64 protein-coding genes and 1 pseudogene (2 of these 65 running past the window's edge) are annotated in these 53,844 nt (G+C 71.6%); 48 read left to right on the top strand and 17 right to left on the bottom strand.

Translation table 11 applies throughout. From position 1 onward, the window contains the following. On the bottom strand, positions 1-591 hold the 5' portion of the coding sequence (locus tag ACH4K1_RS23690) for a glycosyltransferase family 4 protein (protein ID WP_398091300.1). 714 nt of this gene lie to the left of the window's left edge; 591 of the gene's 1,305 nt are visible here — the first part of the coding sequence; its start codon is at positions 589-591; the stop codon falls past the left edge of the window. A gap of 263 nt (positions 592-854) precedes the next feature. Here ACH4K1_RS23690 and ACH4K1_RS23685 point away from each other — a divergent pair, with 263 nt between their 5' ends. The 6 genes from ACH4K1_RS23685 to ACH4K1_RS23660 all read left to right on the top strand — a co-directional run bounded on the left by ACH4K1_RS23685 (position 855) and on the right by ACH4K1_RS23660 (position 7,656). After that, entirely contained in the window at positions 855-1,466 is a 612-nt protein-coding gene (locus ACH4K1_RS23685; RefSeq protein WP_398091344.1) for a TetR family transcriptional regulator, read from the top strand. A 341-nt stretch (positions 1,467-1,807) separates the two neighbouring features. Next, entirely contained in the window at positions 1,808-3,058 is a 1,251-nt protein-coding gene (locus ACH4K1_RS23680) for a prenyltransferase/squalene oxidase repeat-containing protein (protein ID WP_398091299.1), read from the top strand. Then, a complete protein-coding gene (locus ACH4K1_RS23675; protein ID WP_398091298.1) occupies positions 3,055-3,780 on the top strand; it encodes an SCO2322 family protein in 726 nt (241 codons plus the stop codon). Before ACH4K1_RS23680 ends, ACH4K1_RS23675 begins: the two co-directional genes overlap by 4 nt. Then, entirely contained in the window at positions 3,777-4,943 is a 1,167-nt protein-coding gene (locus tag ACH4K1_RS23670; RefSeq protein ID WP_398091296.1) for an energy-coupling factor transporter transmembrane protein EcfT, read from the top strand. The genes ACH4K1_RS23675 and ACH4K1_RS23670 overlap by 4 nt, the downstream gene beginning before the upstream one ends. Next, complete coding sequence (locus ACH4K1_RS23665) at positions 4,940-6,712, top strand: ABC transporter ATP-binding protein (RefSeq protein WP_398091295.1); 1,773 nt, start codon at positions 4,940-4,942, stop codon at positions 6,710-6,712. The genes ACH4K1_RS23670 and ACH4K1_RS23665 overlap by 4 nt, the downstream gene beginning before the upstream one ends. Continuing rightward, a complete protein-coding gene (locus tag ACH4K1_RS23660; protein ID WP_398091293.1) occupies positions 6,709-7,656 on the top strand; it encodes an ECF transporter S component in 948 nt (315 codons plus the stop codon). Before ACH4K1_RS23665 ends, ACH4K1_RS23660 begins: the two co-directional genes overlap by 4 nt. A 218-nt stretch (positions 7,657-7,874) precedes the next feature. Here ACH4K1_RS23660 and ACH4K1_RS23655 read toward each other — a convergent pair whose 3' ends face one another. Continuing rightward, positions 7,875-10,022 carry a bifunctional glycosyltransferase 87/phosphatase PAP2 family protein gene (locus ACH4K1_RS23655; protein ID WP_398091292.1) on the bottom strand — a complete coding sequence of 716 codons (2,148 nt, stop codon included), beginning with the start codon at positions 10,020-10,022 and terminating at the stop codon, positions 7,875-7,877. 160 nt (positions 10,023-10,182) lie between these two features. Then, positions 10,183-11,325 carry a serpin family protein gene (locus tag ACH4K1_RS23650; RefSeq protein WP_398091343.1) on the bottom strand — a complete coding sequence of 381 codons (1,143 nt, stop codon included), beginning with the start codon at positions 11,323-11,325 and terminating at the stop codon, positions 10,183-10,185. 70 nt (positions 11,326-11,395) lie between these two features. On the opposite strand from ACH4K1_RS23650, the gene ACH4K1_RS23645 reads away from it, so the two are divergent. Next, the gene (locus tag ACH4K1_RS23645) at positions 11,396-11,884 is read left to right on the top strand and encodes a GNAT family N-acetyltransferase (RefSeq protein WP_398091290.1); all 489 of its coding nucleotides are present in this window, start codon (positions 11,396-11,398) and stop codon (positions 11,882-11,884) included. A gap of 80 nt (positions 11,885-11,964) precedes the next feature. Here the strand turns inward: ACH4K1_RS23645 and ACH4K1_RS23640 are convergent, their stop codons facing one another. Next, on the bottom strand, positions 11,965-14,064 hold the full coding sequence (locus ACH4K1_RS23640) for a DHA2 family efflux MFS transporter permease subunit (RefSeq protein WP_398091288.1): 2,100 nt from the start codon (positions 14,062-14,064) through the stop codon (positions 11,965-11,967). Between the two features lie 186 nt (positions 14,065-14,250). On the opposite strand from ACH4K1_RS23640, the gene ACH4K1_RS23635 reads away from it, so the two are divergent. Both ACH4K1_RS23635 and ACH4K1_RS23630 read left to right on the top strand, forming a co-directional pair. Further along, on the top strand, positions 14,251-15,420 hold the full coding sequence (locus ACH4K1_RS23635) for a peptidoglycan-binding protein (protein WP_398091287.1): 1,170 nt from the start codon (positions 14,251-14,253) through the stop codon (positions 15,418-15,420). 285 nt (positions 15,421-15,705) lie between these two features. After that, the gene (locus tag ACH4K1_RS23630; protein WP_228992872.1) at positions 15,706-16,368 is read left to right on the top strand and encodes an HAD-IA family hydrolase; all 663 of its coding nucleotides are present in this window, start codon (positions 15,706-15,708) and stop codon (positions 16,366-16,368) included. A gap of 120 nt (positions 16,369-16,488) precedes the next feature. Here ACH4K1_RS23630 and ACH4K1_RS23625 read toward each other — a convergent pair whose 3' ends face one another. Continuing rightward, positions 16,489-17,223, bottom strand: coding sequence for an ABC transporter permease (locus ACH4K1_RS23625; RefSeq protein ID WP_398091285.1), 735 nt, complete (start codon positions 17,221-17,223; stop codon positions 16,489-16,491). 355 nt (positions 17,224-17,578) lie between these two features. Here ACH4K1_RS23625 and ACH4K1_RS23620 point away from each other — a divergent pair, with 355 nt between their 5' ends. From ACH4K1_RS23620 to ACH4K1_RS23610, 3 genes are all read left to right on the top strand, one after another. After that, a complete protein-coding gene (locus tag ACH4K1_RS23620; protein WP_398091284.1) occupies positions 17,579-18,223 on the top strand; it encodes an HNH endonuclease family protein in 645 nt (214 codons plus the stop codon). 259 nt (positions 18,224-18,482) lie between these two features. Then, positions 18,483-20,510 carry an alkaline phosphatase D family protein gene (locus ACH4K1_RS23615; RefSeq protein WP_398091283.1) on the top strand — a complete coding sequence of 676 codons (2,028 nt, stop codon included), beginning with the start codon at positions 18,483-18,485 and terminating at the stop codon, positions 20,508-20,510. Positions 20,511-20,593: 83 nt separating this feature from the next. Next, on the top strand, positions 20,594-21,043 hold the full coding sequence (locus ACH4K1_RS23610; RefSeq protein WP_398091282.1) for a DoxX family protein: 450 nt from the start codon (positions 20,594-20,596) through the stop codon (positions 21,041-21,043). 284 nt (positions 21,044-21,327) lie between these two features. Here ACH4K1_RS23610 and ACH4K1_RS23605 read toward each other — a convergent pair whose 3' ends face one another. Then, entirely contained in the window at positions 21,328-21,963 is a 636-nt protein-coding gene (locus ACH4K1_RS23605; protein WP_398091341.1) for a superoxide dismutase family protein, read from the bottom strand. Between the two features lie 500 nt (positions 21,964-22,463). On the opposite strand from ACH4K1_RS23605, the gene ACH4K1_RS23600 reads away from it, so the two are divergent. Then, positions 22,464-23,309: a DedA family protein gene (locus tag ACH4K1_RS23600; protein WP_398091280.1), complete on the top strand. Its 846-nt coding sequence runs from the start codon at positions 22,464-22,466 to the stop codon at positions 23,307-23,309. A gap of 151 nt (positions 23,310-23,460) precedes the next feature. Here ACH4K1_RS23600 and ACH4K1_RS23595 read toward each other — a convergent pair whose 3' ends face one another. The 3 genes from ACH4K1_RS23595 to ACH4K1_RS23585 form a co-directional block, all read right to left on the bottom strand. Further along, positions 23,461-23,682, bottom strand: a complete 222-nt coding sequence (locus ACH4K1_RS23595) for a DUF2277 domain-containing protein (RefSeq protein WP_398091278.1) — start codon at positions 23,680-23,682, stop codon at positions 23,461-23,463. Between the two features lie 119 nt (positions 23,683-23,801). After that, a complete protein-coding gene (locus ACH4K1_RS23590) occupies positions 23,802-24,266 on the bottom strand; it encodes a hypothetical protein (RefSeq protein WP_398091277.1) in 465 nt (154 codons plus the stop codon). A 359-nt stretch (positions 24,267-24,625) separates the two neighbouring features. Then, on the bottom strand, positions 24,626-24,844 hold the full coding sequence (locus ACH4K1_RS23585) for a hypothetical protein (protein ID WP_228992862.1): 219 nt from the start codon (positions 24,842-24,844) through the stop codon (positions 24,626-24,628). 155 nt (positions 24,845-24,999) lie between these two features. Between ACH4K1_RS23585 and ACH4K1_RS23580 the strand changes: the two genes are divergently transcribed. After that, positions 25,000-25,623, top strand: coding sequence for a histidine phosphatase family protein (locus ACH4K1_RS23580; protein ID WP_398091276.1), 624 nt, complete (start codon positions 25,000-25,002; stop codon positions 25,621-25,623). Positions 25,624-25,795: 172 nt separating this feature from the next. Here the strand turns inward: ACH4K1_RS23580 and ACH4K1_RS23575 are convergent, their stop codons facing one another. The 3 genes from ACH4K1_RS23575 to ACH4K1_RS23565 form a co-directional block, all read right to left on the bottom strand. Further along, positions 25,796-26,446: a GNAT family N-acetyltransferase gene (locus ACH4K1_RS23575; RefSeq protein WP_398091275.1), complete on the bottom strand. Its 651-nt coding sequence runs from the start codon at positions 26,444-26,446 to the stop codon at positions 25,796-25,798. Positions 26,447-26,845: 399 nt separating this feature from the next. Continuing rightward, on the bottom strand, positions 26,846-28,069 hold the full coding sequence (locus ACH4K1_RS23570; RefSeq protein WP_398091273.1) for a NaeI family type II restriction endonuclease: 1,224 nt from the start codon (positions 28,067-28,069) through the stop codon (positions 26,846-26,848). 42 nt (positions 28,070-28,111) lie between these two features. After that, a complete protein-coding gene (locus tag ACH4K1_RS23565; RefSeq protein ID WP_398091272.1) occupies positions 28,112-29,320 on the bottom strand; it encodes a restriction endonuclease in 1,209 nt (402 codons plus the stop codon). Between the two features lie 481 nt (positions 29,321-29,801). On the opposite strand from ACH4K1_RS23565, the gene ACH4K1_RS23560 reads away from it, so the two are divergent. From ACH4K1_RS23560 to ACH4K1_RS23545, 4 genes are all read left to right on the top strand, one after another. Beyond that, positions 29,802-31,805, top strand: coding sequence for a hypothetical protein (locus tag ACH4K1_RS23560; RefSeq protein WP_398091271.1), 2,004 nt, complete (start codon positions 29,802-29,804; stop codon positions 31,803-31,805). After that, positions 31,805-32,170 (top strand): hypothetical protein, encoded by a 366-nt coding sequence (locus ACH4K1_RS23555; protein ID WP_398091270.1) that lies wholly within the window; start codon positions 31,805-31,807, stop codon positions 32,168-32,170. The genes ACH4K1_RS23560 and ACH4K1_RS23555 overlap by 1 nt, the downstream gene beginning before the upstream one ends. Before the next feature lie 816 nt (positions 32,171-32,986). Then, complete coding sequence (locus ACH4K1_RS23550; RefSeq protein WP_398091269.1) at positions 32,987-33,508, top strand: DUF4365 domain-containing protein; 522 nt, start codon at positions 32,987-32,989, stop codon at positions 33,506-33,508. Continuing rightward, on the top strand, positions 33,505-34,659 hold the full coding sequence (locus ACH4K1_RS23545; RefSeq protein WP_398091268.1) for a hypothetical protein: 1,155 nt from the start codon (positions 33,505-33,507) through the stop codon (positions 34,657-34,659). Before ACH4K1_RS23550 ends, ACH4K1_RS23545 begins: the two co-directional genes overlap by 4 nt. A gap of 8 nt (positions 34,660-34,667) precedes the next feature. Here the strand turns inward: ACH4K1_RS23545 and ACH4K1_RS23540 are convergent. Next, positions 34,668-35,476 (bottom strand): IS5 family transposase gene (locus tag ACH4K1_RS23540; RefSeq protein WP_398091266.1). Its coding sequence is split into 2 segments (ribosomal slippage): positions 34,668-35,129 and positions 35,132-35,476, totalling 807 coding nucleotides; the frame shifts between segments, so codons are not numbered across the junction. Between the two features lie 1,049 nt (positions 35,477-36,525). On the opposite strand from ACH4K1_RS23540, the pseudogene ACH4K1_RS23535 reads away from it, so the two are divergent. Beyond that, positions 36,526-37,290 (top strand): annotated as a pseudogene (locus ACH4K1_RS23535) (tyrosine-type recombinase/integrase); the annotation flags it as partial. Positions 37,291-37,540: 250 nt separating this feature from the next. Here ACH4K1_RS23535 and ACH4K1_RS23530 read toward each other — a convergent pair. From ACH4K1_RS23530 to ACH4K1_RS23515, 4 genes are all read right to left on the bottom strand, one after another. Continuing rightward, positions 37,541-38,827, bottom strand: coding sequence for a tyrosine-type recombinase/integrase (locus tag ACH4K1_RS23530; RefSeq protein ID WP_398091265.1), 1,287 nt, complete (start codon positions 38,825-38,827; stop codon positions 37,541-37,543). Then, the gene (locus tag ACH4K1_RS23525) at positions 38,817-39,047 is read right to left on the bottom strand and encodes a hypothetical protein (protein WP_398091264.1); all 231 of its coding nucleotides are present in this window, start codon (positions 39,045-39,047) and stop codon (positions 38,817-38,819) included. Before ACH4K1_RS23525 ends, ACH4K1_RS23530 begins: the two co-directional genes overlap by 11 nt. After that, on the bottom strand, positions 39,040-39,288 hold the full coding sequence (locus ACH4K1_RS23520) for a hypothetical protein (protein ID WP_398091263.1): 249 nt from the start codon (positions 39,286-39,288) through the stop codon (positions 39,040-39,042). Before ACH4K1_RS23520 ends, ACH4K1_RS23525 begins: the two co-directional genes overlap by 8 nt. Positions 39,289-39,451: 163 nt before the next feature. After that, on the bottom strand, positions 39,452-39,820 hold the full coding sequence (locus tag ACH4K1_RS23515; RefSeq protein ID WP_398091262.1) for a helix-turn-helix domain-containing protein: 369 nt from the start codon (positions 39,818-39,820) through the stop codon (positions 39,452-39,454). Positions 39,821-40,073: 253 nt separating this feature from the next. Here ACH4K1_RS23515 and ACH4K1_RS23510 point away from each other — a divergent pair, with 253 nt between their 5' ends. From ACH4K1_RS23510 to ACH4K1_RS23370, 29 genes are all read left to right on the top strand, one after another. After that, positions 40,074-40,379, top strand: a complete 306-nt coding sequence (locus ACH4K1_RS23510) for an XRE family transcriptional regulator (RefSeq protein ID WP_398091260.1) — start codon at positions 40,074-40,076, stop codon at positions 40,377-40,379. Beyond that, positions 40,363-40,605 (top strand): helix-turn-helix transcriptional regulator, encoded by a 243-nt coding sequence (locus ACH4K1_RS23505; RefSeq protein WP_398091259.1) that lies wholly within the window; start codon positions 40,363-40,365, stop codon positions 40,603-40,605. The genes ACH4K1_RS23510 and ACH4K1_RS23505 overlap by 17 nt, the downstream gene beginning before the upstream one ends. A gap of 85 nt (positions 40,606-40,690) precedes the next feature. After that, positions 40,691-41,140: a hypothetical protein gene (locus tag ACH4K1_RS23500; protein WP_398091258.1), complete on the top strand. Its 450-nt coding sequence runs from the start codon at positions 40,691-40,693 to the stop codon at positions 41,138-41,140. A gap of 26 nt (positions 41,141-41,166) precedes the next feature. Beyond that, positions 41,167-41,868, top strand: a complete 702-nt coding sequence (locus ACH4K1_RS23495; protein WP_398091257.1) for a hypothetical protein — start codon at positions 41,167-41,169, stop codon at positions 41,866-41,868. Next, positions 41,868-42,068 carry a hypothetical protein gene (locus tag ACH4K1_RS23490; RefSeq protein WP_398091256.1) on the top strand — a complete coding sequence of 67 codons (201 nt, stop codon included), beginning with the start codon at positions 41,868-41,870 and terminating at the stop codon, positions 42,066-42,068. Before ACH4K1_RS23495 ends, ACH4K1_RS23490 begins: the two co-directional genes overlap by 1 nt. Continuing rightward, positions 42,065-42,487, top strand: coding sequence for a hypothetical protein (locus tag ACH4K1_RS23485; RefSeq protein ID WP_398091255.1), 423 nt, complete (start codon positions 42,065-42,067; stop codon positions 42,485-42,487). Before ACH4K1_RS23490 ends, ACH4K1_RS23485 begins: the two co-directional genes overlap by 4 nt. Beyond that, a complete protein-coding gene (locus tag ACH4K1_RS23480; protein WP_398091254.1) occupies positions 42,484-42,915 on the top strand; it encodes a hypothetical protein in 432 nt (143 codons plus the stop codon). The genes ACH4K1_RS23485 and ACH4K1_RS23480 overlap by 4 nt, the downstream gene beginning before the upstream one ends. Positions 42,916-43,006: 91 nt before the next feature. Continuing rightward, the gene (locus ACH4K1_RS23475; protein ID WP_398091253.1) at positions 43,007-43,243 is read left to right on the top strand and encodes a hypothetical protein; all 237 of its coding nucleotides are present in this window, start codon (positions 43,007-43,009) and stop codon (positions 43,241-43,243) included. After that, on the top strand, positions 43,243-44,163 hold the full coding sequence (locus ACH4K1_RS23470) for a hypothetical protein (RefSeq protein WP_398091252.1): 921 nt from the start codon (positions 43,243-43,245) through the stop codon (positions 44,161-44,163). Before ACH4K1_RS23475 ends, ACH4K1_RS23470 begins: the two co-directional genes overlap by 1 nt. Further along, positions 44,163-45,260 (top strand): hypothetical protein, encoded by a 1,098-nt coding sequence (locus ACH4K1_RS23465; protein ID WP_398091251.1) that lies wholly within the window; start codon positions 44,163-44,165, stop codon positions 45,258-45,260. Before ACH4K1_RS23470 ends, ACH4K1_RS23465 begins: the two co-directional genes overlap by 1 nt. After that, entirely contained in the window at positions 45,257-46,009 is a 753-nt protein-coding gene (locus ACH4K1_RS23460; protein WP_398091250.1) for an exonuclease domain-containing protein, read from the top strand. The genes ACH4K1_RS23465 and ACH4K1_RS23460 overlap by 4 nt, the downstream gene beginning before the upstream one ends. Next, positions 46,006-46,641, top strand: coding sequence for a hypothetical protein (locus ACH4K1_RS23455; RefSeq protein ID WP_398091249.1), 636 nt, complete (start codon positions 46,006-46,008; stop codon positions 46,639-46,641). The genes ACH4K1_RS23460 and ACH4K1_RS23455 overlap by 4 nt, the downstream gene beginning before the upstream one ends. Beyond that, a complete protein-coding gene (locus ACH4K1_RS23450; RefSeq protein WP_398091248.1) occupies positions 46,638-47,072 on the top strand; it encodes a hypothetical protein in 435 nt (144 codons plus the stop codon). The genes ACH4K1_RS23455 and ACH4K1_RS23450 overlap by 4 nt, the downstream gene beginning before the upstream one ends. After that, positions 47,069-47,644 (top strand): WhiB family transcriptional regulator, encoded by a 576-nt coding sequence (locus ACH4K1_RS23445; protein ID WP_398091247.1) that lies wholly within the window; start codon positions 47,069-47,071, stop codon positions 47,642-47,644. Before ACH4K1_RS23450 ends, ACH4K1_RS23445 begins: the two co-directional genes overlap by 4 nt. Further along, the gene (locus ACH4K1_RS23440; protein WP_398091246.1) at positions 47,641-47,886 is read left to right on the top strand and encodes a hypothetical protein; all 246 of its coding nucleotides are present in this window, start codon (positions 47,641-47,643) and stop codon (positions 47,884-47,886) included. The genes ACH4K1_RS23445 and ACH4K1_RS23440 overlap by 4 nt, the downstream gene beginning before the upstream one ends. Then, complete coding sequence (locus ACH4K1_RS23435) at positions 47,883-48,194, top strand: hypothetical protein (protein ID WP_398091244.1); 312 nt, start codon at positions 47,883-47,885, stop codon at positions 48,192-48,194. The genes ACH4K1_RS23440 and ACH4K1_RS23435 overlap by 4 nt, the downstream gene beginning before the upstream one ends. Beyond that, positions 48,194-48,496 (top strand): hypothetical protein, encoded by a 303-nt coding sequence (locus ACH4K1_RS23430; protein WP_398091243.1) that lies wholly within the window; start codon positions 48,194-48,196, stop codon positions 48,494-48,496. The genes ACH4K1_RS23435 and ACH4K1_RS23430 overlap by 1 nt, the downstream gene beginning before the upstream one ends. Positions 48,497-48,529: 33 nt before the next feature. Beyond that, positions 48,530-50,287: an AAA family ATPase gene (locus tag ACH4K1_RS23425; protein ID WP_398091242.1), complete on the top strand. Its 1,758-nt coding sequence runs from the start codon at positions 48,530-48,532 to the stop codon at positions 50,285-50,287. Positions 50,288-50,334: 47 nt separating this feature from the next. Then, a complete protein-coding gene (locus tag ACH4K1_RS23420; protein ID WP_398091241.1) occupies positions 50,335-50,562 on the top strand; it encodes a hypothetical protein in 228 nt (75 codons plus the stop codon). Then, the gene (locus ACH4K1_RS23415; protein WP_398091240.1) at positions 50,562-50,936 is read left to right on the top strand and encodes a hypothetical protein; all 375 of its coding nucleotides are present in this window, start codon (positions 50,562-50,564) and stop codon (positions 50,934-50,936) included. The genes ACH4K1_RS23420 and ACH4K1_RS23415 overlap by 1 nt, the downstream gene beginning before the upstream one ends. Before the next feature lie 243 nt (positions 50,937-51,179). Next, positions 51,180-52,031, top strand: coding sequence for a hypothetical protein (locus ACH4K1_RS23410; RefSeq protein ID WP_398091239.1), 852 nt, complete (start codon positions 51,180-51,182; stop codon positions 52,029-52,031). Continuing rightward, complete coding sequence (locus ACH4K1_RS23405) at positions 52,028-52,207, top strand: hypothetical protein (RefSeq protein ID WP_398091238.1); 180 nt, start codon at positions 52,028-52,030, stop codon at positions 52,205-52,207. Before ACH4K1_RS23410 ends, ACH4K1_RS23405 begins: the two co-directional genes overlap by 4 nt. Continuing rightward, on the top strand, positions 52,204-52,425 hold the full coding sequence (locus ACH4K1_RS23400; RefSeq protein ID WP_398091237.1) for a hypothetical protein: 222 nt from the start codon (positions 52,204-52,206) through the stop codon (positions 52,423-52,425). The genes ACH4K1_RS23405 and ACH4K1_RS23400 overlap by 4 nt, the downstream gene beginning before the upstream one ends. A 27-nt stretch (positions 52,426-52,452) precedes the next feature. After that, positions 52,453-52,674, top strand: coding sequence for a hypothetical protein (locus ACH4K1_RS23395; protein WP_398091235.1), 222 nt, complete (start codon positions 52,453-52,455; stop codon positions 52,672-52,674). 75 nt (positions 52,675-52,749) lie between these two features. Next, on the top strand, positions 52,750-52,971 hold the full coding sequence (locus ACH4K1_RS23390) for a hypothetical protein (protein ID WP_398091234.1): 222 nt from the start codon (positions 52,750-52,752) through the stop codon (positions 52,969-52,971). After that, complete coding sequence (locus ACH4K1_RS23385; protein WP_398091233.1) at positions 52,968-53,180, top strand: hypothetical protein; 213 nt, start codon at positions 52,968-52,970, stop codon at positions 53,178-53,180. Before ACH4K1_RS23390 ends, ACH4K1_RS23385 begins: the two co-directional genes overlap by 4 nt. Further along, positions 53,180-53,401 carry a hypothetical protein gene (locus tag ACH4K1_RS23380; RefSeq protein WP_398091231.1) on the top strand — a complete coding sequence of 74 codons (222 nt, stop codon included), beginning with the start codon at positions 53,180-53,182 and terminating at the stop codon, positions 53,399-53,401. Before ACH4K1_RS23385 ends, ACH4K1_RS23380 begins: the two co-directional genes overlap by 1 nt. Positions 53,402-53,425: 24 nt before the next feature. After that, positions 53,426-53,605, top strand: a complete 180-nt coding sequence (locus ACH4K1_RS23375; protein ID WP_398091230.1) for a hypothetical protein — start codon at positions 53,426-53,428, stop codon at positions 53,603-53,605. After that, positions 53,602-53,844, top strand: the 5' portion of a protein-coding gene (locus ACH4K1_RS23370; RefSeq protein ID WP_398091229.1) for a hypothetical protein. It continues 174 nt past the right edge of the window; the window shows 243 of its 417 coding nt (coding positions 1-243); it begins with the start codon at positions 53,602-53,604; its stop codon lies off the right edge, out of view. The genes ACH4K1_RS23375 and ACH4K1_RS23370 overlap by 4 nt, the downstream gene beginning before the upstream one ends.

Below are 53,844 nucleotides of genomic sequence, written 5' to 3'. Positions count from 1 at the left end.
GGCGACCCGCTTCTGCATGCGGGTGAAGGCGTACCAGCGGCGCACGGAGGCGCGTCGGCGGCGGCTGGTCGCGGCCGCCAGGTCGAGCCTGCGGTCGACGGTTATGGGGTGGTGGATCGTCGTCACCAGCGGGGCCCCGAGGTCTCCGAGGAGTCCGTAACCGAGGGTCTGGTTGTCGTGGACGACGTCGAACTCGCCGCGCCGGGCGAGGAGATGGCGGCGGGCGCGGAGGCTGAAGGTGAGGGGTTCGGGGAAGCCGCCGGTCCACATGGTGGCGACCTCGGCGAGGTCGATCCAGTCCCGGTACTCGCCGCGCTTCGGCGTGCGGAACGGGTCCGGCTGCCGGTAGAGGTCCAGGCTCGCCAGCTCGGTGAGCGGGACGCCCTCGTCGAGCACCGGGTAGGGCTGCGCGCCGATCACCTCGACGCTGTGGCCCAGGCGGGCCAACTCCCGGCTGAGGTGGCGGACGTACACGCCCTGGCCGCCGCAGAACGGGTTGCCCTTGTAGGTGAGGAGTGCGATGCGCAACGGCCGGTCGGCGGTGGCGCCGTCGCCCGTGCGGGGGCCCGTCTCTACGGCCTCAGCGGTCACACTCGGCCCCCTTCTGACTCCATGTTCGCCGGAGCGTAACCGGTCGCGCTAATCTAGAACAAGTTTCAAACTTGCTGGGACAAGCTTCCTACTTGATCGCTCGACGTGCATCGAATCTACCGGCAGGTAGCGTCGGCGGAGAGGCCGGATCAGGTGATTCGTGCCACGGCGGACGCCCCTGGCATGCTGTGCGCGCCCGGACGGCCCGTTTCGCCCGTCCGGGTGGATCAAGCCATGGATCGTGGATCGTGATCGGGGGCAGCATGACCGCGGACGCCAGACCGGCAGCGCCTGCGCTGACCGAGCGCCAGGAGGCCCGCCGCCGCCGCATCCTGCACGCCGGTGCGCAGCTGGCCGGCCGGGGCGGGTTCGAGGCGGTGCAGATGCGGGAGGTGGCCGAGGCCGCCGGGGTCGCGCTGGGCACCCTCTACCGCTACTTCCCCTCCAAGATCCATCTCCTGGTGGCGACCATGCAGGACCAGCTCCAGCAGCTGCGCACCACGCTCCGCGAACGCCCCCCGGCCGGGGACGACGCGGCTCAGCGGGTGGCCGAGGTCCTGATGCGCGCCTTCCGCGCCCTGCGACGCGAACCGCACCTGGCGGACGCCATGGTCCGCGCCCTCACCTTCGCGGACCGCGGCGTGAGCCCCGAGGTGGAGACGGTCTCCCGGCTCACGACGGCGATCATCCTGGACGCGACGGGCCTGGAGCACCCGACCCCGGACCAGCTCTCCGCGGTCCGGGTCATCGAGCACACCTGGCACTCGGCCCTGATCACCTGGCTCTCGGGGCGGGCCTCGATCGCCCAGGTCGAGACCGACATCGAAACGGTCTGCCGCCTCATCGACCTGACGGCTGAGCCGGTGCGGGGCTGAGCGCCCGACGGACGGCGCCCGCCCCGGGGCTGCGTGCCGACCGGCCTTCCCGCCGGCCCCGGCGGCGTACCCCGCCGAGCGGCCCCCGGCCCCTCCCCTACGGACCGGTAGAGTGGGCAGGTCGTCATCATGCCCGTACAGGGGGAAGCCGGGGCCACTCCGGCTGAGCGCCCCAGCCGTGACCCGTCCGCCCGACGGCAGCCGGACCGCCCTCCGCGGAGCGTGACCGGCTCGGGCCACCGGAACCCCGGTGGCCGGCACCGTCGAGGCATACGGGGCCGGAGCCCGGCGCCCCCGTGCGTCCGCGGAGTCCGGCCCTCGCAGGAGAGGCCCAGCCAGCCATGACCGTACGCCGCAGCGCAGCCGCGCTCGCGACCACCGCCGTGCTCCTGGGCGCGGCCGCCCCCGCAGCGGTCGCCGCACCGGGCCCCTCCCCGTCCGCGGAACTGCCTGCCGGGCTCTACGGCACCACCGACCCCGCCTACGACGGGGTGTGGCGGCAGTCGCTGGCCTTCCTCGCGCAGAAGATCGAGTACGTCACGCCGTCGACGCAGGCGGTGGACTGGCTGGTGGGCCAGCAGTGCGACAGCGGCGCGTTCACCTCGTACCGGGACGCCTCCGAGCCGTGCGACGCCTCGACGGTGATGGACACCAACGCCACCGCCGTCGCCGTCCAGGCCCTCGTCGAGATCAACCAGCACCGCGAGGACGCCAACAACGGGGCCGACTGGCTCAAGTCCGTGCAGAACGAGGACGGCGGCTGGGGCTACAACCCCGGCAGCCCGAGCGACGCGAACTCGACGTCCATCGTGGTCGGCGCCCTGGCCCGGACCGGCGTCCCGATCAACGAGGTCACCACCCCCGACGGCAACACCCCGTACACCGCCCTCCAGTCCCTCGCCCTCCCGTGCGGGGACGAGGACGGCGGGGCGTTCGCCTACCAGCCGGGCAAGAAGGGCGAGCTGACCGCCAACCTCGACGCCACCGCGGCCTCCGTGCTCGGCCTGATGGGCAAGGGCATCGCCTCCGGCACGTCCAACGCGGTCAAGGACCCCGTCTGCACGAAGGGCGACGACCTCGCCCCCGAGCAGAGCGCCCAGAACGGCGCGTTCTTCCTCGCGGAGACGCTGAAGAAGAAGCCGTATCTGGAGCAGCCCCCGATGCCGGGCGCGGAGGAGACCGCACCGCAGCCCGACTACGGCAACACCGCCGACGCGGTCGTCGCTCTCGCCGCCTCCGGGCACAAGGACAAGGCCGAGGCGTCCGTGGCCTGGCTGGAGAAGAACGCCACCGGCTGGTCGAAGGCGGGCGGTCCGGCCGCCACCGCGCAGCTGATCCTCGCGGCGCACGCCACCGGGGCGGACGCCCGCCGCTTCGGCGGCGTCGACCTCGTCAAGCAGCTCAACGGGATGGGGCCCTCCCCGGCCGCCACCGCCCTCCCCTCGCCCACCCCGACCGGTCCGCAGCCCTCCAGCGGCACCGGCAGCGACGACAGCGGGCTGAGCCTGGGGTGGCTGATCGGCATCGGACTGCTCGTCGGCACCGGTATCGGTTTCCTGCTCAGCATGGGCCGGAAGAAGCAGCAGCCGTGAGGTCCCGGTCCCGCCCGGCGGCCGCCGCGGTCCCGGCGCGGCTGCGCAGCCCTCTCGTCGTGCTGCTCGCCGCCCTCGTCGCCGCCTCCGCCGTCCTGCTGGGCGGCGCGGGGAGCGCCGAGGCCGCCGGGTACCGCTACTGGTCCTTCTGGCAGGGCAACGGCGAGAACTGGGAGTACGCCACGCAGGGGCCGGCCCTCCTGCGCCCGGACGACGGCTCCGTCCAGGGCTTCCGGTTCGCCGTGAGCGAGGACGCGGGCGAGGCCGCGCAGCCGCGCCGCGCCCCGGACTTCGGGGCGGTCTGCGCGGGCACCCCGGCGAAGGACGGCGCCAAGCGGGTGGCGCTGGTGATCGACCCGGGCACGGCGGCGGACGCCCCGGGCGGGGAGGAGCCGCCCGCCCCGCGCGCGGCCTGCGCGCAGGTCGCGCCGGACGCCAGCAGCGCGGAGGCGCTCGCGGCGGTGGCGAAGCCGCTGCGGTACGACGGCAGCGCCATGCTCTGCGCCATCTCCGGCTACCCGAAGGCGGGCTGCGGCGAACAGGTCTCCGGCGACGCCGGCAGCGCGAAGCCGTCCGCCCCCGCGGGGGCGGCCTCCCCCGTGAAGACGACCGGGGAGGGCGGCGACGCGGACGGCGGCCCGTCCGCCGGGCTCCTCGTCGGGCTCGGCGCCATTCTGCTGCTGGGCGTCGCCGCCGTGGTCCAGGCCCGCCGCCGCCGGTGACCGGCTCCCCCGTCCCGGCCCGGCTGCTGCGCCGCGCCCTGCGCGCCCCCGAGGCGGACCGCTCCAACGCGCTGCCCGCCGGGGCGTGGTGGCTGTGGGCGCTGGGGCTGGCCACCGCCGCGTCCCGGACGACCAACCCGCTGGTGCTCGGGCTGCTGGTGGGGGTGACCGGGTACGTGGTGGCGGCACGGCGCACGGACGCGCCGTGGGCGCGCTCGTACGGGGCGTTCGTCAGGATCGGGCTGTTCGTCGTGGCGGTGCGGCTGCTGTTCTCCGTCTTCCTCGGCTCGTCGATCCCCGGTACGCACACCGTGCTGACCCTGCCCGAACTGCCGCTGCCCGACTGGGCGCAGGGTGTGCGGATCGGCGGCCGGGTCACCGCCGAGCAGCTGACGCACTCGCTGTACGAGGGGATGAAGCTGGCCACCCTGCTGATCTGCGTCGGCGCGGCCAACGCGCTGGCCAACCCGGCGCGGTTGCTGAAGTCGCTGCCCGGTGCGCTGTACGAGGCGGGGGTCGCCGTCGTGGTCGCCATGACGTTCGCGCCGAACATGGTGGCCGACGTGGCCCGGCTGCGGTACGCGCGCCGGTTGCGGGGCCGGCCGACCGGGGGCGTGCGGGCGGTGGCGCAGATCGGGTTGCCGGTGGTGGAAGGCGCGCTGGAGCGGTCGGTGGCGTTGGCCGCGTCGATGGACGCACGCGGGTACGGGCGTACCGCCGAGGTCCCGGCCGCCGTCCGGTACACCACGAACGTGCTGACGCTGGGCGGGATGCTCGGGGTGTGCGCCGGCACGTACGGGCTGCTGGCCGCTGAGGGCGCGGTGTACGGGCTGCCGCTGCTGCTGGCCGGGCTGGTCGCGGCGACGGCCGGGCTGCGGCTCGGCGGGCGGCGCTCGGTGCGGACCCGCTACCGGCCGGACCGGTGGGGGGCGCGGGCCCGGCTGGTGGCGTCCTCGGGGGCGGTGGTCGCGGCGGCGATGATCTGGGCGGGCGCGGTCGATCCGGAGGCGCTGCACCCGGGCGTCGTGCCGCTGACCGCGCCGGTGCTGCCGCTGTGGCCCGCGGCGGCGGTGCTGATCGGCCTGCTGCCCGCGCTGGTCGCCCCCGTACCGCCGTCGTCCCGGGCAGCCGAAGGACCGCATCGCAGCAAGGAGCAGGCGTGATCACGTTCGAACGGGTCTCCGTGCGCTACGAGGGCTCGGAGCGCCCCACCCTGTCCGGGGTCGACCTCACCGTCCCCGAGGGAGAACTCGTGCTGCTCGTCGGCCCCTCGGGTGTCGGCAAGTCGACTTTGCTGGGTACGGTCTCGGGGCTCGTCCCGCACTTCACGGGCGGGCTGCTCTCCGGGCGGGTCACGGTGGGCGGGCGCGACACCCGTACGCACCAGCCGCGTGAGCTGGCCGACCTGGTCGGGACGGTCGGCCAGGACCCGCTCGCCCACTTCGTCACGGACACGGTCGAGGACGAGCTGGCGTACGGCATGGAGTCGCTCGGTCTGGACCCGGACGTGATGCGGCGCCGGGTCGAGGAGACGCTCGATCTGCTGGGCCTGGCCGACCTGCGCGACCGGCCCATCGCGACCCTGTCGGGCGGTCAGCAGCAGCGGGTGGCGATCGGTTCGGTGCTCACCACGCACCCGAAGGTGCTGGTGCTCGACGAACCGACCTCCGCCCTGGACCCGGCGGCGGCCGAGGAGGTCCTGGCGGTGCTCCAGCGGCTGGTCCACGACCTGGGCACCACCGTGTTCATGGCCGAGCACCGGCTGGAGCGGGTGGTGCAGTACGCGGACCAGGTCGTCCTGCTGCCCGCGCCGGGCGCTCCCCCGGTGATGGGACCGCCCGCCGCGATCATGAAGGTGTCGCCGGTCCGGCCGCCGGTCGCCGAGCTGGGCCTGCTGGCCGACTGGGATCCGCTGCCCCTGTCGGTGCGCGACGCCCGGCGCGCCGCCGACGGGCTGCGGGAGCGGCTGGCAGGGGCGGCGCCCGCCCCCGGGGCCGCCCCCCGGGTCCCGGGGCCGAGGCCCCTCGCCCCGGAGCCGGAGCCGGAGCCGTCGGTTCCGCCCGCCGGGGAGCGGGCGCGGCCGGGCCGGTTCGCCCGTCTGCTGGGCCGGGACCGGGACCGTACGGAAAGCTCCCGCGGCCGCGAGGGGTCCGCCGTCCCGCCCACCGCCGACCCGGTCACCCGGGTGAGGGGGCTCGGGGTGCGGCGCGAGCGGGTCGAGGCGTTGCGGCGGGTGTCGCTCACCGTGGCCCCGGGTGAGACGGTGGCCCTGATGGGCCGCAACGGGGCCGGCAAGTCCACACTGCTCGGGGCCCTCGTCGGGATGGTCGAACCCACCGCGGGCACCGTGCGGGTCGGCGGCCTGGCCCCCGCCCGGACGGACCCGGGGACGATGGTGCGCCGGGTCGGCCTCGTGCCGCAGGAGCCGCGCGATCTGCTGTACGCGGACACGGTGGCCGCCGAGTGCGCCGCCGCCGACCGGGACGCCGGTGCGGCGGAGGGTACGTGCCGGGCGCTGGTGTCCGAGCTGGTTCCGGGGGTCGCGGACGACACCCACCCCCGGGACCTGTCGGAGGGCCAGCGGCTCGCCCTGGCCCTGGCGCTGGTGCTGACGGGCCGGCCACCGCTGCTGCTGCTGGACGAACCGACGCGCGGCCTGGACTACGCGGCGAAGGCCCGGCTCGTCGGCGTCCTGCGCTCCCTGGCGGCCGAGGGGCACGCGATCGTCCTGGCGACGCACGACGTGGAGCTGGCGGCGGAACTGGCGCACCGGGTGGTGATCCTCGCCGACGGGGAGGTCGTCGCGGACGGCCCGACCGGGCAGGTGGTGGTCTCCTCGCCCGCCTTCGCCCCGCAGACGGCGAAGATCCTGGCCCCGCAGGAGTGGCTGACCGTCTCCCAGGTGCGCGCGGCGCTGGAGGCGGGAGCGTGAACGGGACGACGGGCGCAGCGGGGCGGGCGGCCCGCCCGGTACGGCTCGGGCCGAAGTCGGTGGCCGTGCTGGTGCTGATCGGGGCCGTCGGCGTGGTCGCGTTCGGGTGGCCGCTGCTGACGGACGCCGGGTCCGGGCTGGCGCACGCGAAGGACGCGCCCTGGCTGTTCGCGGCGCTGCTGCCGCTGCTGATCGCGGTGGTCGTGGCGACGATCTCGGAGTCCGGGATGGACGCGAAGGCCGTCGCGATGCTCGGCGTGCTGGCGGCGGTGGGGGCGGCGTTGCGCCCGCTCGGGGCCGGTACGGCGGGGCTGGAGCCGATGTTCTTCCTGATGGTGCTGAGCGGCCGGGTCCTCGGGCCCGGGTTCGGTTTCGTGCTCGGCTCGGTGACCATGTTCGCCTCGGCGCTGCTGACGGGCGGGGTCGGGCCGTGGATGCCGTTCCAGATGCTGTCGATGGGCTGGTTCACCATGGGGGCGGGGCTGCTGCCGGGGGCGGACCGGCTGCGCGGGCGGGCCGAGACGGCGATGCTGGCGGCGTACGGGTGCGTGGCGTCGTTCGCCTACGGCACGGTGATGAACCTGCAGGGCTGGCCGCTCCTCCAAGGTCTCGGATCGGGGATCTCCTATGACGAGAACGACCCGCTCCACGAGAACCTGGTGCGGTTCCTCGCCTACTGCGCGGCGACCTCGCTGGGCTGGGACCTGGGGCGGGCGCTGCTGTCGGTGGTGCTGACCCTCACGGTCGGCCCGACGCTGCTCAGGGCGCTGCGCCGGGCCACCCGCCGCGCCGCCTTCGACGCGCGCGCGACGTTCGGGGAGCCCGAGGGGTGGGAAGGGGCCGGGACGCCGGAGGAGGCCGGGACCTCCGCTGCGAGGACCGCGGGAGGAGGCCCCGGCGGCCGTGTTCGGCCCGGCGCGACGGGTTCGAGCGGCTCCGGGTGACCACGGCGGCGGCCTGACCCCGGTCGCGCGCTCCGGGCCGGTCCCGAGTGGCGGCGGGGGCCGGGCGGGCGGAGGATGGACGGACGCGGCGATCCACGCCGAAGGGGTGCCGGGGCGGTCGACGCCTCCCCGGCACCCCTTCGGTCTGCGGCGCCCGCTCCGGTGGGGGCGGGCGCCGTTCCGGCCGTGCGGGCTCCCGCGCCCCCGTTCGCCGTCCGCTAGGTGCCCGCGAGCTTCTCCACCGGTTCGCGTTCCGGTACGAGGGCGGGCTCGGCCGGCACGGCGGGCTGCGCCGGTTCCGTTCCCGCGGATTTCGCCGCCGCCGGCTTCCCGTCCTTCTCCTCGGTGGTCCGCTCCTCCTCGGTGGTCCGCTCCTCGCCGGTCACCAGCCTCCGCGGCCCCGACAGCAGGTACGTCAGCCCGAAGCCCAGCGAGACGACGAGGGCGCCGCCCGCCGCGTCGAGCACCCAGTGGTTGGCGGTGGCCACGATCGCCACGATCGTGAAGAGCGGGTGCAGCAGCCCGAGCGCCTTCATCCACAGCTTCGGGGCCAGCATCACGATGACCACCCCGCACCACAGCGACCAGCCGAAGTGCAGCGACGGCATCGCCGCGTACTGGTTGGTGACGGTGGTCAGCGTCCCGTAGTCGGGCTTGGCGAAGTCCTGCACCCCGTGGACGGTGTCGATGAACCCGAGGCCGGGCATGAGCCGGGGCGGGGCCAGGGGGTAGAGCCAGAAGCCGACGAGCGCGAGCAGCGTGGCGAAGCCGATGGAGGAGCGGACCCAGCGGTAGTCGGCGGGGCGGCGCGCGTACAGCACGCCGAGGATCGTCAGCGGGACGATGAAGTGGAAGGTCAGGTAGTAGTAGTCGAAGAACTCGCGCAGCCAGTCGATCCGGACGACCGTGTGGTTGACCCAGTGCTCGATGTCGATGTGCAGCCACTGCTCGACGGCGTGGATCTGGCGGCCGTGCTCCTCGGCGAGCGGGCGTCCCGCCCTGGCGGCGAGGCGGACCTGGGCGTAGGCGTCGTAGACCACCCGGATGAGCAGGAGTTCCAGCAGCAGGTTGGGGCGGGTGAGGACCCGGCGCCAGAACGGCAGGAGCGGCACCCGTCTCCAGCGCGCCGCGACCGGTTTCGCGTAGTCGGTGGGGACCGGGTGCTGCCAGTACGGCGAGGTGCGGGGCAGGAACGGGGCGAGGCAGGCCGCGCCGAGCGCCACGAGCAGCAGCACGTTGTCGCGTACCGGGATGAGCGGCTCGATGTTGGGCAGCAGCATCGTCCCCGGCAGGGTGACGGCCAGGACCACCACGGACGGCCAGACCAGCCGGTCGGAGGCCCGTTTGCCGACGCGGCCGACGACGGCGAGGAGCACCCACAGGAGCTGGTGCTGCCAGGCGGTCGGCGAGACGGCGACCACGACGCAGCCGGTCACGGCCACCGCGAGGAGCACCTGACCGTCCCGCGCGTACCGCACCGCGCGCCGCAGCCCGAGGACCGTCACGGCGGCGGCGAGCACCAGGAACAGGGCGATCTCCGGGGGGCCTTCGAGGCCGAGCCGGAGCAGCGCCCCGTGCAGGGACTGGTTGGCCAGGCTGTCCGGTCGCTCCCCCAGCCCGGCGCCCGCGAGATGGTGCACCCAGTACGTCCACGAGTCCTTCGGCGCGGCGGCCCACGCGGCGGCCGTGGCGAGGGCGAACGTCATCCCCGCGCCCACCGACGCCTGCCGCCGGCCGGTCAGCCGGAGGAGGACGGCGAAGAGGAGCAGGACCGGCTGGAAGGCGGCGGCGATCCCGACGAGGACGCCCGCCGCCCGCTGCTCCCGGACGGCGAACCAGGCCAGCAGCACCAGCAGGACGGGCAGGATGCTCGTCTGGCCCAGGTGCAGGGCGTTGCGGACCGGCAGCGACAGCAGGAACAGGCCGATCGCGACGGGGGCCGCGAGCAGGGCCGTGCGGCGGCCCACCGGGGAGGGCAGCGCCCGGGCCGCGACGACGCCGAGGGCGACGACGAGCAGCAGGGAACCGAACGTCCAGGCGACGCCCAGGGCCTGCTGGGCCGAGGCGGTGAGGGGCTTGAGGACGAGGCCGGCGAAGGGCGTGCCGGTGAACCGGCCGCCGTCGTACAGCGAACCCGCCACGTGCAGGACGCCCTCCTCCCCGATCCAGGTCTCCAGATCGAGGAGCCGTTCCCCCGGTGGCTGCCGGAGCACCGCCGCCACCTGCCGTACCGCCAGCGCGGCGACGACCAGCCAGAGCAGGGCCCGGACCGGTCCGCTCCCCGCCGCTCCCGTCTCCGCCGCCGCGTCCCCGCGCACACTGTGATCCGCATTCACCACGCTGCGCCGACCCTCCCACCGTTCCATGCATCGCCCCTTCGAGTGGGGCCACGCGGGATGAAGCCTCGCATTGCCCTATGAGGTAGACACAATCAACCCCCTCTTTGCCTGACTGTCATCCCGCTCCCCGTCCGGAAGGCCGACCGGTCCTCCCCGGCGCCGGGTCCTCGGGGGGCGGGGGCCGGGCTCAGGCGGCCGGTCCGGCGGGGGCGTCCGCCTGCCACGCCGCGAACAGGGGCACGTCGTCGGCTCCGGCCAGCACGACGATGCCGAAGGGCCGGTCGAAGGCGATGTGCTCCACCCGCTCCGGGCGAGGCGCGGAACCCGCCCGGGGCATGGCGACCACGGTCACGGCCGCGGCCTCCACCCCCTCCTCGGCGATCTTCAGTACGGCCTCCTGGACGACGTCGGAGATGCGGAGGGGCTCGGGGGAGAGACCGGAGAAGTCCGCGTGGTCGGTCAGGGCCAGCCGGACCCCGAGGGCGTCGAGCTGGCCTGTGACCGGCACCCGCGTCCGCAGCGCCAGCCGGGGCAGCCCGATGGTGACCCGGTCGGCGTCCAGCGGAACGCCCGAGCCCCGGGGCGCCCAGCCCGCGGGCAGCACCCGGTCGGCCCCGTCTCCCGGCTCCCCCAGGACGAACCGGACCCGGGCCCCGGGTGCGCCGTCCGCCTCCGGGGCGCACCGCAGCTCGACGACGTACGTCCCGCCGACCGTCCAGGCGTCGGGGAGCGGCACGGACTTGGCCATGGTCGGCACCTGGACGGCCGTCCCGGACGCGTCGGTGAACGGCCGGTCCCGGGTCAGCCATCCCTCGAACGGCGATTCCCAGCGGGCCTTGAGGGCGAGGACGTTGACCAGCGCGAGCAGGATGTCGTCGGTGATCTCCAGCGGCAGCCGCTCGATCAGCCCGCCGGTCGCCTCGCGCACCCAGGCGTCGACGGCCGCCGGGTCCATCGGGGCGAAGGGGACGTCCGGCAGGGCCTCCCGGTACGCGCGGTGGACGGGTACCCGGCTGAAGACCCGGGTGGCGACGCCCAGCGCCCCGGTCCGGGCCAGCTCGCGGGCCACCGCCGTGACGGCCGGTGCGGCCTCCCGGTCCGCGGTGCCCAGGAGGTCCCGCAGTTCGGCGGCGGTCGCGCCGCGCGCCCCGGCGGCGACGGCGGCCAGGGCGAGCCACAGTCCGGCGGGCGAGCAGACGAAGCCGCCGGCCCGGTCGCCGCTCGGGCCCCGGTCCGCCCCGGCGGCCATGCCGTCCCGTATCCACCGTTCGGCGAGGTGCTGGATCGCCCCGGTCGCGGATGCCGCGGACACCGCTCCGGTCACAGGCACATCACTCACTACTGCCCCCTACACATAAATGACGTCGTGGTTCGGCCGTACGGCGATGAGAATGCCGCACATGACGTGGACCGTAGCCCCCGAACGTTTCGACTCCCCCGACGCGAGCGCCCTGCGCCGGGACTACTACGACGAGGTCGCGAGCCGTTACTGGCAGCGGCCCGCGACCGCCGAGGAGATCGCGGAGGGGCTCGACGACGACGGGGCCGACCTGCTGGCTCCGCCGACCGGACGGTTCGTCGTCGGCCGGTACGGGGGCGAGGCGGCGAGCTGCGCCGGGCTGGTGCTGACGGAGGCCGCCGAACCGGGTACGGCGGAGCTGACCCGGGTGTACGTGCGCCCGGCGTTCCGGGGCACGGGCGGCGGCGGTGTGCTGCTGGCCGCGGTGGAGGAGGCGGCGCGGGCGTGCGGCGTACGGCTGCTGCGGCTGGACACCCGCCACGACCTGGTCGAGGCGCGCGGCCTGTACGCGAAGCACGGCTACCGGGAGGTTCCGGCGTTCCACCGCCGCAACCCGTACGCGGAGCGCTGGTTCGCGAAGGAGCTGTGAGAAGGGCCCGCGGGGCGGGCGGGGCGGAGCTCTCGGCGGTGACCTCAGGGTGCGTCCGGGCGGCCGGGTGCGTCGGGGCGTCAGGGTGCGTCCGGACGGTCGCGCCCGGCCTGTTCCGCGCGTTCGGCATGGCGCAGATGGGCCTCGTGGTCGCGGGGAGGCGCCGGGGAGTGGGGGCGTTCCGCGGTCGAACCGCTGACTTCGGCGGTCAGTTCTTTGACGAGGGCCGTCAGGTCGGTGGGCCGCTCGGGCCCCCACCAGTCGCCGAGGAGTTCGGCGAGGGAGTCCTCACGGGCCTGGGAGAGCCGGACGACCGCCTCGCCCCCCGCCTCGGTGAGGACCATCTGCAGGCCCTCCCGGCGGGCCAGCCCCCGCTCCTCGACCTGCCGGGCCGCGTCGGTGATGACGTGGATCGGTACGGGGGCGGTCTCCGCGAGGCGGGAGGGTTCGACCATCCCGTGCCGTCTGATCCGCAGGAGCAGCCAGCTCGCGGCGGGCAGGAGGTCGTACCCGGCCCGCGCGGTGACCTTCTCGTAGATCTCGCGGCGCCCCTCCCGCGTGGCGAGCACCGACAGGGCGCGGGCGCACTCGTCGTACGAGGAGCGCTGGACGGGGTTGGAGGCGAAGGTCTGGCTGGTGTCGGGGGTGGTCACGGAGCCCCGGAGCTTGTCCTCGCGGAGGAACCAGGCGAGGACGAAGGCCAGCAGGACGACCGGGGCGGCGTACAGGAAGACGTCGGTGATGGAGGTGGAGTACGCGCTCAGCACGGAGGGCCGCAGGTCGGCGGGGAGCTCTCCGATGGCCCGGGGGTCGGCGGCCAGCCGCCCCGCGTCGACGCCCGGCGGCAGCGGTTGCCCGGCGAGCGCGTCCGTCAGCTGCCCGGTCAGCCGGTTGGTGAAGACGGTCCCGAAGACGGCCACGCCGAACGCGGCGCCGATGGACCGGAAGAAGGTCGCCCCGGAGGTGGCGACCCCCAGGTCCTGGTAGGCGACGGAGTTCTGGGCCACCAGGACGAGCACCTGCATCACGAGGCCGAGACCGGCGCCGAAGACGAAGAAGTAGGCGCTCATCAGCCAGGTCGAGCTGTTCTCGTCGAGCTGGTGGAGCAGCAGGAGACCGCCGGCGGTGAGGGCGGTGCCGAGGAGCGGGAAGACTTTCCAGCGGCCGGTCCGGCTGACGATCTGGCCGGAGCCGGTGGAGGTGATCAGCAGGCCGAGCACCATCGGCAGCATGTGCACGCCGGACATGGTCGGGGTGATGTCGTGGACCACCTGGAGGAAGGTCGGCAGGTAGGTCATCGCGCCGAACATGGCGAAGCCGATGACGAAGCTGATCACGGCGACCAGGCTGAAGGTCCGGACCCGGAACAGTTTCAGCGGCAGCACGGGTTCGGCCGCGCGGCGTTCGACGGCGATGAAGGCCGCCAGCAGCACGACGGCGAGCACGGCCAGCCCGATGATCTGCGGGGAGCCCCAGGCCCACGTCGTACCGCCGAGGGAGGCGACGAGCACCAGGCCGGTCGCGACGGCCGCGATGAGGAAGGTGCCGAGGTAGTCGATGACGTGCTTCTCGCGGCGGACCGGGATGCGCAGGACGGCCGCGATGACGACGAGGGCGACGACGCCGACCGGCAGGTTGATGTAGAACACCCAGCGCCAGCTGAGGTGCTCGGTGAAGAAACCGCCGAGGAGCGGGCCGAGGACGCTCGTCACCCCGAAGACCGCGCCGAAGAGGCCCTGGTACTTGCCGCGTTCGCGCGGGGGGACGAGGTCGCCGACGATCGCCATCGACAGCACCATGAGTCCGCCGCCGCCCAGCCCCTGGAGGGCCCGGAAGCCGATGAGCTGGGGCATGTCCTGGGCGACTCCGCAGAGCACGGAGCCGATCAGGAAGATCACGATCGCGGTCTGGAAGAGCTTCTTGCGGCCGTACTGGTCGCCGAGCTTGCCCCAGAGCGGGGTCGCCGCGGTGGCGGCCAGCAGATAGGCGGTCACCACCCAGGACAGGTGGTCGAGCCCGCCCAGCTCGCTGACGATGGTGGGGAGCGCGGTGGAGACGATCGTCTGATCGAGTGCCGCGAGCAGCATGCCGAGGAGCAGGGCTCCGATCGCTACGAGGACGCCTCGGCGGGACTGGCCCTGACCGGGGGCCGCAGGCGGCGGGCTCAGCTGCTGGGCCATGGGCGTCGTCTCCTCGATCCGCTGGACGCGATGATCCGCTACACCCCATCCTGAACGTTTTGCCCTGTTATGGCCTGCCGAAAGCTGGTCGTGCCCCGCATCCCGCCCCGCCGTACCCCCGGCGGGCCGTTGGGGTTCCCCGGGGCGGGCTGCATAATCGCAGGCAGTTCAAGGGAGGGGACCACGATGACCGGACACGCATGCTCGGAGTGCGGCAGACGGAAGGCCGGGGAGCCCGGCACGGAGCACCGGATGCCGTGCCGGTGCGAGGCGGGCACGGGCCCGCTCACGCCGGACGAGCGGCGCGCGGCCCACGAGGACCGCCGCGCGGCCCGTACGGCGGAGATGGCGGCGGCCGAGGACTTCGACCCGCTGCGCATCCGCCCGTACGTGACGCTGGCGGACAGCGGTCCGGCTTCCGAGGATTCCGGGGCGTACGAAGCCTCGGAGGCCCCCGGGGCGTACGGAGTCTCCGAGGCGTACGGGGCCCTCGACTCCTCCGGGGTTCACGGCTCCTCCGCGGCGTACGGGGCGTACGACCCCTCCGGGACCCCTGGGGTCCGCAGCTCCTCCGAGGCGTACGGGGCGTACGACCCCTCCGGGGCGGTGTACCCGGAGGCGGGGGGAGTCCGCAGGCGCACGGGGGGCGCGGTCCCCGCCTCCGGCCTCGGCCCCGATCCCGTGCAGCCGCGCCGCAGGCGTCCCTTCGCGGCCGTCGCGGCGGGCGCGGCGGTGGCCGCGGTGGTCGGTACGGCGGCCTTCGCCGGAGGCCTGTTCGGCGGCGCGGAGGAGAGTGCGGACGAGGCGCTGCCGGAGATCACCCGGAGCGTCCCGGACGGCGTGCGGGACGAACCGGCCGCGTCGGTAGCCCCGTCCCCGTCCCCCTCCGCCTCGGCCGCTCCGTCCCGCACGCCGTCCGCGTCGGCCACGCCGTCCGCCACGCCGTCCGCGTCGCCGTCCGCGTCCGCCTCTGCGACGAAGACCCGGAAGCCCGCGCCGACCGCCTCCGCCCCCTCCCCCGCGTCGCCGGGGCTCGGCGGATCACCCGCCCCGGGCGGCGGCGCCCCGGCTCCGGCCCCGACGGCCGATCCACCCCCGGCGGGGATCGCCGCCACGACGCTGCGGCCCGGCGACCGGGGGCCGCAGGTCGTCGAGTTGCAGAACCGGCTCCGGCAGATCGGGACATGGCTCTACGCCGGGCCCTCCGACGGGCACTACACCGACCGCGTGGCGTACTCCGTGGCGTTCTACCAGTCGTACATGGGCGTCCACGGCGACCCGACAGGCGTGTACGGGCCCCACACCCGGAGCCGGTTGGAGGAGCAGACGAGCGGGGGCCGGCCCGGCCACCGCTGACACCGCGCCTCCGACCCGGCCGCCGGTCCCCCCGCCCGCACCAATCGGGCGGGGGGATTGGCGTTCCGGCCCCGGTTTTTGTATCGTGATGGAACAAAGTGGCTCCCGCCCGCACTCCCTGACCGGCGGGCGGGGGTTGCTCTGTCCCCGCACGGCGTACCTCCCACGGAGGTGCGGCGCCCGTGCGGCCCCGCGCACCACCCCCCTCACCGCCCGCACACCCTCGCGACGCACCGCGAGCACCCGGGCTTGATCGCACACCTCCCCCGCGTTCTGGAGCAGCCGATGCCGGCCACCGTCCTCACCGCTCACGCCCTCCTGCTGGACATGGACGGCACCCTCGTGAACTCCGACGCGGTGGTGGAGCGCTGCTGGCGGCAGTGGGCGGTCGAGCACGGGCTGGACCCGGAGGCCGCGCTCAAGGTGGTGCACGGCCGCCAGGGGTACGCCACGATGGCCGTCCTGCTCCCCGACCGGCCGATGGAGGAGAACTACGCGGACAACCGGGTGATGCTCGCCCGGGAGACCGCCGACGTCGACGGCGTCGTACCGGTCGGCGGAGCGCCCGCGTTCATGGCAGCGATCGCCGGACTGCCGCACGCACTGGTGACCTCCGCCGACTCCGCGCTCGCGAGCGCCCGGATGGGCGCCGCCGCGCTGCCGATGCCCGCCGTGCGCGTCACCGCCGAGCAGGTGTCCGCCAGCAAGCCGGACCCCGAGGGCTTCCTCAAGGGCGCGGCGGAGCTGGGCTTCGACGCGGCGGACTGCATCGTGTTCGAGGACTCCGAGGCCGGCATCGCGGCGGGCCGGGCGGCGGGCATGCGCGTCGTGGGCGTCGGCCCGCGCGCCGCGGCCCTCGCACCCGACGTCCACGTGGAGGACCTGACGCGAGTACGGGTGGAGGCGGCCGGGGACGGCACGATCCGCCTGCACGTCGACGAGCGCTGATCCACCCGGCCGCCATCCGGCCGCCACCCGCGAGCCCCCGCCCCGGACCGCACCCGGGCCGGGGGCTCGTCCGTGCGTCCGTCCCCCTGCCGCGCCGGATGCCCGGCCTTCCCGGCGGACTCAGTCCCGGTGCAGCAGCCCGCGGGCGACCAGTTCCAGGACGGCCGCGACGGCCACCGCCTGCACCGCCATCAGCGCCACCAGGACGAACAGCTGCGCCGCGCCCGCCTCCACGGGCGAGGCGCCGCCCAGCAGCATGCCCACGAACGCGCCGGGCAGGGTGACCAGACCGACCGTCCGGGTCTGATCGAGGCCGGGCAGCAACGCGTCCGACGCCGCAGGCCGTACGATCTCCAGCCGCGCGTCCCGTTCGAGCAGTCCGAGGGCCAGGCCCGCCTCCACCTCCCCGTGCCGCCCGGCGAGTTCGTCCAGGGCGCGCCGGCCGCCGAGCACGGTCGCGGTGAGCGCTCCGCCGATGAGGATGCCCGCCACCGGGATGACCACCAGGCCCTGGACCGGCACGAGCCCGGCGAGCAACAGCGCTCCGACCACGGGCAGCACCCCCGCACCGATGGGTACGGCCGCCCAGCGCCAGGTGCGGTTGCCGGTGATCCGGCGGCCGGCGGTCCACACCGCCACGCCGAACATCAGCGCCACGAACCCGAGGAACGGCGCCGGGGAGCGGACCACCCAGCCGATGAGCAGGGAGACGGCGGCGAGTTGGGCCGCCGCCCGCGCCCCGGCGACGAGGATCTCGCGCGACCGCCCCAGTGAGGCCCACGCGGCGACGGCGGCGGCGAGGACCAGCAGGACGGCGAGGACGACACCGAGCGTGACGGAGGCCGGAAGCAGCACGCGGCCACGATAGAGCCGCGGGCGCCGCGCCCTCACGCTCCGGTCGGACCGTACGGCCGAGAGCGGCCGAGAGCGGCCGAGAGCGGCCGAGGTGCGGGCGCCCGCCCGGCCCGGTCGGGGGCGCGCGAACCGGACGCCGCACGCCCCATGCCCCGTCAAGATCTGCCGAAAGAGGCGGTGGTGACGGTTTCGCGCGCCCACGCGATCCCTCGCTCCCCTCGCACACCTCTTGATGTGACGTGCACATGTCGTCACCCTGTTACCTGACGCCCACCCCACAGAAACCTGGCGTCGCCACCCTGGCCGGGTCCGTTCGATCGCCCGCCCACGCACCCCCCACGTCAAGGGAGTTCGCATGTCCGGAATCTACGCGCGTCGCCTCTCCGTCGTCGCCGCCACCGCCGCGCTCGCCGCCGCCTCGGCCCTGTTCACCGCCCCGAGCGCCCAGGCCGCCATGCCCACCCCGGTCAGCGCCGCGACCGCGCGCACCTACCTCGGCCAGCTCCCCGTGGGCGCGGAGGGCTCGTCCACCGGGTACAGCCGCGACAAGTTCCCGCACTGGACCACCCAGTCGGGGGCATGCAACACCCGTGAGGTCGTCCTCAAGCGGGACGGCACCAACGTCCAGCAGGACTCCTCCTGCGCGGCGGTCAGCGGCCGTTGGTACTCCCCCTACGACGGTGCGACCTGGAGCGCGGCCTCCGACGTGGACATCGACCACATGATCCCGCTGGCCGAGGCGTGGCGCTCCGGCGCGAGCAACTGGACCAACGCCCAGCGCCAGTCGTTCGCCAACGACCTGACCCGCCCTCAGCTCATCGCGGTCACGGACAACGTGAACCAGGCCAAGGGCGACAAGGACCCGGCCGAGTGGATGCCGCCGAGCTCTTCGTACACGTGCACTTACGTCCGCGCCTGGGTCCACGTCAAGAAGCACTACAACCTGAGCGTGGACTCCGCCGAGAAGAGCGCGCTCCAGTCGGCCCTGAACGGCTGCTGACCGGCAACCCGGTGAGCCCGGGTCGGGCCCGGGTCGGCCGCGCACCCCGGGCAGTCGTTCGCCCCGGACGGCCGTTTCGGCGGCGCGCCCAGGACAGCCGCTCCGGTACCGCACGCTCCGGGCAGCCGCCGGGGGCCGGGCCGCATACCGCCACCGGACGCCGCCGACCGCCGCCGCACCCGCCAGGACCCGTGCGTCCCCTCCTCGCGTTCTGTACGTTACGGAGCCCATCCGTGACGGCGTCGCGAGGAGACAACACATGGCCGGGCTGCGCCTGGGACCACTGCTGCGGTACGTCGACTGGGAGTCCGGGTCCACCGCGACCGTCTGGGTCGAGGCGAGCCGTCCGTGCACCGTGGAGGTCCGGTGCGCGGACGGCGCTTCGGGGGCGTCGCCCACCTTCTCGGTCGCGGGGCACCACTACGCCCTGGTGGTGGTGGCCGGGCTGACGCCCGGCTCCACCACCGCGTACGAGGTGCTGATCGGCTCCCGGCGCGTCTGGCCGCCCGAGGACACCCGCCTCCCGCCGAGCACCATCACCACGCCGCCCGCGACCAGGCCCGTGCCCGCCGCCGAGCGCACGGCCGGGAGCGACGGGCCCCCAGCGGCGGAAGACCCGGCGAGCCCGGACGGCGACCTGGCGACGGGCGATCCGGCGGACCCGGACGCCAGCCCGACGACAGGCGACCCGGCGGACCCGGACGGCGGCCGGGTGGACGATCCGGTGGGCCCGCACGGGGGCGGGGCGCCGGCCGGCCCGACGGGTCCGGGCGGGGACGGGGCGCCGGACGACCCGACCGTCCCGGCCGTTCCGGACCCCGTCCGGATCTCGTTCGGGTCGTGCCGCTGGGCGGCGGCCCCCGGGAACGGGGACGACCCCGTGGGGCCGGACGCCCTGGTCACCCTCGCCGCCCGCCTCGCGGCGGACCCGGAAGCGCAACGGCCCGACGTCCTGCTGCTCCTCGGCGACCAGGTGTACGCGGACGAGACCTCCGTCGCGACCCGGCGCAGGCTCGCCGCCCGCCGGGATCTGAGTGAGCCGCCGGGCACGGAGATCGCGGACTACGAGGAGTACACCTACCTCTACGACGAATCGTGGCGCGACCCCGAGGTCCGCTGGCTGCTCTCCACGGTTCCCAGTTGCATGATCTTCGACGACCACGACGTGATCGACGACTGGAACACCAGCGCCGCCTGGCAGCGGGACATGCGCGCCACCCCCTGGTGGCACGAGCGGATCGTCAGCGGTCTGATGTCCTACTGGGTCCACCAGCACCTGGGCAACCTCTCCCCCGCCGAACTGGCCGCCGACCCCGTCTACGCGGCGGTCACAGCCGCGCCGGACGGCACCGAGGCGCTGCGCCGCTTCGCCGCCGGGGCCGATGCGGACCCCGCCCGTGCGCGGTGGAGCTACCGACGTGTTTTCGGCCGAGTACGGCTGGTGATGGTCGACACCCGCGCGGCCCGCGTCCTGGCCGAGGAACAGCGGGCGATGCTCGACCCCCGAGAAGCGGACTGGCTGCGGGAAGCGGTCCTGAGCGACCGCGCCTCGTATGACCATCTGCTCATCGGTAGCTCTCTGCCCTGGTTGCTGCCTCCGCTCATCCATGACACGGAACGTTGGAACGCGGCTTTGTGCGCGGGCGTACGCGGGCCCCGCTGGGCGCGCTTCGGCGAGAAGCTGCGCCGCGCCGCCGACCTGGAGCACTGGGCCGCCTTCCCGGAATCCTTCGACCGGCTCACGGAGCTGCTGAGGGAGGCCGGGAGCGGCCCGGACGCTCCGGCGACGGTGTGTGTCCTCTCCGGCGACGTCCACCACGCCTACATCACCGAGCCCCGGTGGCCGAAGGCCCGACCGGGCCGGGGGTCCGGCAGCCGCCACGAGCCCGGGCCCGACGCCGAGATCGCTTCCGGCAGTGCTTCCGGCACCGCGTCCGGGGCGGCCCCGGCGGCGCACGTCCTCCAGTTGACCTGCTCCCCCGTGCACAACTCGGTGCCCCGGTCCATCCGGACGGGTTTCCGTTTCGGCTGGAGCCGGACGGGCCGGTGGATCGGCCGGGCGCTGGCCCGCCACGGCCGCACGGGCACCCCATCGGTGAACTGGGGCAGGACGGGCGGCCCGTGGTTCGGCAACCAACTGATGACCCTGACCTTGCGTGGCCGGAATGCTGCGCTGACATTGGTACAGGCCAGAGCAGGTGCCCGGGGAGCCCAGCTCGAAGCTGTTCTTGAGCGTTCACTCACCCCTGAGGGTGGGGCGATTTCCAGCCACTCGACAGAATGTTGAAGTTGCAAGTACTGGTGAGGTTTCCCTAACCTCATCGCTCAGTCGGTTCACGTCCCCACCACGACCGAAGGAGCACACCCCCCATGCCCGTCCGCTTGAACCAGGCCCAGCCCTACGTCCTCAGCCTCTTCCGCTTCGTCGTCGGCCTGCTGTTCGCCGTCCACGGCGCCGCCACGCTCTTCGGGCTGTTCGGCGGCGACCAGGCGGAGACCGGCGCCTGGCCCGGCTGGTACGCCGCCCTGATCCAGCTGATATGCGGCTCGTTGGTCGCTCTGGGCCTCGGCACCCGTGCCGCCGCCTTCCTCGCCTCGGGCTCGATGGCCTACGCGTACTTCAAGGTGCACCAGCCCGAGGCGCTCCTGCCGGTCGAGAACGGCGGCGAGCCCTCGGCGCTGTTCTGCTGGGCGTTCCTGCTGCTCGTCTTCACGGGGCCGGGGGCGGTCGCCCTGGACCGCCTCTTCGGCTCGCGGAACACGACGGCCGCCACCGAGCCCTCCCCTCACCGCGACCAGACCCCGGCCGTCTCGATCTGACCGGTGCGTCGGCCGCCGGCCCCCGCCTCCGACGGCCGACGCACCGGACCACGGGGCGGCGGGGTTCCGGGGTTCCGGAGCCTTCGGAACGTACGGCGTTGTCCCGCACCCACCGAGCCGCGGAGGTACGGGACATCGCTGTACGCCGCCGTACGCCGCCTCGTCCGGGGGCGTACGCCGGTCACCTTGCCCGGGGGCGTACGCCGGTCACCTCGCCCGGGGCTTACGCCGGCCACCCGTCCGCGGGCAGAGGGGGCAGGCGCGCCCGGGGCGTGAGGGTCCGGTCACCCCCGGGGTCCGAACGGAACCGTGAAACAGGCGGCCCGCTCCCCCGCGCCGCCCTGGCGATCGTGGATGATCACCGACCGGGCTCCGCCCTTCCGGAACCCCCAGTCCTGCAGGGCCTCCGCCCTCCCGTCGCCGTCCCGGTCCGTCCGGAAGTCGAGCCACACCTCGTTGACCGGATCGGCGGTCGCCGCCGGGCGGTGCTGATAGTGGGGTCCGGCAGCGGCGGGGTCGGCGCCGCACGGCGAGGTGTGCACGTGCATTCCGTAGGCGCGGCCGGGCACGAGCCCGCGCAGCCGGGCTTCGACCCGGGTGCCGAACGGGTCCGCGAGTTCCGTGATCTCGACGCGTGCACCGGCCGGCACCAACCGGGTGTCGTACGTCAACGCGTCGGACGGCACGAAGGAGCCGGGCGGCGAGAACACCCCCGTAGCCCGCATCCACCAACTCCCGCCCGCGGCGACGCCGTCGCCCCTGCGGCTCGGGTCTCCCCCGCCGGGGCGCTGCGCCGGGGCCGCCGCAGCGGAAGCACCGTGCGCACCGTGGTCGGCGGGGGCGGTGTGGGCGGGGAACGTGCCGCCGTCGCCCGCTCCCTGGGCGACGGCGGCACCGCAGGCCAGCACCACCAGGGCCATCGCGCCCACCAGCACACCCGGCCCCCGCAGACCCTCCGCGCTCGCGCCCGGGACCGGGAACCGGGCCGGGACCAGAACCGGAGCCGGGCCCTGGGCCTGGGTCAGGTCCTGGGCCTGGGCCTGGGAAACCGCACCGCCCGGGGGCCGGGAGGCCCCGCCGTCCGCGGTTCGGAAAGCCCTGCCTCCGGCCTCCACGCCGGGCCGGCCCCCCGTGTCGGCGGCCCCCTCACACCGACCCGCCTCCCGCCGCCCGGAAGTCGGGTGCGCCGCGCCGCGTCCCCTGCGTACCATCCATGCCGTCATACGCTGCTCCTCGTCCGTGTCGGATCGTTCTCCCCGCCTAACGGGGACACGGCCCCAAGGTGTACGCGACCTGTACAACACCACCGCCCTGGGCGATGGCCGAAGGACCCTCACGCGTACGCTGTAAAGCTGAACCTGCCGCTCCTGCCGCTCCCCTGCGACGTCGCGGCGTTGACACGATCGGGGAGTAGTAGACGGTGCTGGAGAGTGTGGGCGCGCTGACCAGCAGCCCATGGATCTACGCGGTGGTCGCCCTCTCCGTCCTCCTGGACGTCTTCCTCCCCCTGCTGCCCAGCGGTGTCCTCGTCATCACGGCCGCCACGGCGGCGGCTGCGGGCTCCACGACCGTGAGCGGCACGGGGGGAGGCCCTGGGGGCCAGGTCCCCTCACTCGTCGTTCTGGTCCTGTGCGCGGCCACCGCCTCGGTGCTCGGCGACCTCGTCGCGTACCGGGTCGCCTGGCGCGGAGGAGACCGCCTGGACCGGGCCATCGCCCGCTCCCGGCGCCTCACCACGGCGCAGGAACGTCTCGGCGCGGCGCTGAGCCGGGGCGGCGGGGCGCTGGTGATCATCGCCCGGTTCGCTCCGGCGGGCCGCTCCGTGGTCTCGCTCGGCGCGGGCGCCGCCCACCGCAGGAAGCGGGACTTCCTGCCGTGGTCCGCGGTGGCGGGGGTGGCCTGGGCCGGTTACAGCACGGGGCTCGGCTACTTCGGCGGCCGGTGGCTGGGCTCGACGTGGTTCGGCACGGCCGTTTCGGTGCTGGCCCTGTTCGCGGCGGGCGCGCTGGCCGCGTTCATGGTGAAGCGCCGTCCGGCCGCGGGGGTCGCGCCGGGGGCGGCCATGACGACGGGCCCCGTCCCCGAGAGCGCGGAGATCCCGGGAAGCGGAACGGGAACCGATCTCGCAGCCGCCCCCGTACCGCGGTCGGCGGCCCCCGCCCCGGCCGCACCGCCGACGTCGCCGCTCATCTCCCTACCCGCCCCCGCGCCGTCTCCGGGTCCTGCTCCCCTGAGCGCTCCCCTGAGCGAGCCGTCCGCCCGCTGAACGGGGGCAGACCGCGGCAGGACGTCTCTCCTGCGCCCGCCGCACGCCTCGGCAGCCCCGTGCCACCGCGCGCCCCGGCTCACTCACCCGCTCCTGCGGGAGGGGGTTTCCGCCGGGGGCCTCCGGGGCGGGCCGGGCTTCCGGAGAGGACTCAGCCCCGCGCCGCGCCCCGTATCACCAGGCCGTCGAGCAGCTTCATCGTGGCTGCCGTGATCTCGTCGACGGCCTGGTCGAAGACCTCCCGGTTGTGCGCGGCGGGCGCGCGGAACCCGGAGACCTTGCGTACGTACTGGAGGGCGGCGGCCCGCATGTCCTCCTCGGTGGCCTCTTCGGGGAGGACGGGCGGGCGGAGCGTCTTGATGCTGCGGCACATGTCTCCAGTGTGGACCGCCCCACTGACAACCGGCAGCCGTCCCCGACGCGGCGGTCACCACGGTCCGACCGGCTCCACCGCACCGGTGCCGACGGCCTCCGCCACGCCGGGGCCGCGCCTCAGCCGGTCCGCCCCAGGTCGTCCGGGCCCCACCGGTCGGTGCACAGGGCCCAGATGACGAAGACGTCGATCGCGATGGTGACGATGGCCCAGACCGGGGTGTACGGGAGCCACATGAAGTTGGCGACGATGTTCAGGGAGGCGAGCATGACGCCCGCCACGCGGGCCCAGGTCGCGCCCTTGAGGATGCCCACGCCCACGAGCACGAGGATCACGCCGAGGACGAGGTGGATCCAGCCCCACGAGGTCACGTCGAACTTGAAGACGTAATCGTTGATCCGCGTGTAGACGTCGTTCGAGGCGATGCCCGCGATGCCTTTCAGCACCCCGAGGATGCCGTCCACGAGGAGCAGGACACCGGCGAACATCGTTCCTCCGGCAGCCCAGGGGCTTCCGGAGCGTTGGCCGGGCCGAGGGTCGGCGGGCCGCGAGGTACCGGGTGCGGGTGTGTCGAACTGCGACATGGGGACTCCTTTCACGGTGCGCTGACCGTGACGACGCGTCCATGGGCGTCGACGGTGGGTGCTTCCCTCTCCCCGCGGCTGGTCACGGCGACGGCCGGCCGCACGGGCCCCGCGCGGGGCATGAGAAGGCGGTGAGGGGGGCGGGTGGCGTGTGGTCGACGGGACGGCCTCGCCCCAGCGCCACCCGGCTTCCGGGCCGCACCCCGGGCTGGCGCGAGCCGACGATGCCCCGGCTCACGGTCCGGTCCGACACCAACGCGCGCCGTGCCGCGTCGGGAGGGTTCGCCCCCGCCGTGCGGTGGCCGGGGGGCGGTTCGATCGGGACGCTCTCGCGTACCGTACGACGACGTTTCACAGGATCATCCCCAGGTGTCGAGATCGCCGCCGCGCCATTCGATCAGGCCGGGTCGGTCGAGCTCGACGACTTCGTCGGGCCCCGGGGCGAACCCGGCGGCCCGCAGCAGCGCGGCCACCTCCCCCCGCCCGTGGGCCAGGCCCACGATCTGCCCGTGCACGGTGACCCGCCGCCCTCCGGTCGGGGAAGGCGGATGGACGATCACGGGCGGGTGCTTCGCCATGCCTCCACGGTGCCCCGAGCGCTGCCCCCGCGCATCCCGAGGGGCGATCCCCCCCCCCGGCCGACGGGTCCGGTCACGGAACCGGGCCCTTGGAGACCGGCGTCCCCTCCGACATTCCCACAATCGATCATGAACGCCCCACGGAGGACCCGCCCATGACGGCAACCGCCGCCCGCTACCTGTACATCACCCGGCACGGACAGGCTTCCCCGGACGAGAGCACCCTGACCGACGCGGGCCGCCGCCAGGCCGCTCTGCTCGGGGAACGGCTCCGCGGCGCCCCGATCACGGTGATCCACCACGGTCCGCTGCCGCGCGCCGAGGAGACGGCGCGGCTGATCGGCGAACACCTGACGGGGGCCCGCCTGCTGCGGTCCGATCCGGCCGGCGACTACCTCCCGTACCTGCCGCGTCGGGAGGAGTTGCCGGCGGAGTCGGCCGACGAGACGCTCGCCCGGCTGGCCGGGTTCCCGGCGGCCGAGCGGGAACAGGGCCCCGGGCTGGCGCGGGAGGCCCTCGCACGGTTCACGGGACCGGCCGAGGGCGACGAGCCCCGCCACGAACTCCTCGTCACCCACAATTTCCTCGCCGCCTGGCTCGTCCGTGCCGCGCTGGAGGCCCCGGCCCACCGCTGGCTGGGCCTCAACCACGCCAACGCCGCTCTGACGGTCATCCGTTACGCGCCGGGCCGCCCGCCGGGCCTGCTGCTGTACAACGACACCGGCCACCTGCCGGCCGGACTCCGCTGGTCCGGATTCCCGCCCGAGCTGCACGTCTGACCGGGACCGCGACGGACCGGAACGTACGGACGCGAGCGCCCCGCGGGGCCGCACCGGAGCGCGGGCACGGGGCGGGGCGCACGACGACGGAGCGGCGACTCGCCCCGGTGGCGACGCAGTCGGCGGCCCGGCGCAGGGAGGTCCCGGTGGCGAAGCGCCCGCTTCCGCGCGGTCACACCGGGCGGCCGGGAAGGAGCAGCGCCTCCGACCCGACCGGCCGGAACCCTGCGGCCTGGAACGCCCGGATGCTGCGCGCGTTGCCTGCGGCCTGCTGCGACCACAACGGCTCGCCCGGGGGCGTCAAGTGCCGCGCGGCGGTGGCCAGGGCCCGGCCGAGCCCCCGGTGGCGGGCGTCCTCGTCCACCTCGACGGCCACCTCCCACCGCCCCGCCACCCCGCGCCCGAGCACCAGCACCGCCCCGTCCGCCTCCCACACCCGCACCCCGTCCCGACGCCGGCGGGCGCTCACCACCCGTGGGTGTACGGGGTCGGTGACCTCCCGCAGCTCCAACTCCGGCTCACCGGGCAGCGAGGAGGCCACGGTCAGAAGGTCGATGGTGTCGGTGACCCGGCCGGTGCGGTCGAGGAGCGCCGTCAGGAAACGCGGGTGCATGGTCGCGGCCAGCGCGTCGCAGTCCGCGTCGGCCACCAGGGAGTGGACCCACTCGGGGTCCTCGTCGGTGAACACGACGGAGTGCGCGGTGAAGGCGATCACCCCCGTGTCCCGCCCGTTCGGCGCCCCGACCACGGTCGTCCGCCCATCGGCCTCGGGAAACCGCCCCCGGGCGGCCTCCCGCAGGATCTCCGCCAGCGTCTGCCCCATGAACTACCCCCGTGTGCCCTGTCGTTCGTTCGTACGCCGTCCGATTGCCGCCCGGCTACAGGACCACACGACGGCACGCCGGGCCAACCACCGGACGAAGGAACGACGAGGGCCCCCGATCCTGATGGATCGGGGGCCCTCGCACCGGTGGGCGCGGACGGTTTCGAACCGCCGACATCTGCTTTGTAAGTTCGTCCAGCTACGATGCCGACCTCCTGCCATCCGCAAAAGCAGGCACTGCATCAAGCACAATGAGCTACCCGGGGCGGTTCAGGTACATCGACGTTGCCGTCACATGTTGCCGTCAGCGACCACCGCTCAGTGCTCAAGCCGACCGCTTTGAACAACGCGTACACGCGTGAGTCCCATCGTCCACCATGCCGCCGACGCCTTGGGCAGCTACAAGGTGCCTTCAAAGCTAAAGCGGTGCTTCCAAGTGCTCTCTGGGCCGTCAGGAAGGTCAGGCGCTGGATGGAGTTCAGGATCCAACAGCTCGCTCTCACGAGCACGCGCCCAGAACTGGCCGTCTAGCGAGAATTTCGGTCGCGGATCGTCAGACGAGACAGGGACGAGACGGGTGGAGACCCACTCGCCCTTGACTGGTGCCGGCAAACCAAGCGCGCGGGCAACGTGCGGGTGTGATCCTTGGTGGCCCAGCACGACGATGCCCTTCCCGCGCAAAGGCTTCCGTGTATCGCGGGCCCGCTTCGGCGAGTCGTCCTGCTGGCCGACGGTCAGCACGGTCGGCCGACCGACGATCCTGTCCTGTACCTCGTAAAATAGCTGGTTGAGCCGCTGCTGACCCGATGAGGCCCGACCGGGCAGTGATGCGGTGAGGATCCGCTCGCGGGTCTCTGGATCCAGATGGCGCAGGAGGTTGGTCGGCAGATCCGTCTGAAGCCCACCCCAAAGCCAGTACACCTCAGACCTGGCGCTGTCGGAGAGCTTGCGCTTGTTATCCCGGTTGTACGCCCGGACGAGGCTGCCGTTTGCATCCCGCTGCTTCTTCCAGCGCAGGCGCTCGTCCGTGATCCGCACTATGCCCGCGGCCCACTGGCTCGTGTCGTCGTTCATCCAGGTCACGAGTGCAGCATGGTTGGCACGGCCGCTCCGTTCACCGTGATCGGCGCACAGATACATCTCCATCGGGATCTCCCAGCCGCCGAGGTCCTTGGAGAACTTGCAGTCGATGTCGAGGCCCGCGATGGACCAGTCGAGGTCTGCACCGTTGTCGATGGCGAACTCCTTGGTGAGGTTCACCTCGACAGCCGTACCAAGATAGGTCTTCTCAGTCTTTGTCAGGTGCTGGTACGCCCAGCGTCCCGTCCTCTGGCCATCGAGCAGCTCGTCGAGGGAGTCGCGGAGAGCCCACCGGAAGCGTTCACGTGCCTGCGGCTGCTCGTCAAACCACTGCACGAACGGGGCAAGGTCGGCAGGAACGTGCTGCTTGAGACCAGGCTGTAGCCGCCACTCGCGAGGCACTCTGCCCATGGGCTCGCGCGGGGTGTCCCAGGTGCGGAACGTGTTGCGGCGTGAGTGCATGGCTGCCAAGGCTCGCGACTCCTGCATGCCGGCCGCCTGTGCAACCTCCGGGGGGAAGGGCAGGCCCTCTTGTATCGTCACACGCCGAAGTCTGGCATCAGCGCTTGATCGGCCGTCGATCAGCTACGGCTGAGGGAAGCTCTGCTTGAGCCACTCGCGCACGGAGTCCGAGGTCGTTCGCCCGTGCTGCCGCAGTGCGTCGATGATGTCTCGTCCGGAGACCAGTGCGATCGGGTGGCCGTCTTCGTGGACTTCGTCTTGGACCTGCTTGTTGAAGAACGAGGTCGTGACCAAGACCCCGAAGTTCCGGTGCCGGATCCGGGAGATCAGCCGGGAGACCTCTCGTACCCCCACTGAGCTGTTCGCTGAGTAGCACTTGGCTTCAAGGGCAAAGTCGATCGCGATGGGGTTCGCCACGGGGCCCAGCACGTAGGTCCCTACTGCATCTCGTCCGCCATCCCGGCTCGGAGGGGTTAGGTCGACGGCTCCCGTATTCGGGGCGATAAGCCGCCAGATCGCCACTGCACATGCCTCAAAGTCGTGCTCACGGCCCCGGAAGTACTCGCGGATCTCTTCCAGCATGGCCCTGCCAGCGGGGTCGTCCGGCAGCTGGTTCACTTTGGAGCGGATGACGGTGGTGGAAGGGGCCAACAAGGACCGGTACACCCGGCTTTCGACCCAGGTCCGCCACACGTCCGGACAGTGCCCACCCAACGCCCCCCGGCCTTCGAGGAGCTGCTGGATCCAGCTGCGAGGGATCAGGTTGTGGTCGAGGACAGTGAAGTAGGAACGGTAGTTCTGGAACCGCTTGTCCCCGGTCGCCCGCCAGATTGCAGCCAGCTCTTCGTCCGAGGTCACGGCTGGCCCTCCAGGGGCCAGCAAGCCGCGGAACCTGACCGAGCGTCCCGATGTTCCCGCCTTCTCGAACAGGAAGAAGGGCGGGACTGTAGCCCGCTCGGCGGGGGCGCCGTGGGACGCTTTGAACGCATCCCGCATCAGGGCGTTGCCCGACCGCGGAGTCTCGTGCAGCTCCTGCCCTGGCCTCTTGTTGTCTCCGTAGTAGGTGAAGGTGCCCGTCTGCACATCGAGGTGATCAGGCCAGTCCACGTCGTCGCCGCTGGTGTACAGCACGACCAGGCGTACTGTCCCCTTGGCTGGCGAGCCGGCATAACGGAAGCCGCCCTGGTTGCCAACGCCCTTTATCAGCTTGGACACCGGGTCATCCCCGCTGTTGCCCTTCGTCCCGCCGGCGTAGATCCTGTCGACCACAAGATCAGCGGAGAGCAGGTCCGCGAACGGCACGTGCGGCTCGGACACGACGGAAACAGTCATGCCGCATGGTCTACCACCATGGTCTGACACTCCGATGGGTGGCCAGCGTGGACCCACCCTCTCCGTAGCGTGGTCTTCCCGGCAACCCTGCATCGGCGCGGCGCTGACCTGGATCAGGGCGTTTAGCTAACCTCAATGATGTGGCAGCCCGTCAGGAGGCGTATAGGCAACTCATATTGACTTGCAACATCGTCACCTGGGGGTCCAAGCTCCCTCTCAGTGACGCGGGACACGCGTGACTGCGTACTCCTTGGGAAGCGCCGACTTCTTTGGGGAGGCACAGCGAGGCCCATGCAGCGCCAGCAAGCTGAGCGCCGAGGCCGGACTAACGCCATCTGGATGTGTCCCATGCCGCTCCCACCAAAGCGGGCCGGATCCGTGGAGTGTGGGTGCGAGGGCTGGTTCGGCGTCTCCGGCTCCCGCGTGATCATCACCGCGGGAGTGGCTCCTGCGGTGAACGGAGCCTTGAGGAGGCCCTGCCGTGGCACCTGAAGACAGCAACCCTGGTGAGCCGAGGGTCAATGGCGAGCGGACCGAGCTGTCCAAGCCGATCCGTCGCGTCCCGTCTATCCCTGACCCTGCACTGCACAAGGAACTGCGTGCGGCTCTGAAGAAGCGGGGCATGGCAGACAAGGTGGCCGGTGCGATTTCCACCATCTGGACCGACCCCGCGGCCGTACTGCCGCAAATCACCAATCCGCAGCGTCGCCGCATCCCCGGTGCCTACCTGCTGGTCGTCTCGGGTTCGGTGTACACCGCGCGTCTCGTTCCCGACCCGCTCAACCCGCGTAACGCCGACCACGTCCCGTTCGCCCTGGCGCAGGCCGTCGGTGCACCGCCGGCCGCCCTCGCGTCTGCTGTGCAGGACGGCGAAGGTGAACTGGCGATTCACGTTGAAAGCCGGGATGCACTGATCGAGCAGGTCGACTGGGCGATCGAGACGACCCGCAACCGCAACCGCCCTGTGCCGGACATCGCCGAGCAGGGCATCATGGATCCACCGATCGGCGTCGCCACCACCGTCCACTACGACGGCACCGACGAAAGCCCGACCACGCACATCATCGTTCGTGAGGGGTCCAGCCGCACCAGCCACGGACTGGCCAACATGAGCGTCGATGCAGAAGAGATCCTCTTCTCCCTTCCGCGCAATGCCAGTTCGATGCAGGCACACATCGACAAGATCAACGGCTATGTCGGCAAGCACTCCGACGACATTCTCGACAACGAAAAGGCCGCGGTGCGGTGCGCCGTCACTGACTTCGAACTCATCATCGGCGTTGTTCCGGACGCTGCAGGTGCGGTTGACCTGCCGCAGGCCATCAAGGCGCGGGTCGCACAGGACCACCTCAACACGAAGACCCCGTGGACCGACGAGGCTAAAAACACGGCGCTTGCCGAGGAATGCCTCATCTCGGCCCGTGCCGCCGGTGCCGTGCCCAGTGACGCCGAGGCCGACTGGCTGGGTGGCCGCATCACCCCTGCGGAAGCACGCTCTCGGAAGCTCCTCCCCTACGGTGACGACAGGGCGGCCCGCGCGGTGCACCTGTTTACGACCGAAGAGCCCCGGATCCACCAGGCTGTCCGTAAGCCGATCGCCCTCGTTCTGACCAACGAGCCGACCGGGGCACGCAAGCGGGCCAGGGTCACGACCAGGACCAAGCTTCCGCTCGCCGTCGAACTGATCATCAGGGAACTGCGCGGCAAGGCATCGGACACCGAGATCACCCGCTTCCGCAAGTCGCTCACGGAGGCCCTGCCCGACAACCTTCAGAAGCTCTCCTGGCGTCCGACCAAATGCTCTCCCGAGGACCTCTACAAGGCGGCGATCAAGGAGATCGAGGACGAAGCTGACACGCGGCCGGCGGCCACCGAGCTGTGGGTCCGCGCTGCGTACGTCCTGGCCAAGCACAACGCCATCAGCGGACCCCGCCACGACCTCGGTGAAGGCGGAGACCGCCGCAGCGCCCGCGCCGTGCTGGAGGTCCTCGCTGGAAACGAGCGCGGACTGCGCCACTTCCGCCAGGTAATCGAGGATGACCGCGCCGGGATGAAGCCCCGGCAGGTAGACGACCACGGCCAGCCGCGCCAGGACGGCGAAGGCAACGACCTGGCCGTCTCCAACGAGTTCCTGCGCACGAAGCTCGCGCCTAAGGGCGGGGAAATCCCGCCGCCCCTGACGCCCGGAAGCACCGTAAAGGACCACTACAAGCGCGGCGTGAAGGCAGTGAAGGAGACGCTCCGCAATCTGGAGACCGAGATGCGCAACTTGGCCGGCGTGGTGGATGACAACGGCACGCCACTGATCGAGCGCGAAGGACGCGCCCATGCACGTCTCCTGATGGACAAGCTTCAGGAACTGGCGGGCGACGCCCAGGAGTGGTGGGAGAAGGCCGTGGAGGCCCAGTCCCCTGGAACCACCGCCGACACCATCACGGTCGATCAGGACGAGGACGAGGGTGACTTCGGGGAAGAGGCCGCCTGATGAAGAGAGCCACCTATGGGGCGCTTGCCGAGCTCTGTGGAGCCCACCTGGTCCGCGTCATGCCGGAGAATCTTCCTCCGGATTCTGACCTCATGCCGGACAGCTCCTGTGCCGTCTACATCGCCGTCGACGTCCAAGGGCGCGTCTGCTACGTAGGGTCCGTGTGTCGACCCAGCGACGGCAGGGGGCTGGCGAGCCACGTCAGTGAATACCTTTACGACCTCCCCAAGACGGAGAAGTGGAATGGGATCCACGTCCTGCCGCTGCGCTCGGACACACCGGAACCGGAGGTGAGGCGCATCGCCGGCGAGATCGTCGGCTGGCTTCTCCCCTACGACCGGGAGCGCTGGCCGCTGGCGAGCTGACGCTCAAATGCGGTGCCCGGCATGGCATCATGCCAGGCACCGCTGCTGTTCCGGCCCCGCAACGCTACCGTCAAAGGCCCCCACAGCGCTGCGCTGCGGGGACCTCTGTACTGGTAGGCGCGGACGTTTTCGAACCGCCGGCATGTGTTTTGTAGGTGCGTCTGGCCACGCCTGAGACCCCCGAACCACCTAACAGTCGGCCGTTGGCTTTGGCACCGGTGGACGCACGCGGACGCTCAGGTACACCAACGCTGCCATCACGAACTGCCGTCGCCTCAGCTTGCTCAGCAAGCCGAACATGGTCGCGGTGCGGGCCCGACAGCGGGGAGCTCATTTGCCGCGGCCTCCCGGTTTCGGCTCGCATGCGCATATACGACAAAGACCCTCGTCAGCCCAGGCAGGAGGTTTGTCGTAGCGGTCGATCGGGCCGCCGCACCGTTCGCACCACCATCCTTCACTCTTGGCGGACATACCCCTATTTTGACGTTATGCCGGTCGGCTTCCTTGCAGCACACGTGCTGGGGTGGGTCAGGGGACCGTCGCGGTGGCACCTTGCAAGGCCGCTTCTTGCTCGCGCGGCGCGACTGCCTTGCCGCTGACCGCTCAAGGGAGTGATGACCAACCCCGGGCTCGGCGATTGTCAGACGCGCAGGGCAGACTGAGAAGACGTTTTCAGCCAGCCAAGTGCCGAAAGGAGCCAGCGTGCCAAGATCTTTGGCCAAGCCCCTCAGGCGGCCCCATTGCGCTTCCCAGTGCCCATCGTCGACGATGATCGATCCAGGGGTGGGACTGCGGCGTGTTGGAGGACAGCGGGCGGTGCTGAACAGCGAAGTGTGGCAAGGCCACTTTGCCGAAGGATTGGTATGGGCTCTTTCCTGCGCTGCGGGACTCAATCCTGGCCGACGCAGCCTTGACGTCGACGGTGTGGATATTCAGATCGGTTTCCCCGGCCGGGTCGGAACGATGCGATATCCACTCATTGAGGCGCAAGTAAAATCGTGCAGCAACCCACGCTATGTCGATGATAGCTTCTCCTATTCGATTCCAACCAAGAACTACAACGACTTGATCGGCAGGGTTGGCGTCGAACTTCCCACTCGGCGTTATCTTTTCCTAGCGCATACCCCGGCTGCCAAGGCCAATTACGTCCTCTCCAGTGCCACATCCAGCAACTTCCATCACGCAATCTACTGGGTAGACCTCATGGATCGCGATCCCCTTGAACCTGAAACCCAGGACAGCAAGGCAGTTCATGTCCCCACATCGAACCTGCTGACGGTAGAAACGCTAGTGAGGTTGGTAAAGGGAGAACTAAACAGCAAGGGGGATGCACAGTGATCACGGGCGTAACTCACTTCCATTTTGCCCAGGCAAGTGATCCGCAGCGCGTCTCTCTCTATCTGACTTCGCGCGGCTGGAACGCACACGAGGAACCCGGCGGGACACTTTGGATCGCGCACGATAATTCCTACGAGGTCTTCGTACCCCGGCGTCGTGACATGCGAGGCTATTCGTCCTACATCCGGACACTCCTCGCCACACTGTCGACGGCAGAGAACCGAAGCGAGTCACGAATTTCCCTGGAAATTGCAATTTCCGACGCCGATGTCCAGTACGTCCACACCGACCCAAACGCCGAGCCTGGCACCACACCTATCGACGAAGGTGTCAAAGCATTCGAAAGCCTGAGGCAGTGGGTCTTGTCCGGTGCGGTATCTGCAAGTTCCGAGCGGGCTCGACTCGTGCAACCCGCCCGCAAACCTGCGGCCGCACTCGACTTCATGCGCACTGTGCGACTGGGGCCGACCTTCGAAGGGAGTTACATCCTCACGGTGTACATTCCCGTCCCTCCCCAGATCGGACAGACCGAGATCGAAGTTGACCATCCCCGAGTAAAGCTCCTGAGCCAGCCCTTTCAGCGTCGAGTTTCACTGAAACTTCGCGAAGCGACGAATGCGGCAGTGGAAGCAGCCGACGACGTTCTTCATCGCCGTGTGGGAATGGACGCATTCACTCGGCGAGCCGATCAGGGTGTGAATGCAAACCTATGTGAGGCACTGGCAGGATTCAGCTATCCTGACGGCGGAGAGGCGCTGATTGACTTTTCGTGGGCCCTCTCGCGCCCTGTAGAGCCATCTGAGCCTGTCCGGCTGAATCGCGATCAAGGTGATGTTCTACGCGAGGCCGCACAGAATCTGCGGGCGGCAGCGCCCGAAGAGGACGTCACTGTAATCGGTGCTGTAGTTCGCCTACACCGGGAAGGCGCCTTGGGCGCTGGAGAGGTCAGTATCGCTGGAATCGTGGAAGGCGGCATGAATGATCGACTGCGCAGGATCTGGCTCGACCTCTCCGAGACCGACTATTCGGCCGCGACACGCGCGCACGAGAGTGGCGCTACTGTTTCAGTAACGGGCAGTCTTGTTAAGCGTGGAAACCGGTACGTATTGCAGAACCCTGCAGGGTTTGCTGTGCGCCACGAGAGCCCTTAGACGTCATCTCATTTGGTGAGTCTGCGGTAGCAGATGAGGGTGCAGGCGATGGCGGTGAAGGCCAGGAAGTGCTCAACCTTGCGTTCGTAGCGGCGGTGCAGACGACGACAGCCGCCCAGCCAGGACATGGTGCGCTCGATCGTCCAGCGACGCCGGCCCAACCGGGTGGAGGACTCGATGCCTTTGCGGGCGATGCGGTGTCGGATGCCTCGGCCGGAGAGCCATTGCCGCAGGTGGCGGTAGTCGTAGCCCTTGTCGGCGTGGAGCTTGCCGGGCTTGCGCCTGCGTCGACCGCGGCGTGAGCGGATCGGAGGTATGCCCTTCACCAGCGGGATCAGGGCCTGGCTGTCATGGAGGTTGGCGCCGGAGATTCCGACAGAGATGGGCAGACCGGTTCGCTCGGTGATCAGGTGGATCTTCGACCCGTACTTGCCCCGGTCGACAGGATTCGGGCCCGTCAGGTCCCCCTTTTCATCGCCCGCAGGTTCACCGAGTCGATCGCGCAGCGCGACCAGTCCAGCTCGCCCCGGAAGCCGAGCTCGTCGAGGACCAGGCGGTGCAGCTTGGCCCAGACCCTGGCCTTCGACCACTCAGTGAACCGGCGGTGTGCCGTGGCTCCGGAAGGCCCGAACGACGCGGCGGGCAGCTGCTGCCACGTGCACCCGGAAGTCGCCACGAACACGATCGCCGCCAGCACCTCACGGTCACCATGCCGACGCCGCCCACCACCCTGAGGCCGCGAAGGAGCCTCAGGCACGACCCGCTGGAACAACTCCCACAACTCATCCGGCACCAGCCGCTCAACGATCCCCGCCACAGCCCACAGCCTACCGAGCCAATTGAGATGACGTCTAAGGCCCGTGCCCTCCGCAAGGCCGCCGCACACAGCGCGTCCAGCGTGGCCGACAGGCCCAAGGGCCGCCTCGGCCAGGTCAAGGCTCTGCGGGACGCGGCCCGGCGGGGCTCGCCGTCCCGCGCGGCTCGCCGCCACGACACCACCGGCGCCCGCCGCGGCGTGGCGGACGCCCGTCGGCAGGCGAAGGCCGATCAGCGGTCCGCGTCCCTGGCGAAGAAGGGGCCGGTCGGCCGGGCGGTGGGCAAGGCCGCCGGGCGGATCTGCAAGGCCCGCAGGGCGGCGATGGAGCGGGCCCGCACGGCGCGGGACCGGCGCACCGCCGGGCAGGTCGACCGTCAGCGGGACCAGGTCCGCAAGGCCCCGGCCCGCAAGCAGGCCCGGAAGGCTCTGCGCAGGTCGGCCGCGAGGTTCCAGCGGCGCAGGTTGTTCGCCGCCCTGCTCGCCGGTGCGCTGGACATCGTCGGATTCATCTCCTCGCCGATCGGTCGGAAGCTCCGTCTGCCGTGGCTGATCCACCCCGGACGGCGTCTCTACGCCCGCCTGATGCGCACCGCCGCCGAGCAGCGCACCGCCCGTGACGAAGAGATCCGGGCCGCCCTGCAGAACGACGAGGCCGCCGTCGACGCCCAGGCGGCCGATGACACCGCCGAGCACGTCGGGGACACCGCCGAGCGCCCCGCCGGCCTGGTCCCCGCAGCACCCACCAGCAGCGACAACACCGAGGGAGAAATCGTGTCGGGTTTCCGGTTCGAGGAGTACGCGGCCGAGATGGAAACGGCCGCCAACAGCTACGACCCCGACAACGCCATGGAGATCCTGGCCATGGTCGAGGGGCTCCCGGCCGCGCTCACGAGCGTGGCGAATGTGATGAAGATCCTCGCCGAGCGGGCCGACTCAGAGTTCCCGCTGGAGAAGGAAGTCGCGGACGGCTTCAACGACATCTCTTCGGCGCCCTCATGTCCGCGGTCGCGGTCGCGGAGGACATGGGGCCGCTGTTCCGCACCGCCCATGAGCCCAAGGCATCGCCGGCCACAGCCAAAGAGTCGCACCGGGTCCTGCGCAGTGCGCTCAGCGCTGCTTGCCGGGAGGAACTCATCAGCCGGAACGTGGTCAAGCTCGTGCCGGCCCCACGAGGGGAGCAGCGGGAGTTGAAGCCGTGGGACCTGGAACAGACGACGACCTTCCTGGAGGCGGCAAGGGGGAGACGCGCTGTACGCGGCGTTCGTCCTAGCCGTGGCACTCGGGCTGCGTCGAGGGGGGTCCTCGGGCTGCGCTGGTCGGACATCGACCTGGAGCGCCGCACGCTCACCGTGCGGAACCAGATCCAGCGGGTGCAGAACGAGCTGTACGCGGACTCGACGAAGAACCGGCGGACCCGTGTCGTCCCTCTCCCCCTCATGTGCGTGCCGCCGCTGCGCTGGCAGCGTCTCCGGCAGGCCTCGCAGCGGCTCGCCGCAGGGAAGGACTGGCAGGACAGCGACTACGCCTTCACCACCCGCACCGGCCGCACGGTCGAGCCCATGAACCTCAGCCGCTCGTTCCAGCGCGTCACGGAGACGGCGGGGCTCCCCCGGATCCGGCTGCACGACGCCCGGCACGGGTGCGCGACGCTCCTGTTCGCCGCCGGAGTGCCGGCGCGGGTCGTAATGGAGATCCTGGGGCACTCGCAGATCGCCGTCACGATGAACATCTACACGCACGTCTCCGACGAGCGTCGGAGGGAGGCGATGGGACACATGGACCGGCTGCTCCGTTGGCGCCGCCGTTCTGAGTGAGACTGCCGTCAGCCACTACCGTCAAAGGCCCCCGCAGCGAGACGCTGCGGAGGCCTTTGTGCTGGTGGGCGCGGACGGTTTCGAACCGCCGACATCTGCTTTGTAAGAGCAGCGCTCTACTTACCCCAGAACTTCCGAGGGTTTCCGAGACTTTCCGAGGGCTCACATTACCCTCGCGCCCCATCGAGAATACCGATCCTCCGAGAGCTTCCGAGACCCTCCGAGCGGGGTTTGTGGACTCTTAGTGGATTCACGCCGTCTGCTGGTCCGGCACGACCCGGAGTCCACTACGACCGGTAAGAGCCGCACGCACCTTCTCCCGGGCGCCCTCACTCTCATGCGTATACGTCCACGTCACCCGGCCACCGCGCTCCTGACCGAGCACCGCCTGCGTATCCCTCTCGCTGACGCCGGCGTGATGCAGCCGCGTCGTCACCAGGTGTCGGTACTCGTAGACCCGCGGCCACCACTCGACGTGGTCTGTGACCGGGTTGATGATCTCGCGCGCCACCCCGGCCTGGATGATGGCCTTCCGCCACACCCGCCGCGACAGGTTGTTGATGTTCAGCGCCGCCCCCTTCGGGCCGCGGAAGATCAACTCCTCGACATGCAGGTCGAAGCCGTCCTCGATCCGTGACCGGGTCGCGTGCGGACGCCACTTCTCCTTCATGAACTGGATTGCCCCGAAGGCCGTCGGCGTGAGCGGCACCGTTCGGAAACCGGCCTTCGTCTTCGGCGCGGCCTGTCGGCGCAACCTCCCCTCGTCGAGGACGAGGATCTCCTTGATGTGGACCAGCATCTCCTCCTCGTCGACACAATGGAGCCGGAGGCCTGCGTACTCCCCGGGCCGCATGCCGGTCTCGTGCGCGAAGTCCCGGAGGATCACCTGGTAGTAGACCGGCAGCGCCGCGTGGATGAGGGCGTACTGCGCCTCGGTCGGGGGCTTGAGGTCGTCGGGGTGCTTCACGACTTTCTCTGCGGTGATCTCCAGGTGCGCCGCCGGGTTCACCGAGATCCGTTCACCGTCCTTGATCGCGGCGTCGAGCAGGGCGAGGAGCACCTCGCGGACCCGCTTCTGGCTTTCGTAGCCTTTCACATCCCGGCTGAGCCACCGCTGGAGTTCCATGTACTCCAGGTCGATGAGCGGGTAGCCGCTCCACTTCGGGGAGATGTGGGTCTTCCACACCCCGAGCTTCCGATTCCGCGTGGTGACGCGTCCCTTCTTCTGCTGGACCTCCCACCATTCGTCCCACCACGCGGCAAGGGTGATCTTGCCGCGCTTCGGATCCCGATAGGTCCGGTCCCGTACGTCGGTCCGGACTTTATCGAGGAAGGCGTCGGCGTCCCCCTTCTTCGCGAAGTTCCGCGCCTTCTGCTTTCCTGCCGGATCCCGGTACCGGGCCTGCCAGGACCCGACGCAGTCACGCCGGCGCTTCCGGGCGCCGTGCTCGGCCGGGGGAAACGCCTCGATGCACTCGGCGCAGCCGCAGCTCTTGCTGCGTACCTGACGGGGGTTGTTGGCTGCTCTACGCGCCACGACCCACCGCCTGCGTCCGCAGGAGAAGAACAGCGTCCGCGCGGGACTCGACCGTCTTCTGCCGCTGCTGCCCCTCCGGCGTGCGGTACCTGACCTGCCACCGGCCTACGCACCCGGCCTGCCGCGGCCGGTCTCCGTACTGCGCGGGCGGGTAGTCCTCGATGCAGTCGACACATCCACACGTACGGCTGCCGACCTGGTAGAGATCGCCTTCAGACATGCTTCATCACCTGCTCATCGCTCCTTCGCTGCTGGGGTACGCGGGGGCTCAGATCGAGCGGCGCCCCGCAGAAACAGCGTGCACCGAACCGGGGCTGTATGACGGCGAGTTCAGAAAGAATCGCCCGCGCGGCTATAACCGTCCGTGCGCGGTCCAGGTCGGGAGGGAGGGCGATCGTCTGGGTGACGGCGTCGAACAGCGGAGCCGTGCCGACCTCGGCGAAACGAACGCGAATGCACATGTGGACCCCCGTATACGCAGGCGGAATAGGAAACCTGCGGCAGATGGGGGAGGACATCGGCCGTGGACCGACCGTACCTCTGAGTCGTTGAGAATGCGACCACTGTTACGGAAGCTGATGATCCGTTATAAGCAGGGAGTGACGGACTCCATTTAGAGGAGACTCACGAGAGGGCGCGACGGTTGTGCTCGTTCAGCGCGCGGAGTTCCAGCTCCTTGATTTCCTGCTGCTCAGCGGTGAGACCGCGGAAGAGCTTGAGGAGGCGCTCCTCCGCGTCAGGCGCAAGGGGGCCGGGGGTCTTGCGGCCGGCGGCGGCGAAGATCTCGTCCTCGGTGAACTTGGGATAGGCCGCGGCGAGAGCGCGCAGGGCGTCCGGGCGGGGCTGCCGCCTACGGTGGACCCAGGTGCTGACCGTGGACGGGGACACGCCGACGGCCGCCGCGATGGCGCTGTCGTTCACGCCGTACTCGCCCTTGAGGCGTGCGAGCAGCTGCGCAAAGTCTTCGGCTGGGGTCGCATCGTCTGTGGCCACGCCTAAGGGTGCCCTTTGATCTCTACTTTTCGCAAGTAAAAGTAGAACCATGGCGAGGTTGCGCCCGGTGCGGAACCTCCCCGTCACACGCCTGGGCGCTGGCATATGACACCACCATAGAACACGCATTCGAATCACGCAGCACGTCTCGGAAGTTCTCGGAAGCTCCCGTTGACACTCACGTGACAGTGACTGTAAAACTGTCACAGCACCTCAGGACGAGGAGCTCACCACCGAACAGCCCGAGGTAGCCATGCCCAAGGTGCTCCGCAACGGCGAAGGACAGCCACTCCGCGACGCACTCACGCGCCAGCACCTCACCCTCGACCAGCTCTCCGAGAAGACCAAGCAGGTCGACCCGGAGGGGCGGGGCGTCAGCCCGGCCACGATCGCCCGGCTCACCGGGCGCGGCACCACCGCCCGGGAGCGCACCGAACTCCGCACCGCATGGCTCATCACCGAAGCACTCGATGACCGCATGCACCGCCTGTTCAGCCGCATGCCCCCACATTCGACAGTGACAGTAGAAAGGTCAAGCTCCGATGCCGACGAAGAGTGAACGCGTCACCACCCTCCCGGCCGGACTCATGCCCCTCCTGACCATGCGCGAGATGGAGACGTACTACGGCGTCTCCGACTGGCAGATCCTCCAGTGGATCAAGCAGGGGATGCCCACCGCGCCGTTCGCCGGCCGTCAGCGCCGGTTCGACCTCGCTGAGGTGCGGGCCTGGATGGCGGGGCGGGACGCGGACTCGTCCGCGCAGCTCGTCGCCGCGTCTGCCTGATCCACCGCATAAGGACGGGGCCGACCAGACGGCCATCCGGTCGACCCCTATTCGCATCCTCAATCACTCAGAAATCGAGGACACCGTGACCATCGATCTTATCCGCCCCACGGACTTGCCTGCCGGTCACCGGCGCACGGTCCACGTGGACGTGACGATCCCCCGCCCGACGACCCTGCCCGCGACGTACCGGGCGGCCGCTCGGATCCTCGCGGCGAACGGCCTGCACCAGGGCGACTACTTCCCGAACGCCCTGAGCGACATCCGCACCCCGTACACCTCACGCCCCCTGTCGATCTCGGCGGCGCTGCGGTGCGCGGTGGAGGGCGACCCCCGCTCCTACTCGCTGCTGGCCGACGAGGCGCTGGCCGTGCTCGCGCTGCGCCTGGAGGTCGACGGCGAGGGCCCGGAGTACGGCGACATCTTCGCCCTGGAGTCCCACGTCGACGGCTGGGCGGACGTGGAGGGGCGTACGACCGAGTGCGCGGTCGCGGTGCTGTACGCGGCGGCGGACGCCACGGCGGTGTCCCTGTGAGCGCCGGTCCGGGCCCGCTGCGGGTCATGACGTCGGACGGTGCGGTGTGGGTGCAGGCTGCGGTGACGCGCGCCGGGCTCGGGCTGTACTGCCCGGAGGGTGTGGCCAGGTGCCCGCGGTTCGTGATGGCGACGTTGGCCGAGTTGGCGGAGCACGGGGTGAAGGCGGCCCCGCCGGTGACCGAGGTGGCGGACGCGGTGGCCCTGATGGGTGCGCTGCCGATGCCGGTGAGCACGGGGCCCGCCCCGATGACGCCGGAGCAGCGCAAGGCACTCGCCGTGCAGATCGGCGACGTGCAGCCCGCCACGGACGCCCTGATCGGCTCGTTCGCCAAGTCGGTCGCGGACATCCGGAACCACGAGCACCCGACGTGGGAAGACCTCTACTGCATGAACCTCTCGTCCTGGATGGGCGAGCGGATCGCACCGGTGCTGAAGCGCCTGCTGGACACGGAGACCGAGAACGTCCGGCTGCGGACCCAGGTCGCCGAGCTGGAGGCGGCAACGTACGTGGCTCCGTCGCCCAGTTGCACAACCTGCTACGGGGCTGACGCCGTACGGTTCGTGGCCAACGGAGGCGCGCTGGCTCCGTGCCGCGCCTGTGCACCGGCCGGGCCCGCCGAGGGCAGCCAGAGCGCCCCGCCCGCCCCGGCCGAGGACCCGCACGACTCTCCGCTGCACCACACGTACGCGCTGGGCCGCGACCTCCCGACGGGCGGTGCCCAGTGATGGAGCACCCGCTGCCCGCGATCGCCTGCCTCGCCGTGTCCGCCTTCGCCGCCGGGTCCATCCCCGTGCTGCTCCTCGCCGAGGCCGACCACCTCACCCCCGAATGGGTCCGCGCTCTGCCGGCCGCCACCTCCCATGCCGTTCACGCCGCGCCGCTCACGGCCGCCGCGCTCCTCATGCTCCTCGGAGGCACCCGATGAAGCTCACCCGTGCGATGCGGTTCTTCCGCTTCCTCAACACCGCCCGCCCGAAGCTGATCGGCGGCGCGTACACCGGGCCGACCCGCGTCAACGTCTCGTCGATCCCCGGTGGGGCCGTCCTCCACCTCGACCACTTCCTCTTCCACGTGGTGCTGGAGCTGGCCGAGCAGTTCGCTGAGGACCCCGACGGGGTTGGCGAGCAGCTCCGCGAGATCGACGCTCTGTCGAACCCGCGTGAGGACTCGCATGCCGAGTACCAGCGGGACCAGCTCGTCGATGAGCTGCTGGAGCAGATCGGCGGAACGCACCTCCGTCTGTACGGGGGCCAGGTCCGCCGGGTGGCGGAGCTGTTGCTCTCGTCGAACGGTGCGGGCACGGTCGTGGCGCTCCCGTCGCAGCGTGAGGCGGGTGCCGCATGACCGCCTCGACGCCCGACCACGCCCGGGTCCTCGGCCAGATCGCACGCGGCGAAGTCCGCGCCGGAGCCGACGCCGCCCGTGAGATCGCCGCCCGTCACGAGGCCGCGTACGGCGGCGCCTTCATCAGCCCCGACGTGCCCGACGGCGAGGTCCAGTTCACCGGGTTCGATCACCCGGTCCCGCTCTCCGGCTGGCACTACACCGAGCTGGCCCCGGATTACTACGGCCACGTCTTCATGCAGCTCGGCGGCTGGCTCCCCGAGGGCTGGCCCCGCGAGGACACCCCGGCGGGCACCGCCCGCATGAAGTACGCCCACCTCCACGGCCGGGCGGTCCCCCGAGACCTCAACGTCCAGGTCTCCACCACCGGCTACGGCGGTCCCCGCCGCTTCATCACGATCCAGTGGCGCAAGGACGGTGCCGCATGAGCCGCCGCGCCTGGGCCTGGTCCTTCACCATCTCCGCCGTCCTCTGGTCCGTCGTGGCCTTCTCCTTCCTCACGATCCTCGGAGCCGTCACGTGAGCACCCCCATCACCCGGCGGGCCTGGCTCGCCACCGCTGTCCAGGCCGAGCCCGCCCCGGTCACCACGCGCCGGGCCGCCGAGCTCCTCGCCGTCTCCCCGTGGCCGTCGTCCGGCCGGAACACGGCGCGGAAGGACCTGCGGGCGCTGGCCGCCCGGGGTGTCCTCGCCGCCGTCGACGCCGCCGGGCGCCGCGCCTACACCACGACCGTCCCGGAACGGAGCGCCGCCTGATGATGACCACCGCGCTGGCCGGGGCTCAGGCCCCGGCCGCCGGCCGCCGCCGCAAGGTAGCGGCCCCGGCACCCACCGGCCCCGACCGCATCCCGCGCCCCTCGCAGGGCTGGTACCGCGACAAGGTCACCGGCGAGAAGTACCGCCGCGTCACCACGATCCTCTCCCAGGGCTCCACCAAGGGCGACGTCCTCTCCCTCTGGGCCGCGAACCTCGTCGCCGAGACCGCGTTCGCCCACCTCCCCCAGCTCGTCGCCGCGTCCCGCCGACCGGAGACCCGCACCGAGGTGTACGACTGGCTGCGCCGCGCCCCGCTCCGGAAGAAGGACGAGCGCGCGGACATCGGGTCGGCCGTCCACTCCGTCATCGAGGCGCACGTCCTCGGCGAGCCGGTGCCGACCGACCTGGTCGACGACCCCGAGATGGCTCCGTACCTGGACAACTTCCTGCGGTTCGTCGAGGAGTGGCAGGTCACCTTCGAGGCGTCCGAGATGGTCGTCGGCAACCGCACCGCCGGGTACGCCGGGACCCTCGACTACCTGCTGCGGTCCCCGCTGATCGCCGCCGAGTTCGGCATCCCCTCCAGCACGGTGCTGATGGGCGACACGAAGACCGGTGGGGAACTCGACGTCAAGGGCGTCTACCCCGAGGCCGCGTTGCAGATGTCCGCGTACCGCAAGGCCGAGGTCGCGTGGCTGCAGGACGGATCGACCGTCCCCATGCCCCCGACGCACTCCATCGGGGTGGTGCTCCACCTCCGGCCGGAGGGCTACCGGCTCATCCCCGTGGCGTGCGGCGACGACGTGTTCGCCGCGTTCCGCATCGTCCAGCAGGCCGCCGACTGGGTGTCGGGCCTGTCCAAGACCGTCGTCGGACAGGCGCTCGTCCTGCCCGTCACCGAAGAGAAGGCGGCTGCCTGATGCCCATCCTCGACCTCCAGATGCGGATGCGTCAGCTCGGAGAGATCCGCATCGGCCGTGTCGTCGACACCGGCCGCATCTCGAAGAAGACCAACAAGCCGATCCTGCGCCCGGAGAAGCTGAACCACTTCCGGTTCACGTCCGCGTCCCGCGAGATCCTCACCTCCGTCGCCGAGCTCTACGGCGGCGAGGTCCAGCCCTGGACCCCGGCCAACGGCGGTCCGGCCGAGTTCGAGGTGTACTCCACCACCAACCGGCTGCCCGTCCTCATCCCCCCGCGCGACTCCGTCTCTCAGTGGTACGAGCTGTACGCCGGATCGAAGTGCCAGCGCCGCTGCGACGGGCAGACCGAGCAGAAGTCCGACCGGCCCTGCATGTGCAACCCGGACAACCGGCAGTGCTCCATCACCACCCGCGTCAACGTCATGCTCCGCGACGTACCCGCCCTCGGCCAGTGGCTCCTCGTCTCGAAGGGCTACCACGCCGCCGTCACCCTGCCCCCGGCCGCCGAGCTCCTGGCTCAGGCCGGCGGGTACGTCGCCGGGTGGCTCGGCATGGAGGAGAAGCTCGTCCAGCGGGACGAGGGCCCGGCCCGGTTCATGGTCCCGACGCTGGACGTCGAGATCACCCCGACCGCGCTGATGGCCGGGAACATCACCGGCGGTACCTCGGCGGTGGCATCCGGCCCGGAGCGGGTCGCGATCACCGGCGGGCGCCCGGACTACGCGGCGCTCGCCGCGGTGGCCACGACGTCCGACGAGGTCGCCACCCTGTACCGGCAGGCGGTCGCCGCTGGCCACATGGACAAGGCGCTCGCCGCAACGCTCACCGCCCGCGGCGAGGCGCTCAAGCCGAAGCCGGTTCCGGCGCCCGAGCAGGTGCCGGACGAGGACGGGGCGGTCGACGCCGAGGTCGTTGAGGACGACGACGTCGAAGACCTCTGGTTCCGCATCATCGCCGCCGCTGGAACCCACGGCATGACGACCGACGAAGTCGAGACCGAGTTCGCCCGGGCCAACGGCGGGCAGCTGCCCGCGACCGCAACGGCCGGCGCCCTCCGCACATTCCTCTCCACCCTGAAGGGCGGCCGGGCATGAGCAACTTCGCGAGCGCCCGCAAGGTCGCCTTCGACACCGAGACCACGGCGGCCGACCCCAACGAAGCACGGATCGTCACCGCCGCGCTCATCGTCCGCGGCGGCGACCGCCCCGACCACACGATGAGCTGGCTCATCAACCCCGGCGTCCCGATCCCGCCGGAGACCACCGAGATCCACGGCATCGACGACGCCCGCGCGCAGGCCGAGGGCCAGGACCCGGCGGCCGCCCTGGAGGAGCTGGCTGACCGGCTCGCTCAGGCGCTGGCGTACGGCATGCCGGTGATCGCCTACAACCTGTCCTACGACTGGACCGTCCTGCACTGCGAGCTGAAGCGCCACCGTCTCGTCCCGATGAGCGAGCGGCTCCCCGGCCTCACCGCGCTGCCGCTGCTGGACCCCCTGGTCATCGACAAGCAGGTGGACAAGTACGTCAAGGGCACCGGCATGCGGAAGCTCAAGCCCACCGCCGAGCGGTACGGCGTCGAGCTCACCGACTGGCACACCGCCGAGGCGGACGCCCTGGCCGCGCTCCTCATCGCCGAAGCCCAGTTCGAGAAGTACCCGCAGCTCAACACCATGGGCCCGCAGCAGCTGTTCGCCGCGCAGAAGGCGTGGCGGGCCGAGCAGCAGGCCGGGTTGCAGAAGTGGTTCCGGACGAAGGCGACGCCGGAGCAGGGCGGCGCCCCCGACAAGGTGATCGACGGCTCGTGGCCGCTGGTCCCCGCCCAGCGGGGTGAAAGCGCATGAGCACCCCCCTGTTCGACCAGACTCCCGCGGCCGGGCCGACCACCCGCCCGGCCGCGGTGACCCACCGCCCCCTCGTCATCGCCCTCGACGTCGCCATCGGCACCACCGGCGTCGCAGGCGAAGGGTGGACCGACCACATCCACACCACCGCCGCCACCCTCCACGGCCGGTTCCAGCAGCAACTCGACGGCATCACCAGCTTCATCCGCCACGCCGACAAGGTCGTCATCGAGGGCGCCGCGTTCTCCAAGGCCCGCCTCCAGGGAATGGACCAGCTCGCCGCGATGCGGTGGATGGTCCGCCACGAACTGTGGCGGCGGGGCATCCCGTACGCGATCGTCCCGCCGGACAACCGGACGATCTACGCCACCGGCAAGGCCCGGTGGAAGGACGAGGAGACCGGCACCAAGCTCACCACCACGCAAGTGAAGGGCATGGTCCGCGACGCGGTCCGCGACCGGTACGGCGTCGACTGCACGGGCCGGTGGCGGTACGACGAGGCCGACGCGTACGTCCTCCTCGCGATGGCGTACGACCACCTCGGCATGCCGCTCGCCGACGTCCCTGCCTCGCACTCCCGCGCGGTCGCGGGCTGCGACTGGACCGAGTTCACGCCGGCGGTGGCCCGATGAAGCTCCGCACCGACATCGTCGAAATGCTCCAGCAGGGCGCCCACCAGCAGGACATCATGCGCACCCTCCACGTCGGAGCCACGCTCGTCGTCTCCCACCGGGAAGCGCTCCACCTCCCCGCCCCCAGGCGCGGCGGGACCCCCCTCCGCCCCATCGAAACCGAGTTCCACGCCCGCACCGAACACGTCGACGGCGGCCACCTCCGCTGGACCGGCTACCACGCCAACGGGGTACCCAAGCTCGGCCGGCAGGGCGGCCACTTCTCCGCCTACCGCATTGCGTTCGGGCTGCTCCACACCCGGGAGCCCGTCGGCCGGGTCCGGCCGGGCTGCGGCTACCCGAGGTGCGTGGAGCCCACGCACCTCGAAGACCAGACCATCCGCATCCAGCTCCGGTCCCAGATGGCCGGGATTTTCGGAGGGACGTCATGACCCAGACCATCACCTGGATGAAGCACGGCACCTGCCGAGACCCCTACCTCTCGCCTACCCCGAACGTCTTCTTCCCCAGCGGCGAGACCGGGCCGTGGGTCGCCGTCATCGACAAGGCGAAGAGCATCTGCGCCCGCTGCCCCGTCAAGCCCCAGTGCGCCGACTGGGCGCTCGACACCCGGCAGGCCGACGGTATCTGGGGCGGCCTCACCGTCCAGGAACGCGGCCGGATCCTCCGCCAGCAGGACCGCCACCCCGGCATGACCATCCCCCAGGCGTTGAACTCCCTCCGCGGAGTCCCCCTCGCCGACATGTTCGCCGCCCGCATCCACCAGCGCGACGACGGCCACACGGTCTGGCTCCCCAGCGGCACCTCCCTCTCCGTCGACGGCCGCAACCGCACCCCCCGCCAGATCGCGTTCCGTCTCGCGCACGGCCGGTGGCCCGACGGCACCGTCCGCGGCACCTGCGACATGTCCGGGTGCCTCACCACCGGGCACTACTGGGACGCCGCGATGCGCCGCGCCGCCGCCGAGACCCCCGCCACCCCCGACCTTCCCGTCGCGGCATGAGCGGCTACCCGCTCCCCGACGGCCGGCAGATCACCGGGGTCCTCACCACCACCTTCGGCCGCCAGCTGAAGGGCGGCACCTGGGCCGAGCACCCGAAGGCGAAGTACGAGTGCCTGGCCTGCCGCACCACGGAGGGCCCGGTCGTCGGCGCGATCGCGGTCACGGCGTTCACCCAGACCATCCGCATCACCCACCCGGCCAACTGCCCGGGACACCCCACCCAGCAAGGAGCAGCGGCATGACGTTCCAGAAGATCGACGCCGACATCAAGTTCGACTCCAAGGTCCTCACCGACGTTGCCGAGGCCCTCGAACCCTTCGCCGACAGCATGTTCAAGAACCGGCAGGGCCGCTGGATGGCAATCGTCGAGCTCGCCCACGTCGAGCGCACCGAGCCCGGCCCCGACGAGGAGAAGGCCCCGTCCGTGAAGGTCCGCGTCGTCGGTGTCGAGGTCGCCGCCGACGAGTTCACCGACGAGCGACTGCGCCAAGAGCAGCAGACGATGTTCCGCCACCGCACCTCCAGCGGAACCCTCGACTCCGTCGCCTGATGGCTGTCCGCGCGAGCAGGAAGGGCACCGGCCCCACCCGCTGCCCTTCCTGCTCCGCACCCACCCTCACCCAGTGGGTCGGCGACACCGCCGCCGTACGAGTCACCGCGGACCTCGCCCCCCTCACCCCCACCCAGCAGACCGAGCTCCGCACCCCGAACCGGCTCATCTGGTGCCTGCTCAACGGCGAACACCGGCCCCCGCGCCTTCGCTGGATTCACGCCTGGCACCCCGCCGACTGCCCCCACCCCCACGTCACCGACCACCAGTGCCCGCCGGCCGAGCCGACCACCCTCTTCTGATCGGAGCCCGTCCTCGTGGAGAACGTCCGCCACATGAACCCGCACCCTCCGGCGGACCACGACGGCCTCAACCTGAACACCCCCCACGACGACGAGGCTGAAGACCTGGTCATCGGCGCGGTCATGCACAGCGCCCAGGCGTACAACGACGCCTCCGCCACCATCACCCGGGACGACATCTACCAGCCGTCCCGACGGCTCATCTGGGACACCGTCGCCGGGCTCATCGCCTCCGGCACCGACCCCCACCCCGTTCTCATCCGCGCCGAGATCGAGAAGCAGGGGCGGCTCCGCGAGGTCGACCACGGCAACCTGATCATCAAGCTCGGCACCGACTACCTCAACCCCGCGATCCTCCCCGCGTTCATTGACCGGATCTACGAGTCCGCCCGGCAACGCCGCTACGACCAGCACTCCAACGACCTCAAGCAGGCCGTCCGCAACGGGGCCTCCGCCGACGAACTCGACGCACTCGTCCAGGCGTTCAACCAGGGCGAGCAGCTCCGCGAGAACACCGGCCGCGGCCCCGCCCACCTCGTCGCCGCCCTCCTCGACTGGAACAGCTTCTTCGCCACCGACTTCGGAGCCATCCAGCTCCTCCCCGGGAAGCTCATGGGCCCCGGCCAGCAAATCACCCTCGTCGGCGACGGCAAGGCCGGCAAGAGCTTGTTCTGCCAGGAGTGGATGTGGCGCATGGCCACCGGCCAGTCCTTCCTCGACGACACCCCCCAGGACCCCGTCCGCATCCTCTACCTCGACGCCGAGAACGGGCAGGAACAGGTCCAGGAACGATTCCTCTCCTTCGGCGCCGGGCCCCGCAACATGGGCGAACTCCGGTACGCGTCGTTCCCCCCGGTCCGGCCCCTCGACACCGCAGGCGGCGGCGCGGACCTCATCGCCCTCGTCAAAGCCACCGGCGCCGAACTCGTCGTCATCGACACCGTGTCCCGGTTCATCTCCGGCCCGGAGAACGACGCCGACACCTGGCTGTCCCTCTACCGCCACACCCTGCTGCCCCTCAAGCGCGACCGCATCGCCAGCATCCGCCTGGACCACTTCGGGAAGGACAAGGACCGCGGCGGGCGCGGCTCCTCCGCCAAGACCCAGGACGTCGACCACGTCTGGGAACTCTCCGCCCAAGGCGGCGGCGCCCTCTCCCTCAAGCGCACCCACACCCGCACCGGCATCGGCCCCGACGAGTTCTCCATCCTCCGCCAGGCCCGCCGAGACGGCGACAACTGGGCCCACGGCGGCACCCGCCACATCGTCATGACCTACGAAGCGGACACCGGCATGGCCGCCGTCCCCGGCACCGTCGAGCACATCGTCGCCGCCCTCGACCGCGCCGGCGTTCCCAACGACGCAGGGAACCGGGTCGTCCGCGAGAAGCTCGCCGAACTCCAGATCTCCGGTGGCAACGACAAGATCGCGAAGGCGGTCCGCACCCGCAAAGCCCGGACCGAAATGCCCGGTATCGACGTTTCCCCGGAACGTTTCCCCGACCCGTTCCCCACCACGTTTCCCGGAAACGTTTCCCGGAACACACCCCGGAACGAAGAAACCGCAGGTCAAACGTTTCCCGGAAACGTCGCGGAAACACCCGGAACGCCCCCCGTTCCCCACGTTCCCCCCTCGAAGAGGGGGAACGGGAAAGGAACGGCCGGAACAGAGAAGAGCGAAAAGCCCCTCTGCACCATCTGCGGCACCCCACTCCAGCCCCTCCGAACCGACCGCGGCTACGACACCCACCTCGGCTGCGACCCCACCACCGGCAGCCACCCCGCCGCATAACCACCCGCCCAACCAGCCCCCAGCCCAACCACCAGGAGAGCAGCCTCATGGCAACCGTCACCCTTACCTGCATCACCCCCGAAGCCGCCGCCGCCGTCGTCGATGAGCACGACGGCTACTTCGGCGCGGGCGCCTCCAACACCGTCCGCCAGGACGGCAACACCGTCGTCATCGACTACTTCGACAAGCGGTGGCCGCTCGACATCGCGGAGTGGGCCCACGAACAGGGGCACGCCCACGACACCGACGCGGCCCGCGTGATGGCCAGCCTCTGATGCCGATCCGACCGAAGAACCGGGCCCGGTACCCGAAGGACTGGCCGGCCATCAGCCGCCATATCCGCACCGAGCGCGCCGCTGGCCGGTGCGAGTGCGTCGGGGAGTGCGGGCGCGGCACCCACCCGGGGCGCTGCCCGAACGTCAACCGCGGCCGGGCGTACGGCACAGGGTCGCTCGTGATCCTCACGGTTGCGCACCTCGACCACATCCCCGAGCACTGCGAGGACAGCAACCTGCGGGCCATGTGCCAGGGGTGCCACCTGCACTACGACCGGGAGCACCACCGGCAGACCGCGGCCGCGACCCGGCGCGCGGCGCGGGAAGCCGCCGGCCAACTTGCCTTCACCGTCCCGACTTCGAGGAGCCATTGATGCCCGATCGCCCCGTCCGCTTCCCTGCTCTGGCCGTCGCGTGCCCTGCCTGTGGCAGTGCCCCCGGGGTGCTGTGCACCAGCCACGCCGGGACCCGGCCCCGACGCAATGACGTCCATCAGGCCCGCACCCGCGCGCACGCCGCGGCCCGGCAGTCCGCTACCCCGTGACCACGCGGTGCGCCCGCCGGGTCGAAGCCGGCGGGCGCCCCACCACCGTACCCACCACCTCCTGGAGCGCCTGATGCCCACCACACCCACCCCCGCCGACCAGCTGCGCGCCGCCGCCGAGCGCGCCCGGGAGACCGGCGACCCGCTGCACACCGCGCTGGCCTGCTGGCTGGAGGCGACCGCTCACCGGCTGGATGCGTCCACCCACCCGGGCTGGCAGTCGACCGTTGTCGACCCGGGTGCCCTGGCGGTGGCCCGGCAGCTCCTCGGCGCCACCGAGACCGCACCGTCGGCCGCCTCACCGTCCACCGCCGCGATGCTCGCCACCCCGTGCGACGCCTGCGACCACACCCTGAACTGGCACCGCAACGACGTCGGGTGCACCGTCCCCCGCTGCGTCTGCGGCCGGTTCCAGGACCCCATCGAGCCACCCGCCGCCCCGCCCGCACCTGCCGACCGGGCCGCCGTGCTCACCGGCCCTGAGCGGACGATGCTCAACTACGCGCTCAACCAAGCCCAGCTGAGGATGTGGGCGGTCCCCGGCAAATTCACCGCCGAGGACCAGGCCGCGCTGGTCTCGCTCCGCCGTCTGGCCGACGGGGCTGCCGCCGGGGTGCAGCCGCCCACCACCAGCGAGGCCGACACCCTCGCCGCCGCGCTCGACGGCCTGGCCACCCTTATCGCCACCAGCTCCCGCGACTGGGGCACCTACCGGGTCGACGCCTGGCTGTACGCCGTGCTGCTCGGCTGGGACTGCGAGCAGGACACCCACGACGAAACGTGCGTCCACGGGTCGATGGAGGAGATGCAGCGGATGCACGGCTGGGACGACGCCGCCGTCGCGAAGGCCCGCCGATACCGGGCTGCCGTCCGCGCGCTGACCACCCCGCCCGCTGTCCCTGCCGCGCCCGAGGACCCCCAGTGACCCGGCCGCCCATCCTCCCCCGCCTCGACCCGGCCTTCGCCGCCCACGCCACCGTGGCCGCCGTCGACGCGCAGATCGCACGCGCCCAGCACGCCGCCACCGTCGCGGACGACCAACTGCGGGAGCTGATCCTGCTGCGCGCCAGGCTCACCCGCACACCCGAGGAGACCCGGTGACCGCGCCCGGCACCTGCCCGCACGGCTTCCCCGCCGCCGACCACCCGCCGAACTGCGACACCGAGTGGGAGGACGACGGGCCGCCGCACAGGGGCCCGCTCTGCCTCGCCATGGACTGGCTCTGCCGGTACCGGGCCGATGACGCCCACACCAACCACGCCCCCTACGTGGAGGGCCAGTACCTCCGCCGCACCACCCCCGCCCCTGCTGCCGGGTGATCCCGGCCCACACCACGGAGACACCACATGCCCCAGCGCCCACCCCTGGACTGCAAGTTGTGCGACCTCCCGATCTGGGGTGACCCGCCGACCGTGTGGAGCGACGACCCGGACCGAGAGCCGTTCTGCGGTGACGACTGCCTCGACACCGCAGCCGCCGTCAACCGCAGCATCCCGCCCGCCGTCAACCGGGCCGTCCGCCGCAACCACTCTCTCTGCGGGGTCAGCCCCTGCTCGCACTGCCGCTGACCCCCGCCGCCTGACACCCCTGCTGTGTGGCCGCCCCGGGTGGGGCGGCCACCACCCACCGGAAGGACCACGACCGTGCCCCGGAAGCCCCTGTACTCCTACGTCGACATGGACGGCGACGAACTCGAAGTCACCGCGGACCTCGCCAACGGCCTCCGCGTCGTCACCATCCGCATCCGATCCTGCGGAGGGATCTCCGCAGTCCAGCTCCCCGTCGCCGACGCCACCGACGACGTCCTGCGCCTGCTCGCAGGGATCCGCACCGCCGCAGGCCTACCACCCGAGGATGCCCAGTGACCGCCGCGCTGCTCGTCACCGCCCTCGTCATCCTCACCACCGCCACCCTCACCGGCCACATCGCCAACCCCCGCCAGGCGCAGCAGCGCCGAGCAGCCCGCACCGCCGAGCAACAGGCCCGCGCCGGCACGCCCGACCAGGACGCCGCCTCCCTCGCCGCCGCCGCGGTACGCGACGGCTGGACCGACCCGACGAAGGAGCAGCCTTGATGAGCACCGAGCTCGACCACCTCCTCGACCGGGCCGAGCGCAACGTTCTCCTCCTCGAGGAAGGGGCGCGGCTCCGGGAGTTGGTCGGCCACCTCGTCGCCGGCCAGTGCACCGACCAACTCGCCGTCTGCCAGACCCACCACGAACTGCCCGTCACCGGCTGCCCATACCCGCGGTGCGCCGCCGCGCGCACCCAGGCCGACCGCGCCCCCTCCGCCTGACCCACCCACCCGAAGGAGCACCACATGACCCACCGCGAACCCACCATCCACAACCGCGCCCTCATGGTCACCTGCCCCCACTGCGACAGCGTCCCCGGCGCGTTCTGCTACGACAAGCGCGGCAGCCGCCTCCCCGACGGCCGCGTCCACCAGCGCCGCACCGCCGCCTACACCCGGAGCACGGCAAAGGGCCAGGCCCGATGACCGACCGGGCCCATCCCACGGTGCAGGGCCGGTGCCCGGCGTGCGGCGGCGGGGGCCTGTTCCTCGGGGCTGGCGGGTACGTCACCTGCCCGCGGATCGGGTGCCCCGCCCCGGATGCCGCGAGCACCGTGCTGCTGCTCCAGCCCGGTGCCCGGCCCGTGGAGCACTGCGGCAACCAACCGTCGGAGGTCTTCACCTGGCTCCACCCAGGCCAGTACAGCGAGTGCGTACTGCACCCC

This window comes from Streptomyces sp. NPDC017448, assembly GCF_044330565.1.
Taxonomy (GTDB): Bacteria; Actinomycetota; Actinomycetes; order Streptomycetales; family Streptomycetaceae; genus Streptomyces.
This window is presented reverse-complemented; position numbering and strand designations above follow the sequence as displayed.

What these genes read in the sequence shown, in the direction of transcription:
- ACH4K1_RS23685 (WP_398091344.1), top strand. Translation starts at nt 855, where the DNA reads ATGACCGCGGACGCCAGACCGGCAGCGCCTGCGCTGACCGAGCGCCAG.
- ACH4K1_RS23680 (WP_398091299.1), top strand. Translation starts at nt 1,808, where the DNA reads ATGACCGTACGCCGCAGCGCAGCCGCGCTCGCGACCACCGCCGTGCTC.
- ACH4K1_RS23655 (WP_398091292.1), bottom strand. Translation starts at nt 10,022, where the DNA reads ATGGAACGGTGGGAGGGTCGGCGCAGCGTGGTGAATGCGGATCACAGT.
- ACH4K1_RS23645 (WP_398091290.1), top strand. Translation starts at nt 11,396, where the DNA reads ATGACGTGGACCGTAGCCCCCGAACGTTTCGACTCCCCCGACGCGAGC.
- ACH4K1_RS23640 (WP_398091288.1), bottom strand. Translation starts at nt 14,064, where the DNA reads ATGGCCCAGCAGCTGAGCCCGCCGCCTGCGGCCCCCGGTCAGGGCCAG.
- ACH4K1_RS23635 (WP_398091287.1), top strand. Translation starts at nt 14,251, where the DNA reads ATGACCGGACACGCATGCTCGGAGTGCGGCAGACGGAAGGCCGGGGAG.
- ACH4K1_RS23630 (WP_228992872.1), top strand. Translation starts at nt 15,706, where the DNA reads ATGCCGGCCACCGTCCTCACCGCTCACGCCCTCCTGCTGGACATGGAC.
- ACH4K1_RS23620 (WP_398091284.1), top strand. Translation starts at nt 17,579, where the DNA reads ATGTCCGGAATCTACGCGCGTCGCCTCTCCGTCGTCGCCGCCACCGCC.
- ACH4K1_RS23615 (WP_398091283.1), top strand. Translation starts at nt 18,483, where the DNA reads ATGGCCGGGCTGCGCCTGGGACCACTGCTGCGGTACGTCGACTGGGAG.
- ACH4K1_RS23610 (WP_398091282.1), top strand. Translation starts at nt 20,594, where the DNA reads ATGCCCGTCCGCTTGAACCAGGCCCAGCCCTACGTCCTCAGCCTCTTC.
- ACH4K1_RS23605 (WP_398091341.1), bottom strand. Translation starts at nt 21,963, where the DNA reads ATGGCCCTGGTGGTGCTGGCCTGCGGTGCCGCCGTCGCCCAGGGAGCG.
- ACH4K1_RS23595 (WP_398091278.1), bottom strand. Translation starts at nt 23,682, where the DNA reads ATGTGCCGCAGCATCAAGACGCTCCGCCCGCCCGTCCTCCCCGAAGAG.
- ACH4K1_RS23590 (WP_398091277.1), bottom strand. Translation starts at nt 24,266, where the DNA reads ATGTCGCAGTTCGACACACCCGCACCCGGTACCTCGCGGCCCGCCGAC.
- ACH4K1_RS23585 (WP_228992862.1), bottom strand. Translation starts at nt 24,844, where the DNA reads ATGGCGAAGCACCCGCCCGTGATCGTCCATCCGCCTTCCCCGACCGGA.
- ACH4K1_RS23580 (WP_398091276.1), top strand. Translation starts at nt 25,000, where the DNA reads ATGACGGCAACCGCCGCCCGCTACCTGTACATCACCCGGCACGGACAG.
- ACH4K1_RS23575 (WP_398091275.1), bottom strand. Translation starts at nt 26,446, where the DNA reads ATGGGGCAGACGCTGGCGGAGATCCTGCGGGAGGCCGCCCGGGGGCGG.
- ACH4K1_RS23565 (WP_398091272.1), bottom strand. Translation starts at nt 29,320, where the DNA reads ATGACTGTTTCCGTCGTGTCCGAGCCGCACGTGCCGTTCGCGGACCTG.
- ACH4K1_RS23555 (WP_398091270.1), top strand. Translation starts at nt 31,805, where the DNA reads ATGAAGAGAGCCACCTATGGGGCGCTTGCCGAGCTCTGTGGAGCCCAC.
- ACH4K1_RS23525 (WP_398091264.1), bottom strand. Translation starts at nt 39,047, where the DNA reads ATGTCTGAAGGCGATCTCTACCAGGTCGGCAGCCGTACGTGTGGATGT.
- ACH4K1_RS23520 (WP_398091263.1), bottom strand. Translation starts at nt 39,288, where the DNA reads ATGTGCATTCGCGTTCGTTTCGCCGAGGTCGGCACGGCTCCGCTGTTC.
- ACH4K1_RS23510 (WP_398091260.1), top strand. Translation starts at nt 40,074, where the DNA reads ATGCCCAAGGTGCTCCGCAACGGCGAAGGACAGCCACTCCGCGACGCA.
- ACH4K1_RS23505 (WP_398091259.1), top strand. Translation starts at nt 40,363, where the DNA reads ATGCCGACGAAGAGTGAACGCGTCACCACCCTCCCGGCCGGACTCATG.
- ACH4K1_RS23495 (WP_398091257.1), top strand. Translation starts at nt 41,167, where the DNA reads ATGACGTCGGACGGTGCGGTGTGGGTGCAGGCTGCGGTGACGCGCGCC.
- ACH4K1_RS23490 (WP_398091256.1), top strand. Translation starts at nt 41,868, where the DNA reads ATGGAGCACCCGCTGCCCGCGATCGCCTGCCTCGCCGTGTCCGCCTTC.
- ACH4K1_RS23485 (WP_398091255.1), top strand. Translation starts at nt 42,065, where the DNA reads ATGAAGCTCACCCGTGCGATGCGGTTCTTCCGCTTCCTCAACACCGCC.
- ACH4K1_RS23480 (WP_398091254.1), top strand. Translation starts at nt 42,484, where the DNA reads ATGACCGCCTCGACGCCCGACCACGCCCGGGTCCTCGGCCAGATCGCA.
- ACH4K1_RS23470 (WP_398091252.1), top strand. Translation starts at nt 43,243, where the DNA reads ATGATGACCACCGCGCTGGCCGGGGCTCAGGCCCCGGCCGCCGGCCGC.
- ACH4K1_RS23465 (WP_398091251.1), top strand. Translation starts at nt 44,163, where the DNA reads ATGCCCATCCTCGACCTCCAGATGCGGATGCGTCAGCTCGGAGAGATC.
- ACH4K1_RS23460 (WP_398091250.1), top strand. Translation starts at nt 45,257, where the DNA reads ATGAGCAACTTCGCGAGCGCCCGCAAGGTCGCCTTCGACACCGAGACC.
- ACH4K1_RS23455 (WP_398091249.1), top strand. Translation starts at nt 46,006, where the DNA reads ATGAGCACCCCCCTGTTCGACCAGACTCCCGCGGCCGGGCCGACCACC.
- ACH4K1_RS23450 (WP_398091248.1), top strand. Translation starts at nt 46,638, where the DNA reads ATGAAGCTCCGCACCGACATCGTCGAAATGCTCCAGCAGGGCGCCCAC.
- ACH4K1_RS23445 (WP_398091247.1), top strand. Translation starts at nt 47,069, where the DNA reads ATGACCCAGACCATCACCTGGATGAAGCACGGCACCTGCCGAGACCCC.
- ACH4K1_RS23440 (WP_398091246.1), top strand. Translation starts at nt 47,641, where the DNA reads ATGAGCGGCTACCCGCTCCCCGACGGCCGGCAGATCACCGGGGTCCTC.
- ACH4K1_RS23435 (WP_398091244.1), top strand. Translation starts at nt 47,883, where the DNA reads ATGACGTTCCAGAAGATCGACGCCGACATCAAGTTCGACTCCAAGGTC.
- ACH4K1_RS23430 (WP_398091243.1), top strand. Translation starts at nt 48,194, where the DNA reads ATGGCTGTCCGCGCGAGCAGGAAGGGCACCGGCCCCACCCGCTGCCCT.
- ACH4K1_RS23425 (WP_398091242.1), top strand. Translation starts at nt 48,530, where the DNA reads ATGAACCCGCACCCTCCGGCGGACCACGACGGCCTCAACCTGAACACC.
- ACH4K1_RS23420 (WP_398091241.1), top strand. Translation starts at nt 50,335, where the DNA reads ATGGCAACCGTCACCCTTACCTGCATCACCCCCGAAGCCGCCGCCGCC.
- ACH4K1_RS23415 (WP_398091240.1), top strand. Translation starts at nt 50,562, where the DNA reads ATGCCGATCCGACCGAAGAACCGGGCCCGGTACCCGAAGGACTGGCCG.
- ACH4K1_RS23410 (WP_398091239.1), top strand. Translation starts at nt 51,180, where the DNA reads ATGCCCACCACACCCACCCCCGCCGACCAGCTGCGCGCCGCCGCCGAG.
- ACH4K1_RS23395 (WP_398091235.1), top strand. Translation starts at nt 52,453, where the DNA reads ATGCCCCAGCGCCCACCCCTGGACTGCAAGTTGTGCGACCTCCCGATC.
- ACH4K1_RS23380 (WP_398091231.1), top strand. Translation starts at nt 53,180, where the DNA reads ATGAGCACCGAGCTCGACCACCTCCTCGACCGGGCCGAGCGCAACGTT.
- ACH4K1_RS23375 (WP_398091230.1), top strand. Translation starts at nt 53,426, where the DNA reads ATGACCCACCGCGAACCCACCATCCACAACCGCGCCCTCATGGTCACC.